Origin of the sequence: Streptomyces sp. NPDC006294 (assembly GCF_042870895.1) — a bacterium.
GTDB lineage: Bacteria > Actinomycetota > Actinomycetes > Streptomycetales > Streptomycetaceae > Streptomyces.
In genome coordinates, this window is record NZ_JBIAHV010000023.1 from 55694 (window position 1) to 100141 (window position 44448).

Sequence of the window (44448 nt, forward strand, 5' to 3'; positions counted from 1 at the left end):
CCGCAGGAGGTCCCGTCGCTGCTGGTCCTCGTGCTGTGCGCGGCGACCGCCTCCGTGCTCGGCGATCTCGTCGCCTACCGGCTCGCCTGGCGGGGCGGGGACCGGCTCGACCGGGCCATCGCCCGCTCACGCCGGCTGACCCGGGCGCAGGAACGTCTCGGCGCCGCCCTGAGCCGGGGCGGGGGCACGCTGGTCGTCATCGCGCGGTTCGCGCCCGCCGGCCGTTCCGTCGTCTCGCTGGGCGCGGGCGCCGCGCACCGCAAGGTGAAGGACTTCCTGCCGTGGTCGGCCCTGGCCGGCATCGCCTGGGCCGGATACGCCGTCGGGCTCGGCTGGTTCGGCGGCCAGTGGCTCGGCGCGAGCTGGATCGGCGCGGCCGTCTCCGTACTCGCGCTGTTCGGCGCCGGCTCGCTCGCTGCCTACGTCATGCGGCGTCCGGCTGCGGAGCCGGCTCCTGAGCCGACCGTCTAGGAGCCGCCGGCGCCTCGCCGGCGGCCTGCCCGGAGCGGCCGCCCGAACCACGCACCTCGAGCCCGTCGAGGAGTCTGCGGGTCGCCTCCGCGATCTCCTCGACGGCCTGCTCGAAGACCTCACGGTTGTGCGCCGCGGGGGCGCGGAAACCCGAGACCTTGCGCACGTACTGCAGGGCGGCGGCCCGGACGTCCTCCTCCGTGGCCTCTTCGGGAAGGACGGGTGGACGGAGAGTCTTGATGCTGCGGCACATGCCTCCAGTGTGCCGCGCGCCACTGACAGCCGGGCCGGCGTGCGCCGAAGGACACCGGAGGACGCCGGAGGACGCCGGGCGACACCGTCCGGCACCGGCGGTAACCCCGGGTGCCCGGAAGGGCGTGACCGGACGGCCAGTAGAGTGCGGCTCCGTCCCCTGCCGACCGTCGACGAGGTACCGCTCAGTGACCCCCGCACCACGCTCACCAGCAGTAACCGTCGTCGGGATCGGCGCGGACGGCTGGCCAGGACTGTCCCCCGGCGCCCAGGACGCCCTGCTGGACGCGGAGGCCGTCATCGGCGGGCCACGGCAGCTGGAGCTGCTGCCCGCCGACTGCGCCGCGGAGCGCGTGACCTGGCCGACCCCGCTGCGGCCCGCCGTCGCCGGGCTGCTCGCCTCTTATGAGGGCCGCAGGCTGGCGGTCCTGGCCAGCGGCGACCCGATGTTCTACGGGATCGGCCGCGCGCTGGCCGAAGAACTCGGCCCCGGCGCGCTGCGCGTCCTCCCGCACCCCTCCTCCGTCTCCTACGCCTGCGCCCGGCTCGGCTGGCCCGTCGAGGACACCCCGACCGTCACGCTCGTCGGCCGTCCCGCCGGGCAGTTGGCCGCCGCCCTGCACGACGGACGCCGGCTGCTGGTGCTCAGCGCCGGCGCGGACACGCCCGCCGAAGTGGCGGCCCTGCTGCGGGACCGCGGCTTCGGCCCCACCCGGATGCGGGTCCTCGAACAGCTCGGCGCACCCGCCGAACGCGTCGTGGACGGCCGCGCCGACGGCTGGACCGCGCCGCCCGGCGACCCGTTGAACGTCATCGCCCTCGAATGCCGCCGGGGCGAGGGCGCGTTGCGGCTGTCCGCCGTACCCGGTCTGCCCGACGAGGCGTACGAGCACGACGGGCAGCTCACCAAGCGCCACATCCGCGCGGCGACGCTCGCCGCCCTCGGGCCCGCGCCCGGCGAACTGCTGTGGGACGTCGGCGGCGGCTCCGGTTCGATCGCCGTCGAATGGATGCGTACGGACCCGTCCTGCCGGGCCGTCACCGTCGAACGCGACCCGGCGCGGGCCGCGCGCATCGCCCGTAACGCCGACACCCTCGGCGTCCCCGCACTGCGCGTCGTCACCGGCGCCGCGCCCGACGCGCTCGCCGGACTGCCCGCCCCGGACGCGGTGTTCATCGGCGGCGGGCTCACCGTCCCCGGGCTGCTGGACGCCTGCTGGGACGCGCTGCCGGCCGGCGGCCGCCTCGTCGCCAACACGGTCACCCTCGAGTCCGAGGCGCTGCTCGCCCGTCGTCACGCACGCCACGGCGGCGAACTCGTCCGCCTCGCCGTCTCGCACGCCGTACCCGTCGGCGGCTTCACCGGCTGGCGCCAGGCCATGCCCGTCACCCAATGGTCCGTCACCAAAGCAGGAGATCCGACATGACCGTGTACTTCATCGGTGCGGGCCCCGGCGCCGCCGACCTGATCACCGTCCGCGGCGCGCGCACGCTCGCGTCGTGCGGCGTCTGCCTCTACGCGGGCTCCCTCGTCCCCCGCGAACTCCTCGCCGAGTGCCCGCCGGACGCCCGTCTCGTCGACACGGCCCAGCTCGACCTGGACGCCATCACCGCCGAGGTCGTCCGCGCCCACGAGGAGGGCCACGACGTGGCCCGGCTGCACTCGGGCGACCCGTCCGTCTTCAGCGCCGTCGCCGAGCAGATGCGGCGCCTGGACGCGGCGGGCGTGCCGTACGAGATCGTGCCGGGCGTCCCGGCGTTCGCGGCGGCGGCCGCGGCGCTGAAGCGGGAACTCACGGTCCCGACCGTCGGCCAGACCGTCATCCTCACCCGCATCTCCCAGCAGGCGACGCCCATGCCCGACGGCGAGGACCTCGCCACCCTCGGCCGCAGCGGCGCGCTCCTCGTCCTCCACCTCGGCGCGCGCTACGTCGACCGGATCGTGTCCGAGCTCGTCCCCCACTACGGCGCCGACTGCCCGGCCGCGGTGGTGGCGATGGCCAGCCGCCCGGACGAACTCGTGCTGCGCGGCACGCTGGAGGACATCGCGACGCAGGTGAAGTCGGCGGGCGTGACACGCACGGCGGTCATCATGGTGGGCCGCGTCCTGGCGGCGACGGGCTTCCGCGACAGCCACCTGTACTCGGCGGAGCGCGACCGGCACGTCTGCTGACGCCGCGGGTTCGGACGTGGCCGGGTCGGGGTCGGCCGGGTCGGTGAGCGCGGCGTCCCCCGGGGCGGGCACGCTGCGCCGGTGGCACGTGCGCCGGAGGGGCAGGGCGTGGCGGTGCGGAGTAGCGTGGGAGGGAGGCGACATGGCACCGATCTCACAGGCCGGAGGCCACCCATGGACGTCCTCGTCCTCGTCGGACGCATCCTCTTCACGATCGTCTTCCTCGGCTCGGCCCTCAACCACCTGACGCAGACCAAGCAGATGGCCGCCTACGCCGGAAGCCGCGGCATCCCCACCGCGATGGCCACGCCGGCCACCCTGCTCACCGGGCTGCTGCTCCTGGCGGGCGGGCTGAGCGTGCTCCTCGGCGTCTGGGCCGATCTCGGGGCGCTGCTGCTGGCGGTGTTCCTGATCCCGACCGCGCTGGTGATGCACGCCTTCTGGAAGGAGGAGGGCGACGCCAGAACCCCGGAGATGCTCCACTTCATGAAGGATCTCGCGCTGGGCGGGGCGGCGTTGATGCTGCTCGCCTTCTTTTCGTACACCGGCGACGAACTGGGTCTGACGATCACTGGCCCCTTGTTCGACATCACCTGAGCGGGCCACCGGGGCAGGGGGCGGAGCCGGGACCCCGAGCCCGGACAGGGGGACGCGCAGGGGGTCGGGGGCCGGGACGTGAAGCGCCGCAACGCGCGCGCAGCGGGGTGAGGACAGCAGTCCCGGACACGACCACCGGAGCGGCACCCGGACACCGGACAACCAGGACCGGGCCACGCCCGGACGCGCGGCACCCGGACACCGGACGACAGACACTGGCCACGCCCGGAAACGGCACCGGGACCGGGCCGTGCCCGGAGGCGTGACCCGGTCCGCCGCCCGCCCCAGGGCTACGCGCGGCCCACGACCTCGCCCGCGCGGTCCACGCACACCACGTCCACCGCCACCGGCGCGCCCCGCAGGACCGCGAGGGCCTGGTCGCGGGCCGCTGCCGCGACCAGGTCGCCGAGGGGGACGCCGGCCGCGCTGCACATCTGGAGTGCGGCGAGCCCCGTGTTGGCCGCGGCGACCTCCGCCGCGAGCGTCTCGTCCGCGCCGCCGCGCCGCGCCAGGTCCGCAAGGAACGCCTTGTCGACCTGGGAGCGGCCCGAGTGGAGGTCCAGGTGGCCGGCGGCCAGCTTCGAGAGTTTGGCGAAGCCGCCGCAGACGGTGAGGCGTTCGACGGGGTGGCGTCGCACGTACTTGAGCACCGCGCCCGCGAAATCGCCCATGTCGAGCAGCGCGTCCTCCGGCAGCCCGTAGAGGGAGACGACGGTCCGCTCCGACGTGGAGCCCGTGCAGCCGGCGACGTGCGTGCGGCCCGCCGCGCGGGCGACGTCCACGCCGCGCCGGATCGAGTCGATCCACGCCGAGCACGAGTACGGGACGACGATCCCCGTCGTACCGAGGATGGACAGCCCGCCCAAGATCCCGAGCCGCGGGTTCCAGGTGGAGCGGGCGATGTCCTCGCCGTGGTCGACGGAGACGGTGATCTCGACGTCCCCGGCGCCGCCGTGCCGCGCGGCGACCGCGGCGACGTGGTCGCGCATCATCCGCCGCGGTACGGGGTTGATCGCGGGCTCGCCGACGTCGAGGGGCAGTCCGGGCCGGGTGACCGTGCCGACTCCCGGCCCGGCCCGGAAGACGACCCCGGAGCCGGCCGGCAGCAGCCGTACCGTCGCGCGGACCAGCGCGCCGTGCGTGACGTCCGGGTCGTCGCCGGCGTCCTTGACGATCCCGGCCATGGCCGAGTCGGCGGAGTCGGCCGGGAGCGACTCGGCGGCCAGGGCGAACGCCGGTGTCTGGCCCTTGGGGAGCGTGATGGTCACCGGGTCGGGGAACTCCCCGGTCAGCAGCGCCGTGTACGCCGCGGTCGTCGCGGCCGTCGCACAGGCACCGGTCGTCCAGCCGGGCCGCAGACCGGTGTGCTTGAGTTGGGCGTCACGCCCTCCGCTCGACTCAGTCATGGACGGATCCGATGCACGTACTGGTCCTCGGCGGTACCACCGAGGCCCGGCGGCTCGCCGGGACACTGCACGCCCTGCCGGGTGTGCGCGTCACGAGCAGCCTCGCCGGCCGGGTCGCCACTCCCAGGATGCCTCCCGGCGAGGTCCGGGTCGGCGGGTTCGGCGGGGCCGAGGGCCTGGCGCGATGGCTGTGCGAGCACGAGGTCGGCGCGGTCATCGACGCCACCCATCCTTTCGCCGGAACGATCAGTTTCAACGCGGCCCGGGCCGCCGCCGACGCCCATGTTCCCCTGCTGGCGCTGCGCCGCCCCGGCTGGGCCCCGGCAGAGGGCGACGACTGGCACCCGGTCGGCTCCCTGGAGGAGGCCGCGGAGGCGGCCCGCGCGCTCGGCAGCAGGGTGTTCCTGACCACCGGCCGCATGGGGCTCGCCTCCTTCGCGCACATCGACGACGTCTGGTTCCTGGTGCGGTCCGTCGACGCCCCCGAGGGTCCGCGTCCGCCCCGTACGGAGGTGCTGCTGGACCGGGGTCCGTTCACCCTCGACGGCGAGCGGGAACTGCTGCGCCGCCACCGCGTCGACGTGCTCGTCACCAAGGACAGCGGCGGCGCGGCGACCGCGCCCAAGCTGACGGCCGCGCGGGAGGCGGGCGTGCCCGTGGTGATCGTGCGCCGCCCGCCGGTCCCGGACGGGGTGCCGGTCGCCGCCGGCCCCGAGGAGGCCGCCGCCTGGCTGGCGGCCTACTCCGGGTAGCGCCGCGGGGTCCAGACGATCTCCTCGCCGTCGCCCCTGCGTACGACCTGGGTCTGCGACGAACCGATCAGCAGAATGGTGCGCATGTCGACCTGGGCCGGGTCGAGTTCGCCGAGCCGTACGATCCGTACGCTCTCCTCCGGCCCGCCGATGTCCCGGCCGAGCACCACGGGGGTGTCGGGCGCGCGGTGTCCGAGGAGCAGTTCGCGGGCCTTGCCGACCTGCCAGGTCCGGCTGCGGGAGCCCGGGTTGTAGAGGGCGAGCACCAGGTCGGCGGCGGCCGCGGCGGCCAGTCGCTCCGCGATGACCTCCCAGGGCTTGAGCCGGTCGGAGAGTGAGAGGACGGCGTAGTCGTGGCCGAGCGGCGCGCCGGCCTTCGCGGCGGCGGCGTTGGCGGCGGTGACGCCGGGAAGCACCCGTACGGGCACGTCCCTGTACGGGCCCTGGGACGCCACTTCCAGCACGGCGGTGGCCATGGCGAAGACGCCCGGATCACCGCCGGAGACGACCGCGACACGGCGCCCGCGCCGGGCGAGGTCGAGCGCGAACTCGGCGCGCTCGGACTCGACCTTGTTGTCGGAGCCGTGCCGGATCTGGCCCGGCCGCTGCGGCACCCGGTCCACATAGGTGGTGTAGCCGACGAGTTCGTCGGCGTCGGCGAGTTCGCGCCGGGTCTCGGGGGTGAGCCACAGGGGGCCCGCGGGCCCGGTGCCGACGACGACGACCTCGCCGCGGCCGGTGTCCGGGCGGGGGTTGGCGATCCGGCTGGGCACGACGGCGACGGAGAAGTACGGCACGGACTCCGGGTCGATGCCGGCCAGTCGACCGGTGCGTTCGCCGCTCATCGTGGCCCGCTCGACGTAGCGGGCCTCGTCCAGCCGGCCGGACGTCTCCATCGCCCTGCGGACGGCGGGGAAGGTACGGCCGAGCTTCATCACCACGGCCGAGTCGGTCGCGGCGAGACGTGCGGTCAGCTCCTCCTCCGGCAGCGTGCCGGGGATGATCGTCAGCACCTCCTCCGCCTCGCACAGCGGGGTGCCGAGCCGGGCGGCCGCCGCGCTGACGGAGGTGACGCCGGGGATGACCTCGGTCGGATAGCGGTGCGCGAGCCGCTTGTGCATGTGCTGGTACGAGCCGTAGAAGAACGGGTCGCCCTCGGCGAGCACGGCGACGCTGCGGCCGGCGTCGAGGTGCGCGGCGAGCCGGGCGGCGGCCTGCTCGTAGAAGTCGTCGAGCGCGCCGCGGTAGCCGCCGGGATGGTCGGTCGTCTCGACGGTGATCGGGTACATCAGGCGCTCCTCGATGTGCTCGGGGCGCAGATGCGGTGCGGCGATCGACCGGGCGATGGACCGGCCGTGGCGGGCGCAGTGGTACGCGATGACGTCGGCCTCCGCGATGACGCGGGCCGCGCGCAGGGTCATCAGCTCCGGGTCGCCGGGGCCGAGCCCGACGCCGTACAGCCGGCCGGTGCCCGCGGTGCCGGGGTTCGCGTCGCCGGTGCTCCGGGTGTCGTCGCTCCGGGTGTCCTCGCTGGCGTTGTCGCCGTTCCGGCGGTCGTCGTTCTGGTTGTCGGCCACTACTCCGCCTCGCTCGCGATCGCGTTGACTGCGGCGGCGGCCATCGCGCTGCCGCCCCGGCGTCCGCGCACCACCAGGTGTTCCAGGCCCAGCGGGTGCGCGGCCAGCGCGTCCTTCGACTCGGCCGCGCCGATGAAGCCGACGGGCACGCCGATGACCGCCGCCGGGCGCGGCGCGCCCTCCGCGATCATCTCCAGCAGCCGGAACAGCGCGGTGGGCGCGTTGCCGACGGCGACCACTGAGCCTTCGAGGCGGTCCCGCCACAGTTCGAGGGCGGCGGCGGACCGGGTGGTGCCCATCTTCGCGGCCAGGTCCGGCACGGACGGGTCGGACAGCGTGCAGATCACCTCGTTGTCGGCGGGCAGCCGCTTGCGGGTGACGCCGCTGGCGACCATCTGCGCGTCGCAGAGGATCGGCGCGCCGGAGCGCAGGGCGGCCCGGGCACGGCCGACGACGTCCGGGCTGTGGACGAGGTCGCGGACGAGGTCGACCATTCCGCAGGCGTGGATCATGCGGACCGCGACCTGTGAGACGTCGGCCGGGAGTCCGGCGAGGTCCGCCTCCGCGCGGATCGTGGCAAAGGACTGGCGGTAGATGGCCGCGCCGTCCTTCTCGTACTCGAACACGGTGCTCTCGCTCACTTCGTCGGGGCCTTCGTGGGGGTCTTCGTGGGGGTGGTGCGCGCCGCCGCGAGGGCGTCGGCGAGTTCGGGGAAAGGGACGGCACGGGGCGGGGCTTCGCCGGGTGCGGACACCTCGTACCGGCCGTCGCCGGTCGCGACGACGTCGACCCGGGCGCCGCGGGGGTGGCCGCAGCGGCGTTCGCAGCCGGACCAGTGGACGGGCAGGCCGCCCGCGCCGGCGGCCAGGTGGGCGGTGGCGTCGGCGCGTACGTCGGCGAGGGACTTGGCACAGCCGGGGCGCCCCGTGCAGGCGCCGACGCCGAGCCACGGCGAGTCGGGATCGGTGACGAGCCCGGCGCCGGCCAGCACGCCCAACGGCTCGGGCCCGGCACCCGGCACGACGACCCCCCGCCACGGCGTGACGCGCAACTCGCCGGTGCCGTGCCGCTCTGCGACTTCGGCGACCAGCCGCCACTGGACGGCGCTGAGCCGTCCGAGCGGCGCGACCACGTACAGCCCGCCGGGTCCGGCCCCGGGCACGGGGAGGCCGTGCGCCACGGCGGCCGGCCGGTGCCCGGGCGTCGCGTCACCCGGTGCGGGAGCCGCGCCGCCCACGGCCGACGGCCGGGCAGCGGAGGCGAAGCCGCCGGCCCGGGCGGGAACCGCGGCGACCGCCCCCCGGTCCCGGCGAACCGGACCGGTGGGATGCGTTTCCCGGCCCGCTCGGGTGCCCGGCGCGTCATCACCGGCGCTGCCCGCGCCGACGTGCGGAACGGGGCCGGCCGAGGCGGACCCGTCCGGCGGGGCCGTTCCAACCGACGCAGCGGCCCCGCCGGACGGGTCCGCGGCGAGGCCGACTGCCGCGGCCCGCGCGACGAGGTCCGGGGCAGACACCGCGTGTTCCGGCGGGAGTTCGCCGACCCGCCAGGCGCGCGTGGCGCTCACGTCGGCGGCGTCGAGGAAGGCGTACGCCGCGAGCAGCATCGCGTGCGGGCCGTCCTCGGCGCGGACGCGTACCGCCGCGTCCCCGACGCTCACGCGCACCGCCGCGCCGCCCGGTTGTGCGAGCAACATCACATCCGCGGCGAACTCGGCCATGTCCCCGCGGCCGTCGTCCAGCGCGAACAGGAAGCGTCCCGAAAGCTCCGGCGCGCGTTCGCTCGCGCACAGCAGCGCGTCCAGTTCCCGTACGAGCGGCTGCACGTCCAGGTGCCCCCGGCCGTCGAGCCCGGACAGCGGGGAGGCGACGACGTTGCGCACGCGTTCGTGGCGCGGCGCGGGCAGCAGGCCCGCCGCGTCCAGCAGCCGGGCCAACTCCCCCGCGCAGCCCGGTTCCAGGCCCCTCAGCTGGAGGTTGCCCCGGGAGGTGATGTCCAGCGCGCCGTCGCCGAGGCGCTCGGCCGCGTCGGCGAGCGTGTACGCCTGCGCGGCGCTCAGGACGCCGGCCGGGACGCGGACGCGCGCCAGCGCACCGTCGTCCGCGCTGTGCAGACGCAGTGCGCCGGGGCAGGCATCACCGCGGTCCCGGACGGGAGTTGCGGAAGTTACGGGAGTTTCGTCCGGGTCCGGGCGGTTCGAGGGGGCCGGAGGCATGGCGGCGAGCATACCGACCATCACACAGGCCCCCGTCGCCCCCGGCCCGCTCGGGCGCCCTACCCGTGCAGGTGACCGGCCTACTATGCTGCTCGGCGGGTCGAACGGCCCACCACCGCCGAAGACGGCGTCAGGGGAGGAAGCCCGGTGAGATTCCGGCGCGGTCCCGCCACTGTGAGCCCGACACCTGTCGGGTGAGCCAGGAACTCCCGCCGTCCTCACCAGCCCGGGGCGCGGAAACCCCGAGGAAGGCCAGACGCCGCATGTCGCACACGCCCGAAGGACACCCCGCACACCCGGGCATCCTGCTCCTGTCGACGTCCGACACCGACCTGCTGAGCGCGCGCGCCGCGGCCGGCCCGGTCCCGTACCGCTTCGCGAACCCGTCCCGGCTGGCGCTCGACGAACTGCCCGCCCTGCTGGAGGGCACGGCCCTGGTCGTCGTACGCCTCCTGGGCGGGCTGCGCGCCTGGCAGGAGGGCATCGACCTGCTGCTCGCACAGGACCGGCCCGTCGTCGTCCTCACCGGCGAACAGGCCCCCGACGCCCAGCTGATGGAGACCTCCACGGTCCCGATCGGCATCGCGGCGGAGGCCCACGCCTACCTCGCCCACGGCGGTCCGGCGAACCTGGAGCAGCTCGCCCGTTTCCTGTCGGACACGGTGCTGCTCACCGGCCACGGCTTCGACCCGCCGGCCGCCGCCCCCACCTGGGGCCGGCTCCCGCGCACCCCCCGCTCCGAGAACCCCGGCGGCCCGCTGATCGCGGTGCTCTACTACCGGGCCCACCACATGAGCGGCAACACCGCCTTCGTGGACGCCCTGTGCGGCGCGATCGAGGACGCCGGCGGCCGCGCCCTGCCGCTGTACGTGGCGTCCCTGCGCGCCCCCGAGCCCGAGCTGCTGGACCAACTGCGGGAGACCGACGCCCTGGTGACCACCGTGCTCGCCGCGGGCGGCACCCGCCCGGCGGACGCGAGCGCCGGCGGTGACGACGAGTCGTGGGACGCGGGCGCGCTCGCCTCCCTCGACGTGCCCGTGCTGCAGGCGCTGTGCCTGACCGGTTCGCGCTCGGCGTGGGAGGAGAGCGACGAGGGCCTCTCCCCGCTGGACGCGGCGAGCCAGGTCGCGGTCCCCGAGTTCGACGGCCGGCTCATCACCGTCCCGTTCTCCTTCAAGGAGATCGACGAGGACGGGCTCCCGGCGTACGTCGCCGACCCCGAGCGCGCCGCCCGCGTCGCCGGCACCGCCGTCCGCCACGCCCGGCTGCGCCACATCCCGAACGCCGAGAAGCGCCTCGCGCTGGTGCTCTCCGCGTACCCGACCAAGCACTCCCGGATCGGCAACGCCGTCGGCCTGGACACCCCCGCCTCCGCGGTGTCGCTGCTGCGGCGGCTGCGCGAGGAGGGCTACGACTTCGGCGACGAGGCGGTCCCGGGCCTGGAGTCGGGCGACGGCGACGAGCTGATCTACGCGCTGATCGAGGCCGGCGGCCACGACCAGGAGTGGCTGACGGAGGAGCAGCTCGCCCGCAACCCGGTCCGCATCCCGGCCGCCGACTACAAGAAGTGGTACGCGGCCCTGCCTGCGGAGCTGCGCGAGTCCGTCGAGGCGCACTGGGGCCCGCCGCCGGGCGAGATGTTCCTCGACCGGTCCCGCAATCCCGAGGGCGACATCGTGCTCGCCGCGCTGCGCCGCGGGAACCTGCTGGTCCTGATCCAGCCGCCGCGCGGCTTCGGCGAGAACCCGATCGCGATCTACCACGACCCCGATCTGCCGCCGTCCCACCACTATCTGGCCGCCTACCGCTGGATCGCGGCCGCCGCGGCCGACGGGGGCTTCGGCGCCGACGCGATGATCCACCTGGGCAAGCACGGCAACCTGGAGTGGCTGCCCGGCAAGAACGCGGGCCTGTCCGCGTCGTGCGGCCCGGACGCCGCGCTCGGCGACCTGCCGCTGATCTACCCGTTCCTGGTCAACGACCCGGGCGAGGGCACCCAGGCCAAGCGCCGCGCGCACGCGACGCTCGTCGACCACCTGGTGCCGCCGATGGCGCGCGCCGAGTCGTACGGCGACATCGCGCGCCTGGAGCAGCTGCTGGACGAGTACGCACAGATCTCGTCCATGGACCCGTCCAAGCTGCCCGCGATCCGGGCGCAGATCTGGACCCTGATCCAGGCCGCGCGGCTCGACCATGACCTGGGCCTGGACGACCGCCCGGACGACGACGGCTTCGACGACTTCCTGCTGCACGTCGACGGCTGGCTGTGCGAGGTCAAGGACGCGCAGATCCGTGACGGTCTGCATGTGCTGGGCGGCGCGCCGACCGGACCGGAGCGGGTCAACCTGGTGCTGTCCATCCTGCGCGCCCGCCAGATCTGGGGCGGCTCGCAGTCCCTGCTCGGCCTGCGGGAGGCGCTCGGTCTGGACGAGTCCGCCGCGACCCGTACGACCGCCGACGAGGCGGAGGCCACGGCCCGCGCACTCGTCGAGGCGATGGAGGCGGCCGGCTGGGACCCGGCCGCGGTGCCGGACTCGCACGGCCCCGACGTCGCGGCGATCCTGCGGTTCGCCGCGACGGAGGTCGTGCCGCGCCTGGCCCGCACCACCGACGAGATCGACCATGCCGTGCACGCCCTGAACGGCGGCTTCGTCCCCGCCGGGCCGTCCGGCTCACCGCTGCGCGGACTGGTCAACGTCCTGCCGACGGGCCGCAACTTCTACTCCGTCGACCCCAAGGCCGTCCCCTCGCGGCTCGCCTGGGAGACCGGCCAGGCCCTCGCGGAGTCGCTCCTCGAGCGCTACCGCGCCGACAACGGCGACTGGCCCACCTCCGTCGGCCTGTCCCTGTGGGGCACCAGCGCCATGCGCACGGCGGGCGACGACGTGGCGGAGGCGCTGGCCCTGCTCGGCATCCGCCCCGTGTGGGACGACGCCTCCCGCCGGGTCACCGGCCTGGAGCCCGTGCCGCTCGCGGAGCTGGGCCGCCCCCGGATCGACGTCACCCTGCGCATCTCGGGCTTCTTCCGTGACGCGTTCCCGCACACGATCGGGCTGCTGGACGACGCGGTCCGCCTCGCGGCCTCGCTCGACGAGCCGGCGGCGGACAACCTGATCCGTGCCCACGCGCAGGCCGACCTGGCGGAGCACGGCGACGAGCGCCGCGCCACGACCCGTATCTTCGGCTCCCGGCCGGGCACGTACGGCGCGGGCCTGCTCCAGCTGATCGACAGCCGCGACTGGCGCACGGACGCGGACCTGGCCGAGGTCTACACGGTGTGGGGCGGCTACGCGTACGGCCGCGGTCTCGAGGGCCGTCCGGCGCGGGCCGAGATGGAGACCGCGTACCGGCGGATCGCCGTCGCCGCGAAGAACACGGACACCCGCGAGCACGACATCGCCGACTCGGACGACTACTTCCAGTACCACGGCGGCATGGTCGCCACCGTCCGCGCGCTGCGCGGCACGGCCCCCGAGGCGTACATCGGCGACTCGACCCGCCCCGAGACGGTCCGCACCCGCACCCTCGTCGAGGAGACGTCCCGCGTCTTCCGCGCCCGCGTGGTCAACCCGCGCTGGATCGAGGCGATGCGCCGCCACGGCTACAAGGGCGCGTTCGAGCTGGCGGCCACCGTCGACTACCTCTTCGGATACGACGCGACGACGGGCGTCGTCGCGGACTGGATGTACGACAAGCTCACCGAGACGTACGTCCTGGACCCGGAGAACCGCGCCTTCCTCCAGCAGGCCAACCCGTGGGCGCTGCACGGCATCACGGAACGGCTCCTGGAGGCCGAGTCCCGCGGCATGTGGGCGAAGCCGGACCCGGCGGTGCTGGAGCAGCTGCGGCAGGTCTTCCTGGAGACCGAGGGCGACCTCGAGGACGACGAGGCGTAGCGGGGCGGGCGGTCCCGGGCCGCGTCAGCGGGCGGCGGCGGCGCGGGCCGGCCGCTGCGCGGCCCAGATCATGCCGGGCGCGACCAGCATGACGGCGAGGCCGCCGAACCGTACGTAGTCCTGCGCCACCGGGTCCGCGACCAGGACCGCCGCGACGACCTGCGTCGCGAGCCCGGCGGCGACGAGCAGCTGCGCGTAGCCGAAGATCCGCGGCCGCACGATGTGCTTGCGCTGCGCGGGCAGCAGCCAGCCGGTGCGTACCGCGAGGACGCCGAGCCCGGCCACGAACAGGGCGAGCACGCCGACCGTGACTCCCACGTACAGGTTCATCGCCCACCCTTGCTGTGCCGTGCCGTGCTGTGAAGTGCTGTGAAGTGCTGTGAAGTCAGCAGATCATGCCACAGCGGCCGCCTCTGGGCCCTACGGCCTGGTCACGGTCAGGCTCCAGTTCCCTTCCGAGCTCACGTTGACGTAGTACGGCCCCTCGCTGCGCATGCTCGCGACGGCCGAGCCCTCGAAGTCGCGGGTCTCGTTGAAGACCAGGTCCTGGGGCCTGCCCTCGGCGTCGATGACCGAGACGACGAAGTCGCTGTCGCCGGTGTGGGTCGCCGCGACGGTGACCGCCCGGTCCGCGTCGAAGGGCCCTTCGAGACGGTCCCCGCTGCCCGACCAGTTCTGCGGCAGCGCGGCGGCGGACGACGGGTCGCCGCGCTGCGCGATCTCGACGGTCCAGGGAGCGTCCGCGATCACCTGGAGCACATGGTCCCCGGCGCTCACCCCGACGCCCTTGCTGCCCTCGTACGACCCGGTCCGGTCGACGACGAGATCCTTCACCTGGCGCCGGTCGTCGAGGATCTCCACGATGAAGTCCCCCGTGCAGGACACGCACTCCGACCGCACCACGGCCAGCCCACCGGTCAGCGCGAACTTCTCGGTCACCTCCTGCCCCGTACCCCTGAGCGTGATCGGCGGCACGGACGGCGTCGGCTGCTGCACACCCGCGCCGGTCAGCGCCACGACCAGCAGCACCACGACGGCGACGACGCCCCGTACGTCCTTCCAGCGCTCGGCCATGCTCCCGGCTCCCTTCCCACATCCCACCTCCACCATCCGCCCCTCATGTCCCCCCGCAACTCGGCCCCGCCCCCGGTCACGGCCGTCCCCCACCCATCCGCCGCCGCACCGCCCAGCGCGTGACACCCCCGCCGACGAGCGAGACGACGACGGCACCCGAGTCGATGACATGGGGCAGCCCCGGAAAGAACGCGAAGAAGACCAGCGTGACCACCACTCCCCCGACGAACCCACCGATCCCGACCCGCCGCCGCCGGGTCTCCCACGCCTCGTCCTGCCCCTGCTGCTGATCGGTCATGATCTGCTCACTTCGTGATGTGGTGGCACTGCGTCACCCGTCGCACCCCGTTGACGAACAGGTGGGCGCACGCCTTCCCGTAGTGGGGCAGCGTCTGCGGAGAGTTGTTGCGCATCGGATCGATCTTGCACTCGGGATGGGTCCTGCCCCGGGACGTGCGATACGTCCTGTTGTCGGTGTCGGCGTACGCGAAATCGATCCGCCAGTTGCAGAAGCCGCTGGAGAGCCCGGCGACGAAGCCGCAGTCGACACCGGCGTTCTGGTAGGTGATCTTCCGGCCGCCGCCTCGGACGATGTGGGTGAACATGCATCCTGTCGGCACCTTCATCACCACTCCCCCGACGGTGTACTCGAACGTCGCCACCGGGCTCGTCCCCACGGCGCCGGCCGCATGCGCCTGCGAGGGGCTGCTCAACAGCATGGCCGCAGCCGCCGCTGAGGCTGTGAAAAGCCGGGACAGGGGGTGCGGGGCCATACTCAGGTCCTTCCGACGCGGTGAGACGCAGTGATCGGCGCCACCGGAAGAACCTCTTCGGCACATCCCCGGTTCTGGAACATCGGACAATTCACCACCGTGAGTGATCAACCGGTCGTCACACTGACCGTTGCCGCGGGCAAGTGACCGCAAGCCGCCCCGCCGCGGGCCCGCGGTCGTTTCCCCGGGCGTGGCCAGGGCACTCGTCGCATCGCAGACCCGGGCGGGACGACGGCGGCGGAGCGTTGCGACAAGGAGGCCCTATGAAGATCGGCATCATCGGCGCTGGCCACATCGGGTCCACCCTGGCCCGTCACCTCGTGCGTATCGGCCATGACGTGGTCATCAGCAACTCCAGGGCGCCCGAGACGCTCGCCGGGCTCGTGGACGAGATCGGCGGCGGGCTGCGGGCGGTCACCGCGCGGGAGGCGGCCGAGTTCGGCCAGGTCGTCGTGGTGAGCATCCCGTACGGGCGCTACAAGGAGCTGCCGGCGGACGCCCTCAAGGACAAGGTCGTGATCGACACCTGCAACTACTACCCCGAGCGTGACGGCCAGGACCCCGACCTGGACAACGACAGCACCACCTCCAGCGAGAAGATCCGGGCCCACACGGACTCCGATCTCGTGAAGGCGTTCAACGCGATCCACTGGAAGAACCTGCGCGACCGGGGCCGCGACAAGGGCGACCCGGACCGGCTGGCCATCCCCCTCTCCGGGACGGACACGGAGGCCAAGGCCGTGGTCGCCGGGCTCATCCGGGACATCGGGTTCGACCCGGTGGACGCGGGCGACATCGGTCACGGCGGCCGCAGCCACCAGCCGGGCTCACGCCTGTACGGGGCCGAGATGTCCGCGCACGAGATGAACGACCTGCTCCGGGCAGGCGCCGCGGCGTGAACGGGGTCGTCGGCACAGCGGCGCGCACCGACCGAACAAGAACCGATCAGGAGGCAGACATGGCCACGACCACGTCCGTGAAGGACATGCTGAACACCTACCCCGCCGACCTCGGCGACGTCGACCGGGAAGCCCTCAGCCGGTGCATCGAGGAGTGCGTCGCCTGCGCCCAGGCATGCACGGCCTGCGCGGACGCGTGTCTGTCCGAGGGCATGGTGGGCGACCTGACGAAGTGCATCCGCACCGACATGGACTGCGCCGACATCTGCACCGCCACCGCCGCCGTGCTCTCGCGCCACACCGGCTACGACGCGAACATCACCCGCGCGATCGTGCAGGCGTGCGCCACCGCCTGCAAGGCGTGCGCGGACGAGTGCGCGCGCCACGCGGACATGCACGAGCACTGCCGTATCTGCGCCGAGGCGTGCCGCAGCTGTGAGCAGGCGTGCAACGACCTCCTGGCGACTCTCGGATAGCGATCCCGGACAGCGCCCCTCGGGCAGCGGGTCTCGGCCAGCGACTCTCGGACAAGGCGGGCAAACCCCCGCCCGCCGCGAGCGAGCCGGGCACCGCTCCCGGGGCGGCGTCGAAACCGGTGCGAAAACCGGTCCGCGCGCCGCCCGGAACACCCCCGTGACGGCCCTGTGCGGCGCCTTGCGCCCCGGCGCACGCCCCCCACGGGTGACGCCCTTCCCCGCCGTCGCCGACGTCCCGCCCGCACCCGCCCACCCCCTCGCCGCACCCGCACTGACCTGGCCTTTCACCCCGTGGGGCCATACCGTTGCGGTTACGCGGAAGGGGCCGGATGGACCGGAACATACGCACGGTCGACGACGTACTGAAGCTCATGGACACGCTGTTCACGCCGTCGGCGGACCGCTGGACGACCCAGGGCTCCGCCTGGTGGGACGACTTCTACACCGACCGCACCAGACCGGTGCCGTTCTTCGTGGAGAAGGCCGACGAGAACCTGGCCGCGTACCTCCAGCATGGTCTGCTCACCCCCGGCCGGGCACTCGATCTGGGCTGCGGCCCGGGCCGCAACGCCCTGCAGCTGGCGGCCGCCGGGTTCGACGTGGACGCCGTCGACCTGTCGCCGACGGCCCTCGACTGGGCGCAGGAGCGCGCCCGTGACGCGGGCGCCGAGGTCCGTTTCCACTGCGGCGACGTCTTCGAGCTCACCGCTGCGGAGCTGACCGGCCCGTACGACCTGATCTACGACTCCGGCTGCTTCCACCACCTGCCGCCGCACCGCCGCGTCAGCTATCTCGCCCTGCTCGACCGGGCCCTGGCGCCCGGCGGTCACTTCGCGCTCACCTGCTTCGCGGCCGGCGCGATGGGCAGCGAACTCCCGGACGCGGACTTCTACCGGGGCCGCCCGGGCCTGCACGGCGGGCTCGCCTACACACCGGAGTCCCTGCGCCGGATCTTCTCCGATCTGACGGAGGTGGAGCTGCGCCGGATGCACGACGAGGCCCCGGACTCCGCGTACTTCGGCGAGCCCTTCCTGTGGACGGCCCTGTTCCGCCGCTAGCCCGGGCATCACGGCTCCGCCCCGCGCCCGGGGCGGGGCCGCGCCCGGAGGACTACCGCGCCACGAACTGCGTCAGGATGGCCTGCACCTCGTAGATGTCGACGCCCTTGGTGAACGTCTTCTCGATCGGCGCGGGAGTGCCCGAGATCCAGATCTTGAGCTCCGCGTCGAGGTCGAACGTACCGGCGGTCTCGACGGCGAAGTGCGTGATGCTGCGGTACGGGATCGAGTGGTACTCGACCTTCCGCCCGGTGATCCCCTGCTTGTCCACGAGGATCAGCCGGCGGTCGGTGAACAGGATGGTGTCGCGTATGAGCACGTACGCGGCCTGCATCTGCTCGCCGTGCCCGAGAAGTCGCGCGTACTCCTGCTGCGCCTGGCCCGGATCGACCGTGTGCGCGTTCCCGAAAAGTGCCATGGAGGCCCCCACCCGTTTGAAGTCACAAGATTTTCATACTGTATAGCCGAGCGGTACGGCTGAGCCCACCGCACGTCCGGCGGCACGGCAACAGGTTGCCGGCGCCCGTTCGGCCACCCGTCACGGTGTCCCGCCGCGGCCGCCGTTACCCGCCCGGCCGCGCCCCGGATGCCCTGACCCGGGCGAGGCGGCAAGGTGGCCTTCGCCAGGCCCTTCACCAGGACCCTTCCGACCGGACGAGGAGCGCCCATGTCCGTGACCCCCTACCGGCATGCCGCCGTCGCTGCGGGGACCGTGCTCCTCGCCCTCACCGCCGCGGGCTGTTCGGGCCTCGACCGGACCGCGGTGGGGACGCTCGTCTACGAGGGCGGCCACGACCAACACACGACGGTGACGAGTCCCCGGATCACGGGCTGCCACCGCTTCGAGCCCCCGGGCGCGGTCGCGGTCGAGAACAACACGGAGGCCGACGCCCTCCTCTACCCGACGGACGACTGCTCCGGCGAGTCGATCTACGTCCCCTCGAAGATGTCCGACGTCCCGGCCCCGGACGCGGGCCCCTGGCTCAGTTACAGCTTCGTCCACTGAGCGTGGTCACTGACTGACACTCGACGTCTCATCGTGCATGAGGAGGCGGCTTCCGGTGACGGCGTCGGAGACCTGACGCACCGTTCCGGTTCCGAGGGGGCTGTCCTTGGTCGCGGTCGAGGCCGGCTGCCGGACCCCGGCAGCATTCGGCACTCGGAGGGTGCGTACTTGCCCCGTGGTCCTTCCGTCGACCGGCAGAGCAGAATGCGCTGGTGACCTCCCTGCAGACCGCCACCGCCCCCGCCCGGACGAGCAATCGCACGGCGATGCGCGCCACCGCGGTGTTCAGCTGCCTGTTCCTGCTGGCGGCGGCATGGCTGCTACTGGTCACGATGCGCGGCGCGCTCGACGGTGAACGAGCCTTCAGGGCCGCGGTCGCCTGCGCCCCGGGCAGCGACGCGTCACCGGACGGCGGTGCGGACGACTGTCTGCGCACGGTGCCGACGCGGATCGACAAGACCCAAGCCGTGGAGGGGCGGAAGTCCTCCTCGTTCTGGATGTACTTGACCGAGGCGGACGGGACGTCAAGCCGCACCCGTCTCACCGGCACTCCGCGCGAGCACCCGGACGCCCGGGCGGGCGCGCGTATCGATGTCACGTACTGGCAGGGGCAGATCCGGTACGTCGATTTCGCCTCCGACGCCGCCGGCTCAGCCGACTCCGACTCAGAACCCGTGCGCCGGTACACGACGGCGGACCCGCGCGGCGACTACAAGCTCTTCATGGCCTGGGGTCTCGCCTTCGGCTTCCAGGGCCTGGCGTACCTGTGGGGCTGGTTCTGGCACTGGTGGGTCGACCGCTCCCGGGCCGCGGCCCGGATGCGGATCAGGGCGTACGCGTGGCAGTTCATCGTCCCGTTCATGGGCGCCTTCTGCCTCACCGCGGTCGGCGCGATCGCGCCATGGCCCACCGCCGGTCCCGGGGCGGCCTTCCGGCTGGTCGGAGTGTGCGGCGCGGTGGTCCTGGCCGTCTGCGCGCTGGTCGGGCTCGCCGTGTGGTGGCGCCAACGCGGCGAGGACACCATCGCGTTGACGCCGTCCGTACCCGACACGGAGCAGCACTTCCCGGGCGTCATCCTGGGCGAGGTCCCGTACGCGGGCCGCGGCGGACACCTCGTCGCCGGCCCCGCCGGTCTGGCGACGGCCCGTGACTGGCCCCGCGCCTCCACCCCCCGGACGGTGCCGCGCACCCTGACCCCGGTCCGTGTCCGCCCGCCCTACTGGACGGACCCGGTCGGCCGGCCCGACTACGACGGCCGAGTGGTGGTCCTGGAGTGCGAGGACGACGGCGTGCCGGTACTCATCGCCACCCACAGGAAGAAGATGCCCTGGGTCCTGGGCGCTCTGGGCACCGTGGCCGCCGCCCCTCGGGAGTGACTCCGCCCCGAGCGGGGCAGCGGCCCCGGCTCACCCGTCTCGTGGTTGCTCCGCGTCCGAGCCGTCGGTACGGCCCGCCTCACTGACGTGGAGGCCGTGAAGGGTCCACCCGAGCAGGACGAGCCCGGTCACGAACGCGACGGGCATCAGGGCTGTGATCAGGCTCCGGTCCGCCTTCAGGGCTTGCGGTCCCCAGGCGGTGACGAGTCCACCGCCGACCCAGAGCGTGACGATCCCGAAGCGCCTGGCGACGAAACGGGCACTCACGCCGGCGGGCACGGCGCCGGGCTTCTGCTGGATGAACCACTCCCCGGTCCGCCACGGATCGACGACGAGGAGAAGCCCGCCGACGAGGCAACAGACACCGCCGGCCAACACCGTGCCCCCCAGCGGCTCGTCGTGCTCCTCGTCGCGCACGCACCCTCACGATACGGCTGCCCTTGGCGGGCTGGTCTTGGTCAGGCGAACTGGCCGGGCCGGTAGTCGCCGGCGGGCTGCTGGACCATGACGTTCACACGGTTGAAGGCGTTGATGAGGGCGATGAGCGAGAGGAGGGCGGCGAGTTGCTCCTCGTCGTAGTACTTGGCGGCGTTCGCCCAGGCCTCGTCCGTGACGCCACCGGCCGCGTCGGCGATACGCGTGCCCTGCTCCGCCAGCTCCAGCGCGGCGCGCTCCGCGTCGGTGAAGACCGTGGCCTCGCGCCAGGCCGCGATCAGGTTGAGGCGTGTCGAGGTCTCCCCGGCCTCCGTGGCCTCCTTGGTGTGCATGTCGGTGCAGAACCCACAGCCGTTGATCTGGCTGGCGCGGATCTTCACCAGCTCCTGCGTCGCGGCCGGCAGCGCCGAGTCCGAGACTGCCTTGCCCGAAGAGACGAGGTGCCTCACGAACTTGGCGGCGACCGGGTTGCCGAAGAGGCTCAGACGAGCATCCATGGTGCGCTCCTAGGCGTCGTTGCGGTGCTTACACCTGTCTGACGGAGCAACTCGACCCCATGTGACACGCCTTGATGTGGCGCCCGTCACCTGCTTCGTGTTGTCGGCAGGACGCTGCGATGGGGGCTGCTCCCCGTCCTCGTCCGACGCGCCTCCGCCGGCTGTCCGCCGGGATCCGCTCCGGACTTGCGGGCACCCTTGCCGTCCGGCTCCGGATCCCTGCTGAAGGCGCTCATGGCACGAGCGTGCCTGGCAGACCTCACGGATGTGACGGCAGAGGGGCCTTCAGCTCTGGCCTGCACGGTCGGCGGCGACCATACCGAGCCCACCGGCCCCACCGGCCCCATCTGGTTCGACTGGTTCGACTGGTTCGGACTGGGCTTCGCGTCGTGGTTCCGGCAGAGGCACCGGCACCGGCGTCCGGTCCCACAGCCTGGTCGTCCGCGCGTAGCCGTAGATCACCGAGACCGTCGCCAGGACGAGCAGCGGCCCGTACACCCACGGATGTTCGGCCATCTGCACCGGCAGATAGCGATACGACACCAGGAACGCGACGAAGACCGCGGTGCCGTAGGCGACCAGCTGGATGCCCCGCCGGTCCCAGCCGCGGTCGAGCGCGCGCAGCGCCGTCTCGATGGTGAGCGTGAAGACCACACCGGCGATGATGTCCGCGCCGTAGTGGTAGCCGAAGCCCAGCGTCGCGCCGAGTGTGGCGATCAGCCAGAACGTGCCCAGGCAGCGCAGAGCCCACGGGCCCTTGAGGGAGTGGATGAAGATCGCGGTGGCCCACGCCGTGTGCAGACTGGGCATGCAGTTGCGCGGGGTGAACCCGTCGAAGGGCATCGGCTGCGGGGTGCCGACCGGCGGCGGCGTGTCGGGCCACAGGTCGGCGATCGCCCACTGCGCGCCCTCGGCGCCGTAGACGAAGACCGGTCCGACCACCGGGAAGATCATGTAGATGCCGGGCCCCAGCAGGCCGATGACCAGGAACGTGCGCACCAGATGGTGGCCGGGGAAGCGGCGCTCGACCGCCACGTTGCGCAGCTGGTACAGCGCGACGACGACCGCGGCCACCGCGAGCTGGACGTAGACCCAGTCGAGGACGTGGGCGCCGACCGGGCCGGTGGCCTCGACCATCCGCCCCACCACCCACGAGGGGTCGCCCAGCGCGCGATCGGCGGCCGCGACGTACTGGTCGAGCACCGTCGGGCGCGTCTCCGACGTGATCAGCAGCCAGGTGTAGCCGGTCTTGCGGCCGGCCACCAGCAGCACGGCCAGTCCGACGCCCTTCAGCAGCAGGGCACGGTCACGGCCGGTGCGGTGCGTGAAGGCGATGACGCCACAGGCCAGTGTCACCCACAACGCGCCGTTGCCGACCATCATCTGGGCGCCCACGGCCCAGCGCACCAGCCAGAAGACGACGTCGATGCCGATCGCGGCACCGACCGCGAAGAAACGCTGGCGCCAGGTGAGCACCACCATCATCAGGGCCATGCTGACGTACAGCACCGTCCCCGATTTGGGGGCGAAAATGACCTCGCGCGCCTGGTCGGTGATCGGCCCGCGCTCGCCGTACCGACGCGCGGTGATCTCCAGCGCGACGAGGAACGCGAGGCCCACCGCGCTCACCGCGACCCACAGCAGGACGCGCGGTTGACGCCAAACAGTCGGCGGCCGAGGGCTGCTGCCTTGCCGCGAAGACCCTCGCGTTAGTGTGGATGTCAATTTTTCAGCCGATTTGTGATGTTTCCATATGATCGTTATTAGCTCGAACATGCTAGCGGAACAAGCAGGTTCCGCTCATCACGTATAGCTGAAATACAGCGATGGGCTTCTCTCTGGCCACGGCACGGCCACGGTGGCCGTGTATTGCCGGGGTGCCGGCACAGGGATGGGGCGGCGCTTGGTGCGCATGCACTCGGAGTTCAACGCACCCGCTCACGAGTCGCCGGCAGCCACTCCGTAGCGGAGCACGACGTGTGCCGGCCGAAACTCGGCCCGCGAAGAAGGCGCGACACGGGGGAGCCCGCGCCGCGCTCTCGTCCTCTCAGGCATCTCCCCTTCGCTGCCCAGTAATCAACTTGTCACGGACTCTCGGTGAAGCGGACGGACCAGGCGTAGCCGCTCAAGCCGTCGTGCGGCACCCGCCGGACCTCTCTGACCTGGCATCTGTCGTGGGCGTACTTGAGGGCGAACCGGTCGAGGCGCTGCGCGTCGGTGAGATCCTCCATGGACAGAGGTGCTCCGACGACGAGGTCTTCGTGAAGGACTTCGTCCGGGGCGGCTCCGTTCGAGCAGGCCGAGCAATGATGCGTTTTCGGTAGGGCCATACGTTCAGTGTCCTCCTGACCCGCCGGCTATGACGTTCACAAACCCACTTGACGCCCTGCGGAGCGCAGCCGCCGGTCGCTGCGAGCTGCCGCCGGGCTGGTCGCTGTATCCCGCTGGCTGCACAGCACGCCCACCGCCCACGGCCGTCGTTGCTCGACAGACGCTTCGACAGATCAGCACCCACGACCGGCATCATGTCGAACGAAGGTGACGTCACGTCGCGTCACATCACGGGAGAAAACCTCTAGGCCTTGATTGGTGCGGCCGTCCTGGCGGCCTGCTCGACCTTCGCGCAGTGGGCTGCACGGGCTTCCTCGTCGATCTGCTTCTCGTGTTCGGCCCGCAGCCCGGTCCGGCCGTCGAGGCCCTCGCGCAGGATATCGGCGTGCCCGGCATGCCGGATGGACTCGCCGAGGACATGGACCATGATGGCGAACAGGTTCGTGTCGGCATGAGGCTCCGGCCACCACGGCACGTGGCCGGGGGCGTCCAGGGCAAGCGCGTTGATCGTCGCGTCCGAGTGTTCCCACGTGCGCCGGTAGAACGCGATGATTCGATCACGGTTCTCGTCCTCCGCCGCCCACAGATCGCTGCCGTCGGAGTCCTGCCACCGGGGCAGCGGTTCCGGGGACGGGCGGTCGAAGACCTCTCCGAAGTACCTGGCCTCGACGGTGGCCAGGTGTTTGACCAGGCCGAGAAGGTTGGTCCCGGTCGCTGTCAAAGGTCGGCGGGCGTCGTATTCGGTCAAGCCGTCGAGTTTCCAGAGCAACGCCTTGCGGTCCCGCCGCAGTCTCCCATGCAGGTTGTCCTTCGCGAATTCATCGATCATGCGGCATGAGCCTGCCATCGGCTGCTCGTACTCTCAAGATCCCGTAGGTGGTCCGCAACGACTGGCAGAGCCTAGGCCTGCCCATGGCCGCCTCCCTGACCTGCTACAGGAAGCTCGCGAAACTTGGCACGTGGGACAACCTCCAAAACGTTGCTTCTTATGGTCGTTCCGGCGGCTGGATGGCTTTGGGGAAACCCAATGCGTCCAACGGGTCGCTGAAAAGGTCCTCCGTGAAGGTGCCACGGGTACTCGGCCGGCCGCCCCTGACCCGACGGATTCGGCACCCATCCACCTGTGCCGTACAGGACCGTCACCCCGGCCTCGCGCAGCGTGGCAACGGAGCGGTCGACCTGCGGATGCGCGGCCAGCGCCTGGTTGACACACGGCATCGCCACCATGGGGACCGCCTTGCCGATCCCCTCGACCACGACCCCGACCGGCCAGGACGGGGTCGGCCCGAGAGCCCAGGCGTTCAGGCTGTTGGCCGTGAGAGGCGCGAAGGCGATCACGTCCGCCTGCGGCCACACATCCCCGCTGCGGGGCATCCGGTACCCGGACCTGACCGGATACCCCGTCAGCGTCTCAAGCCCGCTGAGACTCTCCTCCAACCAGTCGGCCGCCGTCGGCGTCAGCCCCAAGCACACGTCCCAGTCGCGCGCCTGCGCCTCCTCCACGGCTGCGGCCACATGGAAGATCGGCGGCGCCGCCGCGCAGAACAAGTACAGAGTCCTGGTCATGACCACATGGCACCACACGGCCGCGCCCCGACCAGAGCGGAATCAGGGGCGGCACGAGTCCAACGCCGGTCGGCGTGGGCAGCGTTCCAGATGACGTGTCAGGAACGGAGTCCCGTATGCCCACACCCGACGACGACCGCACCAGTGCACGCATCCGACAGCAGCGCCGCTTGGCGCACCTGACGCAGAGGCAGCTCGCTGACCGGCTGCCCTACTCGTACAGCCTCCCGAACCAGGTCGAATGCGGTGCCCGCACGCCAAGCCCCGAGTTCGTCGATGCTGTCGCCCGTGCCCTCCGGATCGACCTCGCCCTGCTCACCGGAGCGGACCCGTCGACCGGCATCCAACCGCACCGCATCGCTGCGCTCGTACGCCCCATCCGCGAGGCCCTCGCTCTGTCCGACCTCGACCCCGACCCGAACACCGCACCGGCCCCGCTGCCCGTCCTCGTCGCCGCGGCGGACACCGTCTGCCGGCAGGTGCGCGCCACGCGGCTCCGCGCCGCCGCCGAGGCCCTGCCCGGCATCATCACCGACCTGACGCACACCGTGCGGACAGACCCGAGCACGCAGGCATGGCAGGCGCTCGCCTCCGCCTACCGCACAGCACACGACATCGCCCTGAAGCTGGGATACCAGGACCTGGCCGCGGTCGCCCTCGACCGCATGGGGTGTGCCGCCGAACGGGCCTCCGACCCCTGCCTCGACGCCGTGCGCCAGTACAAGCGGGCGCTCTCGTACCAGGAGGCCGACGGGCTGGGCCGCCGACTCGTGGCTGCCGGGCACACGCTGCTCGCCGGTGAGTCGACCCGTGAGGCGCTCGCTGTTGCAGGACAACTGCACCTTGGCGCGGTAGCAGTCGCCGCGCGGGCAGAGGATTCCACTGCCGTCGAGCATCACCTGAGCGCTGCGCGGGAGTTGGCGCAGGCCGTCGGCGGGGAGGCGAGGGACGTGCACTGGCTGTCCTTCGGACACATGAACATCGCCCTGAACGCCTCGGTGCGCAGGTCCGTATGCGGCAGTGGGACGCGGGGCTGAAGCAGGCCCGCTGTCTGCGCCTGCCGCCGTCGACACTCACGTCCCGCCGTGCCCGATACCTCGTCTACCGAGCAGTGGTGGAGATGGAGACCCGGCACACCGAGTCCAGGGCAGTGTTCGCAGCAGCTCTATCCGCCCTGGGCGAGGTGGTGAACCTTGACGTCGAACAGTGCGAGTTCGGGGTCAGCGCCCACTTCACGGAAGAGCCGAGGTGCTGCCGGGCCGTCTGGGGCCGCGCGCATAGTTTCGAGGGCGGCGCGGTCCCGCCACAACGTCTGAATACGCCACCGCCCGTCCTGGCCGCTCAGCAGCTCGGTTCGTATCAGCCCGTCGGGCGGAGAGTGGGCGACAAGCTCACGGTAGGCCGCGACAAGATCCGCTTCACGCTCAGTCGGGACGACCGCGCTGACCTCGGTCAATATCTGTCCGGTCATGACCCTCACCTTCTACTTCCACGCTACGCGGCAGGCCCTGGGGCCGCCCTGCATACCATCCCGACGACCAACAAGATCAGGATCTACGGCTGGAGTACTAAGAGCCGTGGAGCCGACCGGACCCAGCGACAGCGGGCTACCGTGCACCGCATCAGGTGTGCTCGCTCTAGCCGCGCGGCCGGCGGAGCCGGGGCCCGGAGCGGGGCGGAGACAGGAGCGTCGGGGCCCGGCGCTGGAGGGGACCGGCTGCTCAAGAGGCGGCCCGGCCGTGAGTGATCGTCCCCGTTGATGTCAGAAGTAGATGTCAAAGGCCCCCAGCCATGATCGGCTGGGGGCCTGTGCACTGGTGGGCGCGGACGGTTTCGAACCGCCGACATCTGCTTTGTAAGTTCGACCAGCCGAGCACGACGCCAGGGGCATCAACCTGTTGGACTAGGGAGGGAACAGCGACACGGTCCGGGCAGACACGCCGATGTGCGTTGGCGTTGCCGTCAACGGCTGCCGTCACTCGGGCAGCCCGTGTGACACGACTCCGGAGGCCCCGTGTGCCTGAGGCGTCTGCACAGGTCAGCGGCCTACAAGCTGATGACCAAGCCTTGCCGGTCCACGAATAGGCCGCGTCCCCTGCCCCTGTTGACAAGGAGGCATGAGGGACAGCTGCCGGCGGCGCGGTAGGCGGCCGGCTATGGAAGTGCCTTCGAGTTGGTGCTGACGAACGTCTTGCCCTCGGGCCAGATGACAGCACACCCCTGTGACTCAGCCAGGGTCAGAAGGTCTTCGCGCGGCTTCGAGGGGAGCAGGATGGCGCGGATGGAGTGGTGGACGAACCGACCGTAGTCGGCGAGTTGGCCGATGGCCATGCGGATGTTCTCCCGGGTAACGCTGCCCTTGGCCTCACTCAGCAATGCAAGCGTTTCGCAGTGCAGGTCGGTGAACAGAGGGCGAGTCTCACCGGGCGGCAGAATTCTGTGCCGCTGAGTTTGATGACCTCTTCGAGCGAGGAAGTCAGCGAAATCCTTCACCAGCCGCGCCTCCTTACGGTCGGCCTCGTATGCCTCGCGGTTCGGGTTGACGAACGTGGTCTCCGACTCGTTGCGCTCTAGCGGCATCACCTCGACCGGGTTCCTCTGCTCATTGAGCAGCCGGCCGAGCTTGGTGCTGGGCTCTTGAGGTTCGGTGTCCACCGGCCTGAGGCGGAAGACGATGACCTTCCGAAGAGGGCCGTCATCAGTCTCCGGCGCGTCCGCTGTGTACCAAGGGTCCTGCGGGTCCACCACGAACTCGCCGCGGTAGGTGACGATCCCTCTGGCGCCCTGGAAGACGCGGAGGGCACGCCCCTCGGCCTGGTGATTCAGGATGCTGGCGTTACCCGACAACATGCGCTGGTCGCCGTACTGCCCTTCACCGCTGTAATGGAAGCAGCCATCCGGCATCCATCCGTCGTAGTAGCCGTGCTTTTCGCCGGCCACCGGATCAGTGAAGACGAAGACGTTGGGCGTCTTCGCTGACGGACCGATCCCGCCTTGCGTGCGCCCGCCGAACTTGGCATGAAGCTCCTTCCGCTCGATGCGGTCACCCGGCTCGAGCACCCAGATGGACTCCTGCCCCGTGTCGCTCACGCGACCCCCTTAACCCCTTCAGCGATCACCGAGTGTGACGGCCCCTGCCACCGAGTCTTCCACATCCTCCCCCGATCATGCAATCGGATGTCGAAAAACGGCATCCGATTCACATGCAGGATGCCGAGATCTCCAGAGTTAATGGCCGGCCTATTTTCCTGCGTACGGGCAAACCGCTTGACGGAGATAGGCCGGCCGAGTCAAGCTGGAAGCGCAAAAGAGGGCTGGCGCCGCAGCCACGGCACCAGCCCTAGGTCGGACCTTGCACAGTCCTAGAGGAGATTCTAATGACCCCCAAGCAGAACAGCGAGCTTGACCTCGCCCTGCTGAAGCAGCTCAAGGCCCCCATCAAGTTCCAGAAGATCGGAACGCTGACGATGGCGGGGACGATGCAGAAGATCTCGTTCAGCGCCACCTACAAGGAGATCGCCGAGCGGTTCAACTTCGACCGGCTCCTGAGCCGCCGCGACTTCGACGTGGAGAGCGAGCAGGCGGGCAACCGAGAGATCGCCGAGTCTCACTGGAAGAAGATCGCCGAGTCTCTGATGACGGACGACCGGCCCTTCGTCGGCACCCTCACCGTGGCGCTCGGGCCGGATCCGGAGCACGTCAACATCTCGCGTCTGTCCTCTCTCGGGGAGGGCGCGGAACTCGTCGAGCTCACGGTTCGGGAGAGTGCCCCCAACCCGCTCACTGAGGACGGTCAGCACCGCATCATGGCGCTGCTCGACGTCTGGAAGCGCGTGAAGGACAGCGACGATCCTGAGCACATTCGCGTGAGGAAGCTGTTCGAGACGTCCAGCGCGACTATCGAGATGCTGCTCGAGGATGACCCGCACAGGCTCGCTGAGATCTTCGTGCGGATGGCGTCCACGCGGCGAATCTCGGCTTCGCTCATCGCGGTGATGGACATGAGTACCCTGCAGAACCGGCTCGGTACCTACGTCATGAAGCACTCCGAGCTCTTCTCCAACCGCAGCGCTTACCTGGGTGCGAAGGCCGCCCGAGCACTCGCGGAGAAGAAGGGGCGAGAGTTCGAGGACCTGTACCCGGCCGCGGCAGTACGGAACGCTGCCGCCAGCATCGCTGGCGTGGGACTCAAGGACCGTACGCCGGAGCAGCGGGAGAAGCTGCTCGAGGACATCGTGGGCCGCCTCTGCCGCGAGGAGAAGAAGGACCAAGACGTCGTACTCGAGGAGATCGGGCGGGATGTCGTCGCACTGATCGACTACGCCTACAAGTGCCTGCCGGGCTGGAAGGAGATGAAGCGGGGGGTCCTGACTGCCAAGGAGTTCAAGGACATCTACCTGCACGGGTCGGCGGCAGGTCTCTACACGGTCGCCAACGTGATCGCCGCGGCCCGACAGCAGGGCGTTTCCCCTCATGTGGTAATCGACGAGCTCGCCAAGCTGCCGTGGCGCAAGGACGCTCTGCGCTCTGCCAAGAACCACGATGGCGAGGAGATCAAGGTGCACATGTTCTTCGAGGGCACTCTCGCCATCACGACGTGGGACAGTCGGCGCTCGGAGTGGCGCTCGGGTCCGGCCGGCGGAACGCGGAGCGTCTACAACGCCGCCATCGAGAAGGTGCTGTCCCATCTCGGTGGAATCGAAGGACTCGGCGCCCTCGGCGTCGGCAAGTGCGCTGTCGACCTGGGGCTGACTTCCGAGACGGGTCAGCGGGGGCGCCCCGCCCGCAAGAAGACCGCCTAGTCCATCGCATAAGCCCTAGCTGATCGGCCCCCGACACCAATGCCGGGGGCCGATGCGCATGACGGCAGGGTACGGCCGAACGCTGACAGCTCGATCGTGCGCCGGCCGTGCACCCGCTGCCACCTTGCGCAACGCAGGACCCCGGAGGCAGGGTTGCTGCTTGACTCTTCGGCACCAGCTGGTCCCGCAACGCTGGCTAACAACTGGGGATCCGTCTCCGTGAGGTATCCCTGATCAGCACAAACGTCCTACTCGCCCCAAGTGTCAGTACCTACGCCTAGTATCACCGCACTACGCCGCACCGATGGTCTACGAGGCTTCGGGGGCAAAGTCACCTGCGCGGCATGGAGCCAACTACCGCGGCTGGATTGAACGAGGAAGTGGGGGGTAAGTCATGCGGGTCTCGGAATTCTACTCTCTGGGGCGAACTCAAGGAACGCTTGATTTCGTCGATGTCGACACTGTAAACGACATTCAGGTGTACGTAGATCCCAGCTCCATCCGATACCTTGAGGACGATTGGGGCAAAGAATGCATGACAATGCTCACCACCTTCTTCGACAGCGTCCTTGACGCAGTAAGGAATGGCGATAAGACTCGCACGAGGGATTTGCTCAGTCAGCTCAGTGAGCCCAACGAGACCCATCTCGGAATTTCCCGCGGAAAGAGCGCAGGCAGGGGTTTTGGAAAGAAGATGGGCGCTGACTTCGCCAATAAACTAGCAGAAAGTGAAGCAGCTAAATCCGGACTGATTCAAGACCTTGAGGACACTGCATTCTTCATCGACGGCGTCGACAAGGACATTATCTCCGACGTCACTACCAACATCATTCGCGGCCCTCTGATCGCCTATACGCAGCAAATGGCTGACCTCTTTGGTATCCCTTTGGAGGCGGGAGTAACGAGTGGGCCGGTCTGGAACCCGAATACCCTTGAGTGGGAAAACGGCTTCACAGAGCTTCCCGCACCCGACGGCGACAAACTACTTCTCGTTCCGAAGGTAATCGTCCGCCGAGCGATGCACATGTCGCGTGGCGAGTACTACCGGCATCATCTAGTCCCCGTGCTACAGGAGGAGGAAGCGGAGAGTGCGAACAGGCGTTTCGCGGATACCGTCCGCGGAGCGCGCGGGCGATTCTGGGTCACGAAGAAGGAGATTGCCAAGAAATACGGGAGCACGAAGCCTGACATCACCCGCGAGACGCTGAAAAGGCCCTCTATTTACGAGCACTATCGCGAAGAAAAGCGGAAGATCGGTCCAAGGCCTCTGAGTCACGAGGATCTTGCCAGCACCGGGGAATCCACTTCTCCCGATTACGAGAAGCTGCTCCATGCCGTACTGGATACACCTACGGGGAAGGAGCATGCTACTCAGTATCATCATGCCGTTGAGGCGCTTCTCACCGCACTTTTTTATCCTTCCCTGGCGATGCCGGAAAAGGAGGACGAAATCCATGACGGCCGTAAGAGGATTGACATTTCATACACCAATATGGCGCGAGAGGGGTTCTTCGGCTACCTCGTAAAGCACAAGATTCCGAGTCGGTACGTATTCGTAGAGTGCAAGAATTACGGGAAGGACGTTCGTAATCCGGAACTGGACCAGCTCTCTTCCCGTTTTTCTCCCCTTCGCGGTAAATTCGGGATCCTGGCCTGCCGTTCCTTTAAAGATAAGACGCTCTTTTTGCGGCGTTGCCGCGACACAGCCTTGGATCAACGTGGATACGTGATCGCGCTAGATGATGAAGACCTGAAAAGGCTGGTAGCAGACGTGAAGGCGGCACTCGAGCCGGAGCCGGTAGACCTAGACGACCCGGCACCCCAGACCGTACGGGAGGCTGCGGACTACCCGCTGCTGCACGAGCGGTTCAAAGAGCTGCACGGCTAAACCCCCTTGCGGCGACGGGAGTTGCACTGAGGTCGGTGGAGCGGCTTTGGGCGGGAGCTGCCATGGGGCGAGAGAGCGGGGCCCGTACGCTGGTCAGCGAAATCGGGCAGTCTGTGGACCTGCCCGGTAAGGCCCGATGTGGGCCCCGATCTTCGAGGCTCGCCCCATGGTGGCTGCCTAAAGCCGTGGAACCGACCGCCCCAGCCCCGTGCCGGCCTGTTCTCACGTGGGCAAGACGCCTCGCTCTAGCCGCGCGACCGGCGTAGCCGGGGACGGAGCGGGGCGGAGACAGGAGCGTCGTCCCCGGCGGTGACGCCGGGGAGCGCGCGCGGCGAGCGGAGCGAGACGCCTTGATCACGTGAGGAAAGTACAAACTCGCTAAAACCCGCCCGACTCATCCTCGGGAGCCGAAACGAGCCCGTGGGACGCTTGTCCGTAAGCACGAGCACGAGAAGGGAGACCAGGTGTCGCAGGAGGCTAGCCCTCGGGGAACCTTCCTGAGGATCGCCGATGTCGTGAAGGCAGAGATCGACGCCAAGCCTGACATGGCCGAGCTTCCGTCGGCCGCGGAACTCATGCGGGACTACGGGGTCTCACGCGGGGTCGCGTTGCGCGTCTTCGGGGTCCTGGAGAAGGAGGGGCGAGCCGAGCGGGTGCCCGGAGGACGCTGGCGCGTCGTCCGGCCGGGGCAGGAGCGCGACCGCCGGCCGCTCATCGAGCAGATCACAGAAGTGATCCGCACCGACGAGCTCACAGTAGGGGCAAAGTTCCCTAGCACGAGTGCGCTGGCAGAGCGCTTCGGTGTCTCACGGCCGACGGTGGCTAAGGCACTCGACAGGCTGGAGGCCGCCGGCCTCCTGTCGGCGAGCCAGCAAGGAAAGCAGCGAACCGTACTGGCCCTACCGGGCCGAGAGGAGCGTTCGTAGCGTGAGCAGCACGGGACTGACTGACTTGGCCTACCCGCTCGCAGAGTCGTTGCTCGCCGAGCCGCTGCCGCGGCGGTGGGCGCACTCGCTCGGGGTCGCCGAGCGCGCTCGAATCATCGCCCCGATCCTGGGCGAAGATGCCGAGCTGCTGGAGGCCGCGGCAGTGCTTCACGACATTGGCTACTCCCCCGATCTCGCCAAGACCGGGTTCCATCCGCTCGATGGTGCCCGGTACCTGCGGGACGTCGCCAATGCCGACGTGCGCGTCATCCGTCTCGTGGCCCACCACTCCTGCGCCTGGATGGAGGCCGAGGCCCGCGGGCTGCGCGAGGAGTTGGAGTCCGAGTTCCCCCGCGAGCTCGCGGAGCTCTCCGATGCGCTCTGCTTCTGCGACATGAACACGACTCCGGACGGGACCCCGACGAATCCCGTCGACCGCGTGAACGAGATCACGGGGCGGTACGGGCCCGACAGCCTCATCGGCATGTTCATCCGGCGCGCCGAACCGGAGATCCTGGCTTGTACCGCCCGCGTGCTCGAACGAGTCGCCGCGGTGAAGCGTCAGCCGATGTAGGGAGCCGTCCGCGTCCGGTCCAAGGCGTGCTCGATGCGGAGCCGCATCGTGGGGTGGATGTCGAGTCCTGCCAGGTCCGCCGGGGCGACCCAGCGGACCTGCGTCGTCTCGCTACTCGTACGCACATCCCCGCCGATGGGCCGGGCGCGGAAACAGATGCTGAACTGCTGGCGCGCCTCGCCGTCGTCGTAGAGCATCACATGCCCCGGGTCGGTGTAGATCCCCGACATGTCAACGACTTCGGACTTGATGCCAGTCTCTTCCCACACCTCGCGCACTACGGTGTCGCTGATCGACTCTCCGACGTCGTGGCCGCCGCCAGGGAGCGCCCAACGGCCGTTGTCAGACCGCTGAATGACCAGCACCTCCCCTGCATCGTTCTGCACGAACGCCACGACGGACGGCACCACCGAGTTGGCCGGCGGGGCGTCGGGGTCGTGAAGGTAGTCAATGCGTCCCATGGTCAAGCTCCCGTGAGGTCGTGATCCGTCACCTGGCGCGCGCCTCCCCAGGTCTGTTCGATGCTATTCGCGTACGTGTCGAAGAGTCCGCCGCCCGGCAGGCGTCGTAGGTGTAGGACCGGCGCCATGTACGCGCCGATGCCGTAGACGTGAGTGTTCACCAGCATCTCGTCGTCGGCCCGAAACAGTGAGTTGTAGAGCGTCGCGTCGTGGAGCCGGAAACCGATGTCGGGATGGCTCTTGAACAACGGGCGGTAGTTCATCAGTGCGTTGCGAATCTTGCCGCCCATGATCTGGTGACCCTCGTCTATGCCGCGCTGCCGCACTGCGGCACAGTCGGGGTCCCCGAGCAGGATGCGCACCTGGGCGTTTTCCTGCACCTTGGCCTTGAGCAGGTCATGAAAGAGTGGGTCCTCCGACAACCAGAGGCCGGAGTAAACGAGCACGTCGACGTGCGACTGGGCCCGCCCGTAGATCTCACGCCACAAGCCGGCGGGCACCATGTGCCGATGCGGGTAGACCGTCACGATCTCCGCTTTGCTCAGGTCAGCCGCGCTGTCCACCGTGCGGGAGTCCTCCCACAGGGTCGTCACCTCGACTCGGAGCACGGATGCGGTCGCGTACTGGTGTCGCCGGTAAGGGACCTTCCCTTGCGTGATCCAGCGCTCAACCGTCTTTGGGTTGACCTCGATGGCTTCGGCCAGGTCCTGCACGGTCATGCCTTGCGCCAAGAGAGCAGACCGTAAGCGCTCATTGGACATCTCAACCCCCGGTGGGACGTCTAGGGACGTCCTGACCGTAGCGAGATGACCCCAAGGTGTCTACGCGCGGGGTGAACAAGGCCCCTCACCTGCACCGATTCTGATGGTGCGCCAAGAAGTCCCGGCGCGAGAACCGGGGAGTTCGCCGTCAAGCTTGACGGATCTCGATGCAGTACCTGTAATAGAGGTACTGCATTGAGTCCACGGCTCGAATGCGGTTCTCAGCGACACCTGAGGGGCCTTCTTTGGGCTGCTCATCAGCAGAGGGCGGGGACGCTGCAATCCCGCTAAAGGCCAGGCTGAACAGGGTTTCGACCCGTACTGGCGAGGTGGCCCGGTGACCGCGAGCAACGGCCGGAGGGTGGGGACGAGAGATCCCCCTTGCAGTGCTTCATCGATGTGACCAGCGAGCAGAGGAGTTCTGATGCGGCAGTTAAGTACCTGGGCGCCGCCGGTGCTGGACCGGCATTGACGGCTATGCCCTTCGCGTCTCCCTGATCCGCCACGACAGTGCACCGGGATTGCCGGTGAGTTGCGGAGTCAGGTCACCTGCGCGGCGGTTGCTGCGGCCGATTGCCTCCCCCGCCCGTCCGGCCTGGTGCCGTACGGGCGGGGTGGGGGAGTCGGATCTACCGACTTCAACGGCGTGCGGCCCCGGTGGTAGGACACCGGGGCCGCTGTGTTGAGCCGTTCCTATCCGAGAGGAACACGACTCATGAAGCACATCGGTGCTGTTCAGGCGGTTGTTACCGCCGCCGAGTTCGACCGCGAGCCGACGGCCGCGGAGCTGGACGCGATCGAAGGCGAGATGCCGCTCATCGCGGCGGAGCTGGAGCTGCTGGACGCGCAGATCGTCACCTTGGACCGGTCGCTGTCGCCGTTGGACGTGCGGCGGATCCGGAGGGCGCGCCGGCGGGTGCTGGTCGCTCGCCGTGAGCTGACCAACCGGGGCGTCGCCGGCTCGCCGGAGGTGGCGTGATGGCGACGACGTTCAAGGCGCAGGTGTCCCGCTCCACGGTGACCGGCCGGTGGCGCCTGTATGTGGTGCTGCTCGGGGTGCCGGCGTCGCAGTGGCCCGAGTACGACCTGAACGCCGGCCCTGAGGTGCCGAGTGTTCAGGCGCGTTCACGGGCGCTGAACACGCTCGGCTACGTGTTCACAGACGGTGCCAATTGGCAGTGGGCAGAGGCCTTGCCGGTGCCCGAGTTTCCGGATGCACCGGCCCGTCTGTTCGCCACCGCCGAGGTCCTGGAGGTGCCGGAGTGAACAGTGTTCAGATCCGTTCAGCCGAGCGCGCGTTGTCGGTCGGGACGTGGCTGATCGTGGCTGGGGCGATGCTCTACTCGATCCTCACTGTCACCCCGCTCGCCGCCGCACACACCCCTGATGAGTGGGACTGGACCGCGCCGATTCTGCCGCTGGTGGTGGACGCCGCGGTCGTCATCGTGGTCCGCCTCGATGCTGTCCTTGCCCGTCTGGGCGGGAACGGCGGCCGGTGGCCGGTCGTGCTGCGGTGGATGACCGGCTGCATGACCCTCGCCCTCAATGTGGCCGACTCCGCGCTGAGGAAAGACCTGGTCGGCGTGGCCGTGCACGCGGTCGCGCCGCTGCTGCTGATCGTCACGGCAGAGACCGGACTCGCCTACCGGCGCGCCATCACCGCCGCCCAGGACGCGCAGGAAGCCCGCCGCAAGGCGGAGCAGGTAGAGCGGGAGCAGGCAGCAGAGGCACGGCGGGCGGCGGCCGAGAAGCGGGCCCGCGAGGAACGCGAACACGCCGCGACGCTCGCCCGTGAACAGCGTGAACACGAAGCCCGCCTCGCCCGCGAACAGACCGAACGGGAGGAAGCCGCACGCCGTGCCGACCGGGCCGAGCGCGAGGAGCGGGAGCGTGCCGAGCGCGAAGCCCGTGAACGCCGTGAACGCGAGCGTGAACAGCTTGAACGGGACCGTGAACGCCTTGAACGCGACGCTGAACAGCGCCGCGAGGCAGAGCGTCTGGCACGCGAGCAGGCAGCCCGCCGGGAGCAGGCGGAGCGCGAGGCACGTGAACGCCGTGAACGCGCGGCGTTGCTGTCCGGCGGACCGGTGAACGAGAAGCTGCCCGAGGACCGCGCCCGCGCCATCGTGCACGCCGCCTTCAGTGAGGGGCTGCCGGTGCGGTCGGCCGCCGAACTGTGCGGCTGGTCGATCGGCTGGGTCTCCACGCGCTACCAGGAACACCGCGACGCGGTTGCCGGCCGGACGCTTGAAGGCGCGTCGTCGTGAGCACGCTTCCCACCTACCGGTGGCGGCTCGCACCCGACGGCTACGCCACCTACCGCCAGCTGCGCGCCCTCGGGCTACGGCCGGGCGGGCAGGGCGTCGCCGCCGAGGTCCAGCGCCCGCGCCGCCGTCGCGGGCCGCTGGTCGCCTACCTGTACCGCATCGATGAGGCCAAGCCCGTACGGCCGATGACCCCGGCCCGCTGGGCGGCTCTCGCCAAGGCGAACGCCGCCCAGCGCGTCTGCCCCACCTGCCGCCGCGACGCCGGATACCGCATCCCGCGCTCGCTCGGCATGTGCGTGCCCTGCCACGACTCACCCACTCTCGCCGCCTGACCTGACAGGAGAACAACCGATGAGCAGCCAGACCGAGCAGACCGCCGCCCCGGCCGCCACGGGCCAGGGCAGTCACCACTACGTGCTCACCCTCGACATTCCCGGCCGGATCTCCGGCTGCTGGTTCGGCACGGTCACCCCGTCGCCGACCGCCACCCGGCACGACGTGCTCGGGCACCTGCTGGGCCAGATCCGCACGGAGAAGCCCGAGTTCGCCCGCGCCAACATCGCCTTCTTCTCGCTGGAGTCGAACCGGCTCTGACCTGCACCACCACTCCATGAGTAAGGCCCGGACGCATCGCTTTGGCCGGCAGCGTCCGGGCCCCCTGACCTCCCGAAGGGAGTGCACACAGCATGACGGACACCACCATCGCTCCGGAAGCGGGCACCCAGGCCCCGCCGGACACCACACCGCCTCTGCTCGAGCAGACCGCGCCCGGCCCGGCCGCCGAGGTGGAGCACACGCCCGGTGGGTGGCCGGTCGTGCCGCTCGCGGTCACCGGCACGAACACCACCACGTCCCTGATGGCCGCCGCCGCACTGGCGGGCGGGCCGGTCGCGCTCGCCCTCGCCGCTACCGGCGCGGTCGTGCTCAGCACCGTCGCCGCCTCGCGAGGCCGCCGCGACCGCAAGGGCAAGGCGACCACTGGCCGCGCGGCCAGGAGCAGCACGTCGGCCGGGGCCGCATCGGGCCGCCGCCCCAGCACGGGGCGGGTGCCGGGCCAGTCCCGTAGCGGGAGCGCCGGCACCACTAAGACCGCTGGTCGCGGGCGAGGCAAGTCGCCCCGCAGCGCCATCAGTTCCGCCTCCTCTGCCGGTCGGACGGGCGGGATCTCTCGTGGCAGCCGTAAGGGCTCCGCTGGGGCGCCGTCCGCAGCGTCCGGCCAGGGCCGGGGCAAGGTCGGGCAGGTCAAGGCCCTGCGGGACGCGGCCCGCCAGAGCTCGCCGTCGCGGGCCGCCCGCCGCAACGAGACGACCGGTGCCCGCCGCTCGGTCGCGGACGCCCGCCGTCAGGCGAAGGCGGACCGGCGCTGTGCTGGCCTGGCCGGTAAAGGGCCGGTCGGCCGGGCCGTGGGCAAGGCAGCCGGACGTATCGGCAAGGCCCGAGGAGCCGCGATAGAGAGGGCTCGCAAGGCACGCGATGCGCGGACGGCCGGGCAGGTCGCCGGACAGCGTGACCAGGTGCGCAAGGCACCACTCCGCAAGGAAGCACGCAAAGCCCTGCGGCGTTCGGCTGCTCGGTTCCAGCGCCGCCGCCTGCTCGCCGCGCTGCTCGCCGGTGCCCTCGGCATCGTCGGGCTCATCACGTCCCCCATCGGCCGCAAGCTCGGGCTGCCGTGGCTCATCCACCCCGGCCGCCGCCTCTACGCCCGCCTCATGCGCACCGCCGACGAGCAGCGCATGGCCCGGGACGAGGAGATCCGGGCCGCTCTGCAGGAGGCCGAGGGAGCCGTCGACGCCGAGGCGGCCGAGGACGGTACCGAGCAGATCGGGGACCAGGTCGAGCGCCCGGCCGGGCCGACGCCGGCAGCACCCACGAGCAGCGGTACGAGCAGTGAGGGAGAGATCGTGTCTGGTTTCCGGTTCGAGGAGTACGCGGCGGAGATGGAAGCCGCGGCCAACAGCTACGACCCCGAGGACGCCATGGAGATCCTGGCCATGGTCGAGGGTCTGCCCGCCGCGCTGACCAGCGTGGCGAACGTGATGAAGATCCTTGCGGAGCGGGCCGACTCGGAGTTCCCGCTGGAGAAGGAGGTCGCGGACGGCTTCAACGACATCTTCGGTGCGCTCATGTCGGCGGTTGCGGTCGCGGAGGACATGGGGCCGCTGTTCCGCCAGGCACACGAGCAGGACATCGCCCGCCACGAGGACCCGCGCAACGGAACCGAGGCCGAGAAGGGATGGAACGTCTGATCATGACCACCAACACACAGGCCAGCACCGGGCCGGTGTGGGACTGGGCGGCCGGTCACGGACCCGTGACCGGCGCTCTGTCCGCCACCACCGGATGCCTCGCCGTCGCCACCACCGGAGCCGCCGCCGGCATGCCGCCCGGCTGGGCCCTCGCCATCGGCGCGGCCGGGGCGATCGGCCACACCGCCACGTCCCTCCGCGACCGGCTCTCGGCCCGCACGATCGGCATGCGCGCCGCCTCGTGGCTGCTGGGTGCCGGGTGGACGACGTGGGCCATGACGACGGGCCCGCTCACCTGGGCCGCCCTCGGATCGCTCGCCACCCTCGGAGTCGGGATGGGCGCCGCCGCCCGCGCCACGCTGCTCCACGAGGAAGCCCGCGAGCTGGAGGCCATCGCAGCCGCTGAGCGGCAGGTCTCCCAAGAGCTGTCCGCCGAACGCCGGGCGATCGCCGCCGAATGGGTGGACCGGATCCAGCGCGTGTGCGGCATCACCGTGCGCGTGCTCGCGGTCGAGCAGTGGCCCACCGGAACCGGGATCACCATCGACGCCGAACTGCCGCCCGGTGGCACCACCTACGACAAGATCGCGAAGGAGTCCGCCCGGTTGTCCGCCGATGCGCGGCTGCCGCACGGCTGCACCGCCTCCGCCTCGCAGGGCATCGACCAAGGCCGCGTCCTGATCGACGTGACCACGGTCAACGTGCTCGCGGCAGAGGTCACCTACCCCACCGACTACGGGCCGCTTTCCCTGCACACCGGCATCCCGTGGGGGCTGCGGACGAACGCGGATGAGATCCGCGCCTACCTGCGCGAGCAGTGCGCGCTCGTGGTCGGGCCGACCGGATCGGGCAAGACGAACATGGTCCACACGATCCTCGCCGGATTCGCCCGCGCCACCGACATCCTCACCTGGGTGATCGACCTGAACGCCGGATCCGCCGGCCTCCCGTGGGTACGCCCCGCGCTCGCCGGAGATGGCGAGGGGATGCGGCCGGGTGTCGACTGGCTCGCCGCCTCGCACGAGGAAGCCGCGGTGATGCTCGATGCGGCGGTGCGGATCGCCAAGCACCGGAAGATGGCCTACCAGGACCTCATGTCCAAGGCGAACACCGATCTCCTGCCGATCAGCGACCGGATCCCGCAGATCGAGATCGTGATCGATGAAGGTGCGGAGATCCTGGCCAGCAGCGACAAGGAATCCCGCAAGCTCGCCGCCAAGATCCTGGAAGTGATCCGGATCGCCCGCGCCATGGGCATCCGCACCGTCCTGACCGCCCTCGGAGCCACCGGGGCCGTGCTCGGGAACCTGATGATCCGCCGGGAAGCCAAGGTCCGCGTCGCCCTGACCGGTGGCGAGACCGAGGGCATGGACCTGGGCAAGCAGTTCCCCGGATCCCGTGGACTGCGCGTGGACCAGGCTCCCTACAAGGGCGCCGGGTTCATGGGCACCCCCGAATCCGCCGCCGCGCTGTTCAAGTCATGGCGGATCCTGCCCAACCAGATCCGCGACATCGTCGCCGCCACCAGCGACCGGCACCCCACCCTCGACGCCATCTCGAGCAAGGCCGCCGGGCCCGACTACGCCCGCAGGTGGGACAGCGCCCGCACCGCATGGATGCGCGACGACCACCCCGCCACCGAGAAGACGCGGGAGGCAGGTACGGGGGCGGGGCTGAACCTGTCCGCGCTCCGCGAGCAGCCACCCGCCCCTGAGTCGAACGAGGACGCGCTCGCCCGGCAGTTCCGCGAGCAGATCGACGCCCAGTTCGCCACCGCCCCCGAACCCGGCACCACCGAACCGGACGCAGGCACGAGGACCGAGCAGCCGCCCCGGCCGGCCGGGCTGAACCTGTCCGCCCTGCGCAACGAGGACAACGCCGCGAGGAACGCAGCGCTCACGCTGCTGCTCGCCGCCGGAGCCGAGGGCACCGGAGCGTCCGCGATCGCCCGCGCGCTCGCGGACGAGCACGGCACCACCCGGCAGACCGTCGTCGGATGGCTCAAGGCATGGACCGACGAGGGCACCGCCGTCCGCGTAGGAGAGGGCACCAAAGCCCGCTACGTTCACCACCGTCACGCCCCCGGAACAACCTCCGAGGCGTGAGCACTTGTCGCCTGTCGCCCACCCCCCACGGGAAGGGCCCTGGACGGGCCTGTGAGGGCCGGAAACGGCTTGTGACCTGCAAGGCGACAAGCGACAAGCGGCAAGCGACAAGCCGCACGACAAGGCAGACGACAAGCGACAAGACAAGCAAGGCATCGGGCAGCACCCCGCATCACGGGTGCTGCCCGCCGTCGTTGAAGGGACCCCGTTGTGCACTCCCAGACCCCGTACGAGATCACCACCGTTCCCCAGATGCCGACCATGGCGCGGGCCGAGATGCTGCCGCACGAGATCCCGCCCGGTGTCCAACTGGTCACCCTGCCCGGCGGCATTCGCACCCTCGCCTACACCCAGCCGCCCGCCGCACCGGAACCGCAGCCGATACCGGTAGCGCAGCCGATCCCGACGTGGGCCAAGACCACCGCACTCCTCACCCCCACCATCGGGGGCGGCGTCGCCGCCGCCGGCATCGGACTCTCCTACGCCGCACCGGGACTGATCGCCATGAGCCAAGCCCTGTGGGCCACCGTCGCCCTCATCGCCGCCGGAGCCATCGCCCTGCCCCTGCTGCTGGGCATCGGCCGCAGCCGCACCGGCCGGGCCGCCCCCACCCAGATCACCCAGAACATCACCGCCACCGGCCTGTTCGGCCGCGCCAGCGGCACCATCAACAACCGCTGAGAGGACCGCCCGTGGAGACGCGAATGCCCGCCCGCCTCACCGACACCGCCGCCCGGCTCGCCGGAATGCACACCCTGCGGTGCCCCGCCCCCGGCTGCAGCGTCCGGATCCGCTTCCGCGCCATCACCCAGCAAGAGATCACCTGGCTCACCGCCCTGGCCAACGACCACACCCGCCACGGCGCCAAACGCTGACCGAAGGGAGGCCATGGCATGGCCGTGACCGTCTCGCTCGTCCTGCTCTTCGGACTCGTGCTCTTCTTCCTGCTCCGCTCGCGCAGCCTCACCGCCGGAGCCGCGTTCACCGCCGCCGGATTCGGCTTCTTCCTCGCCTCCACCGGCGCCGCCGAACCCATCACCAACCTCGCCAACGCCCTCATCAACGCCCTCATCAACGCCCTCCACGCCCTGTAGGAGGAGCCTGTGCGGTTCTACCTGACCACCCACAAACGACACTGGGTCCGCGTCACGAGCGTGCCGCTCTTCCTGAAGTCGGAGCACTTCACCCAGGCGCGGACCCTGCCGGTGGCGCTCGGTCCATACGCGGTGGACTCGGGTGGGTTCACGGAACTCCAGAAGCACGGCCAGTGGACCCGCAGTCCCCGCCAGTACGTCACTGATCTGCGCCGGATCTGGGAAGGCGTCGGCCCATTCGACTGGGCGGCCCCGCAGGACTGGATGTGCGAGCCGATCGTCATCGCCGGCGGGCAGGCCGGACCGAACCGGTTCGCCGGCACCGGCTTATCCGTCGCCGAACACCAGCGCCGCACGGTGGCCAACTTCCTCGAGCTCCGGTCGATGGCTCCGGACCTCCCGATCATTCCCGTGCTGCAGGGCTGGGAGCTCTCCGACTACGAGCGCTGCCTCACCCTCTACCAGCGCGCAGGAATCGACCTCACCCAGGAACCGACAGTCGGGCTCGGCTCCGTGTGCCGCCGCCAATCCACCCGCCAGGGTGCCGCCATCGTCACCACCCTCGCCAGCTACGGGCTCCGACTACACGGCTTCGGCTTCAAGACCCTCGGACTGGAGCAGGTCGGCCACCTCCTGGCCTCAGCCGACTCCCTCGCCTGGAGCACCCACGCCCGCTACCGGCCACCGATGCCCGGCCACACCACCCACAAGAACTGCGCCAACTGCCTCGACTACGCCCTCAGGTGGCGCGCCCGAGTCCTCGATGCGCTGCCCACCTGGCAGCAACCCGAGCTAGCCACCGCCTGACACGCCGAGAGCGGCCCCCGTCTCGCCAAAGTCCGGGGCCGCCCTCATCCAGCATCCAGAGAACTGGAGACATCCAGCATGACCCATGACCGCAAGTCCGCGCTGCTCGCCGCAGCGCTTGATGCCGCCGAACGCGGCTGGCCCGTCCTGCCGCTGAAGCCCAGCGGCAAGCGCCCGGCCCTGCACGGAGAGGACACCTGCAACCGCACTGGTCCCTGCGCCGGCGGGCACCTGAAGTGGGAGCAGCGCGCCACCACCGACCCGGACCGCATCCGCGCGGCATGGTCCGCGGGCGCGTTCAACGTCGGCATCGCCACCGGCCCGGCCGGGCTGCTCGTGGTCGACCTCGACAAGCCCAAGGCCAACAGCAATGCGGACACGCCTTGCGGCGTGACGACCTTCAAGGCGCTCTGCGAGCGCGCCGGACACCCCGTCCCCACCACCCGCACAGTCCGGACCGCGAGCGGTGGGCGGCACCTGTACTTCACCGCACCGGCCAGTGTCCGGCTGGGCAACACGGCGGGCACCCTCGCCCCGCTGATCGACACCCGCGCGCACGGCGGATACGTCGTCGCCCCCGGCAGCACCACCCCCGGCGGCTCGTACGAGGTGATCCACGACGGTCCCGTCCTTCCGCTGCCCGGCTGGCTGCTGGACGCGTTCAAGCCCGTCCCGAAGACCGAGGGCCCGGCACGGATCGCCCGGCCGGTCGCCAGCGGTTCGCGGGTCGCGGATGTGGCGTTCGAGCGGGAGAAGGCCGCGATCCTCGCCTCCCGCGAGCCGCGCCGGGAGGACACGCTCTTTAGGGCCGCACGATCCATGGGGCGCTTCATCGCGTGGGGCGACATCCCGCGTCACGTGGTCGAGGAGGCTTTTCAGAGCGCGGGGGAGTCGGTGGGACTCAAGCCCTACGAGTGCCGCTCGACTCTGCGCTCCGCCCTGAACTGGTCGATCCGCACCTGCCGGCCCCGGGAGACGGCATGAGCAACCCGCCGCCCCGCCCCGCTCTGAAAAGCCTCCCCGCCACCCCTCAGTCGTTCGCCGCCGAACCGGCCCCCGCGCCGACCGGCGGTGGAGCGCCGAAGGGCGTCGCCGAAGGCGTCCTTTCTGCTGTTCGCCCTGACCAGCAGCCGGGAGACGGCCGGTACCCGGTCGCATGGCTGCACATCACCACACCCGGTCGAGGGGCGATCCCCACCGCCACCTCGAAGTGCGCGTGCGACCGGGACCGCAGCGCGGTCGGCCACCGCAAAGTGCACGACCTGATCGCCGACCACACCGCCCACCGAGACCTCTGCCCGCTCCGGAGCTCCCAGGAAGGGAGGACCGCCGCATGACCAGCACCACCCCGCCCGCGCCGTCCATCGACGGAGCCGCGCTGCTCGACGAGGTCGAAGCGTTCCACCGGCGCTTCAACGTCTTCCCCACCCAGGCCGCCTACGTCGCGGTCGCCCTGTGGGACGCGCACGCCCACCTGATCGACGCCTTCGACGGCACCGCTCGGATCGCGTTCCTCTCCCCCGAACCGGGCTCCGGCAAGTCCCGCGCGCTGGAGATCATCGAAACGCTCACCCCCCGCGCAGCGACCACGGTTAACCTCGCCGTTTCGCTTGGTGTGGGACCGGTTTCTGTGCGGCAACACGAAAGTGCCTTCTGAGCTGGGACGATGAACCTTGTCGAGGGGTTC

Annotated in this window: 49 protein-coding genes, 1 pseudogene and 1 riboswitch (1 of these 51 running past the window's edge); of the genes and pseudogenes, 30 read left to right on the plus strand and 20 right to left on the minus strand. The window is 70.6% G+C overall.

The window, feature by feature from the left end; all coding sequences use genetic code 11:
- Window positions 1–471 carry the 3' portion of a VTT domain-containing protein gene (locus ACFYOP_RS31070; protein ID WP_356891307.1) on the plus strand. It extends 192 nt beyond the left edge of the window, so only the last 471 of its 663 coding nucleotides appear in the window; its start codon lies beyond the left edge, outside the window; it ends in the stop codon at window positions 469–471.
- Here ACFYOP_RS31070 and ACFYOP_RS31075 read toward each other — a convergent pair.
- Window positions 425–724, minus strand: coding sequence for a DUF2277 domain-containing protein (locus tag ACFYOP_RS31075; protein WP_356891305.1), 300 nt, complete (start codon window positions 722–724; stop codon window positions 425–427). The genes ACFYOP_RS31070 and ACFYOP_RS31075 overlap by 47 nt on opposite strands.
- A gap of 187 nt (window positions 725–911) precedes the next feature.
- Between ACFYOP_RS31075 and cbiE the strand changes: the two genes are divergently transcribed.
- From cbiE to ACFYOP_RS31090, 3 genes are all read left to right on the plus strand, one after another.
- On the plus strand, window positions 912–2150 hold the full coding sequence (cbiE, locus tag ACFYOP_RS31080) for a precorrin-6y C5,15-methyltransferase (decarboxylating) subunit CbiE (protein ID WP_356891303.1): 1239 nt from the start codon (window positions 912–914) through the stop codon (window positions 2148–2150).
- A complete protein-coding gene (cobM, locus tag ACFYOP_RS31085) occupies window positions 2147–2896 on the plus strand; it encodes a precorrin-4 C(11)-methyltransferase (protein WP_356891301.1) in 750 nt (249 codons plus the stop codon). The genes cbiE and cobM overlap by 4 nt, the downstream gene beginning before the upstream one ends.
- 174 nt (window positions 2897–3070) lie before the next feature.
- Window positions 3071–3493 (plus strand): DoxX family membrane protein, encoded by a 423-nt coding sequence (locus ACFYOP_RS31090; RefSeq protein WP_356891299.1) that lies wholly within the window; start codon window positions 3071–3073, stop codon window positions 3491–3493.
- A gap of 290 nt (window positions 3494–3783) precedes the next feature.
- On the opposite strand, the gene ACFYOP_RS31095 is transcribed toward ACFYOP_RS31090, so the two are convergent.
- Complete coding sequence (locus ACFYOP_RS31095; protein ID WP_356891297.1) at window positions 3784–4899, minus strand: cobalt-precorrin-5B (C(1))-methyltransferase; 1116 nt, start codon at window positions 4897–4899, stop codon at window positions 3784–3786.
- Between the two features lie 11 nt (window positions 4900–4910).
- On the opposite strand from ACFYOP_RS31095, the gene ACFYOP_RS31100 reads away from it, so the two are divergent.
- Window positions 4911–5651, plus strand: coding sequence for a cobalt-precorrin-6A reductase (locus tag ACFYOP_RS31100; RefSeq protein ID WP_356891295.1), 741 nt, complete (start codon window positions 4911–4913; stop codon window positions 5649–5651).
- Here ACFYOP_RS31100 and ACFYOP_RS31105 read toward each other — a convergent pair.
- From ACFYOP_RS31105 to ACFYOP_RS31115, 3 genes are all read right to left on the minus strand, one after another.
- Window positions 5639–7111: a precorrin-2 C(20)-methyltransferase gene (locus ACFYOP_RS31105; RefSeq protein ID WP_356891714.1), complete on the minus strand. Its 1473-nt coding sequence runs from the start codon at window positions 7109–7111 to the stop codon at window positions 5639–5641. The two genes, ACFYOP_RS31100 and ACFYOP_RS31105, sit on opposite strands and share 13 nt — an antisense overlap.
- A 116-nt stretch (window positions 7112–7227) precedes the next feature.
- Entirely contained in the window at window positions 7228–7854 is a 627-nt protein-coding gene (locus tag ACFYOP_RS31110; RefSeq protein ID WP_356891712.1) for a precorrin-8X methylmutase, read from the minus strand.
- Between the two features lie 11 nt (window positions 7855–7865).
- Window positions 7866–9443 (minus strand): cobalamin biosynthesis protein CobG, encoded by a 1578-nt coding sequence (locus ACFYOP_RS31115; protein WP_356891293.1) that lies wholly within the window; start codon window positions 9441–9443, stop codon window positions 7866–7868.
- Between the two features lie 136 nt (window positions 9444–9579).
- A riboswitch (cobalamin riboswitch) is annotated at window positions 9580–9652 on the plus strand.
- Between the two features lie 54 nt (window positions 9653–9706).
- Here ACFYOP_RS31115 and cobN point away from each other — a divergent pair.
- Window positions 9707–13339: a cobaltochelatase subunit CobN gene (gene cobN / locus ACFYOP_RS31120; RefSeq protein WP_356891291.1), complete on the plus strand. Its 3633-nt coding sequence runs from the start codon at window positions 9707–9709 to the stop codon at window positions 13337–13339.
- A 24-nt stretch (window positions 13340–13363) separates the two neighbouring features.
- Here cobN and ACFYOP_RS31125 read toward each other — a convergent pair whose 3' ends face one another.
- From ACFYOP_RS31125 to ACFYOP_RS31140, 4 genes are all read right to left on the minus strand, one after another.
- Window positions 13364–13669 carry a hypothetical protein gene (locus ACFYOP_RS31125; RefSeq protein WP_356891289.1) on the minus strand — a complete coding sequence of 102 codons (306 nt, stop codon included), beginning with the start codon at window positions 13667–13669 and terminating at the stop codon, window positions 13364–13366.
- A gap of 90 nt (window positions 13670–13759) precedes the next feature.
- The gene (locus ACFYOP_RS31130) at window positions 13760–14413 is read right to left on the minus strand and encodes a hypothetical protein (RefSeq protein WP_356891287.1); all 654 of its coding nucleotides are present in this window, start codon (window positions 14411–14413) and stop codon (window positions 13760–13762) included.
- Window positions 14414–14489: 76 nt separating this feature from the next.
- Complete coding sequence (locus ACFYOP_RS31135; protein WP_356891285.1) at window positions 14490–14711, minus strand: hypothetical protein; 222 nt, start codon at window positions 14709–14711, stop codon at window positions 14490–14492.
- A gap of 7 nt (window positions 14712–14718) precedes the next feature.
- Entirely contained in the window at window positions 14719–15132 is a 414-nt protein-coding gene (locus tag ACFYOP_RS31140) for a hypothetical protein (protein ID WP_356891283.1), read from the minus strand.
- A gap of 317 nt (window positions 15133–15449) precedes the next feature.
- Here ACFYOP_RS31140 and ACFYOP_RS31145 point away from each other — a divergent pair, with 317 nt between their 5' ends.
- The 3 genes from ACFYOP_RS31145 to ACFYOP_RS31155 all read left to right on the plus strand — a co-directional run bounded on the left by ACFYOP_RS31145 (window position 15450) and on the right by ACFYOP_RS31155 (window position 17619).
- Window positions 15450–16085 (plus strand): NAD(P)-binding domain-containing protein, encoded by a 636-nt coding sequence (locus ACFYOP_RS31145; RefSeq protein ID WP_356891281.1) that lies wholly within the window; start codon window positions 15450–15452, stop codon window positions 16083–16085.
- 59 nt (window positions 16086–16144) lie between these two features.
- Window positions 16145–16561, plus strand: a complete 417-nt coding sequence (locus ACFYOP_RS31150) for a four-helix bundle copper-binding protein (protein WP_356891279.1) — start codon at window positions 16145–16147, stop codon at window positions 16559–16561.
- Window positions 16562–16890: 329 nt separating this feature from the next.
- Window positions 16891–17619 (plus strand): class I SAM-dependent methyltransferase, encoded by a 729-nt coding sequence (locus ACFYOP_RS31155; protein WP_356891277.1) that lies wholly within the window; start codon window positions 16891–16893, stop codon window positions 17617–17619.
- A gap of 52 nt (window positions 17620–17671) precedes the next feature.
- Here ACFYOP_RS31155 and ACFYOP_RS31160 read toward each other — a convergent pair whose 3' ends face one another.
- Window positions 17672–18037, minus strand: a complete 366-nt coding sequence (locus tag ACFYOP_RS31160) for a PH domain-containing protein (RefSeq protein WP_356891276.1) — start codon at window positions 18035–18037, stop codon at window positions 17672–17674.
- Between the two features lie 249 nt (window positions 18038–18286).
- On the opposite strand from ACFYOP_RS31160, the gene ACFYOP_RS31165 reads away from it, so the two are divergent.
- Entirely contained in the window at window positions 18287–18625 is a 339-nt protein-coding gene (locus tag ACFYOP_RS31165; protein ID WP_356891274.1) for a hypothetical protein, read from the plus strand.
- Window positions 18626–18837: 212 nt separating this feature from the next.
- Window positions 18838–20001, plus strand: coding sequence for a hypothetical protein (locus ACFYOP_RS31170; protein ID WP_356891272.1), 1164 nt, complete (start codon window positions 18838–18840; stop codon window positions 19999–20001).
- Window positions 20002–20031: 30 nt separating this feature from the next.
- Here the strand turns inward: ACFYOP_RS31170 and ACFYOP_RS31175 are convergent, their stop codons facing one another.
- The 6 genes from ACFYOP_RS31175 to ACFYOP_RS31200 all read right to left on the minus strand — a co-directional run bounded on the left by ACFYOP_RS31175 (window position 20032) and on the right by ACFYOP_RS31200 (window position 24830).
- On the minus strand, window positions 20032–20418 hold the full coding sequence (locus ACFYOP_RS31175) for a hypothetical protein (RefSeq protein ID WP_356891270.1): 387 nt from the start codon (window positions 20416–20418) through the stop codon (window positions 20032–20034).
- A gap of 41 nt (window positions 20419–20459) precedes the next feature.
- Window positions 20460–20933, minus strand: a complete 474-nt coding sequence (locus ACFYOP_RS31180; protein WP_356891268.1) for a carboxymuconolactone decarboxylase family protein — start codon at window positions 20931–20933, stop codon at window positions 20460–20462.
- 285 nt (window positions 20934–21218) lie between these two features.
- Complete coding sequence (locus tag ACFYOP_RS31185; RefSeq protein ID WP_356891266.1) at window positions 21219–22562, minus strand: phosphatase PAP2 family protein; 1344 nt, start codon at window positions 22560–22562, stop codon at window positions 21219–21221.
- Between the two features lie 455 nt (window positions 22563–23017).
- A complete protein-coding gene (locus ACFYOP_RS31190; RefSeq protein WP_356891264.1) occupies window positions 23018–23164 on the minus strand; it encodes a hypothetical protein in 147 nt (48 codons plus the stop codon).
- A gap of 344 nt (window positions 23165–23508) precedes the next feature.
- A complete protein-coding gene (locus tag ACFYOP_RS31195; RefSeq protein WP_356891262.1) occupies window positions 23509–24093 on the minus strand; it encodes a DinB family protein in 585 nt (194 codons plus the stop codon).
- 71 nt (window positions 24094–24164) lie between these two features.
- The gene (locus ACFYOP_RS31200) at window positions 24165–24830 is read right to left on the minus strand and encodes a flavoprotein (RefSeq protein WP_356891260.1); all 666 of its coding nucleotides are present in this window, start codon (window positions 24828–24830) and stop codon (window positions 24165–24167) included.
- Window positions 24831–24946: 116 nt separating this feature from the next.
- Here ACFYOP_RS31200 and ACFYOP_RS31205 point away from each other — a divergent pair, with 116 nt between their 5' ends.
- Window positions 24947–25867, plus strand: a complete 921-nt coding sequence (locus tag ACFYOP_RS31205; protein ID WP_356891258.1) for a helix-turn-helix transcriptional regulator — start codon at window positions 24947–24949, stop codon at window positions 25865–25867.
- 128 nt (window positions 25868–25995) lie between these two features.
- Here ACFYOP_RS31205 and ACFYOP_RS31210 read toward each other — a convergent pair whose 3' ends face one another.
- Both ACFYOP_RS31210 and ACFYOP_RS31215 read right to left on the minus strand, forming a co-directional pair.
- Complete coding sequence (locus tag ACFYOP_RS31210; protein ID WP_356891256.1) at window positions 25996–26301, minus strand: antibiotic biosynthesis monooxygenase; 306 nt, start codon at window positions 26299–26301, stop codon at window positions 25996–25998.
- 683 nt (window positions 26302–26984) lie between these two features.
- Window positions 26985–27920 carry a restriction endonuclease gene (locus ACFYOP_RS31215; RefSeq protein WP_356891254.1) on the minus strand — a complete coding sequence of 312 codons (936 nt, stop codon included), beginning with the start codon at window positions 27918–27920 and terminating at the stop codon, window positions 26985–26987.
- A 287-nt stretch (window positions 27921–28207) separates the two neighbouring features.
- Here ACFYOP_RS31215 and ACFYOP_RS31220 point away from each other — a divergent pair, with 287 nt between their 5' ends.
- The 4 genes from ACFYOP_RS31220 to ACFYOP_RS31235 all read left to right on the plus strand — a co-directional run bounded on the left by ACFYOP_RS31220 (window position 28208) and on the right by ACFYOP_RS31235 (window position 33020).
- Window positions 28208–29632: a DNA sulfur modification protein DndB gene (locus ACFYOP_RS31220; protein WP_356891252.1), complete on the plus strand. Its 1425-nt coding sequence runs from the start codon at window positions 28208–28210 to the stop codon at window positions 29630–29632.
- Window positions 29633–30026: 394 nt separating this feature from the next.
- Window positions 30027–31520 (plus strand): hypothetical protein, encoded by a 1494-nt coding sequence (locus ACFYOP_RS31225; RefSeq protein ID WP_356891250.1) that lies wholly within the window; start codon window positions 30027–30029, stop codon window positions 31518–31520.
- A 464-nt stretch (window positions 31521–31984) separates the two neighbouring features.
- Complete coding sequence (locus tag ACFYOP_RS31230; protein WP_356891248.1) at window positions 31985–32446, plus strand: GntR family transcriptional regulator; 462 nt, start codon at window positions 31985–31987, stop codon at window positions 32444–32446.
- 1 nt (window position 32447) lies between these two features.
- Window positions 32448–33020, plus strand: a complete 573-nt coding sequence (locus ACFYOP_RS31235; protein WP_356891246.1) for an HD domain-containing protein — start codon at window positions 32448–32450, stop codon at window positions 33018–33020.
- On the opposite strand, the gene ACFYOP_RS31240 is transcribed toward ACFYOP_RS31235, so the two are convergent.
- Complete coding sequence (locus ACFYOP_RS31240; protein ID WP_356891244.1) at window positions 33008–33481, minus strand: NUDIX domain-containing protein; 474 nt, start codon at window positions 33479–33481, stop codon at window positions 33008–33010. The genes ACFYOP_RS31235 and ACFYOP_RS31240 overlap by 13 nt on opposite strands.
- Window positions 33482–33483: 2 nt before the next feature.
- On the minus strand, window positions 33484–34200 hold the full coding sequence (locus ACFYOP_RS31245) for an XRE family transcriptional regulator (protein WP_356891242.1): 717 nt from the start codon (window positions 34198–34200) through the stop codon (window positions 33484–33486).
- Window positions 34201–34957: 757 nt separating this feature from the next.
- On the opposite strand from ACFYOP_RS31245, the gene ACFYOP_RS31250 reads away from it, so the two are divergent.
- The 14 genes and pseudogenes from ACFYOP_RS31250 to ACFYOP_RS31315 form a co-directional block, all read left to right on the plus strand.
- Window positions 34958–35221, plus strand: a complete 264-nt coding sequence (locus ACFYOP_RS31250) for a DUF6284 family protein (protein ID WP_356891240.1) — start codon at window positions 34958–34960, stop codon at window positions 35219–35221.
- Entirely contained in the window at window positions 35221–35508 is a 288-nt protein-coding gene (locus tag ACFYOP_RS31255) for a DUF6303 family protein (protein WP_356891238.1), read from the plus strand. Before ACFYOP_RS31250 ends, ACFYOP_RS31255 begins: the two co-directional genes overlap by 1 nt.
- Window positions 35505–36509 carry a DUF2637 domain-containing protein gene (locus ACFYOP_RS31260; RefSeq protein WP_356891236.1) on the plus strand — a complete coding sequence of 335 codons (1005 nt, stop codon included), beginning with the start codon at window positions 35505–35507 and terminating at the stop codon, window positions 36507–36509. Before ACFYOP_RS31255 ends, ACFYOP_RS31260 begins: the two co-directional genes overlap by 4 nt.
- Window positions 36506–36841, plus strand: coding sequence for an RRQRL motif-containing zinc-binding protein (locus ACFYOP_RS31265; RefSeq protein ID WP_356891234.1), 336 nt, complete (start codon window positions 36506–36508; stop codon window positions 36839–36841). Before ACFYOP_RS31260 ends, ACFYOP_RS31265 begins: the two co-directional genes overlap by 4 nt.
- 19 nt (window positions 36842–36860) lie before the next feature.
- Window positions 36861–37103 (plus strand): hypothetical protein, encoded by a 243-nt coding sequence (locus ACFYOP_RS31270; RefSeq protein WP_356891232.1) that lies wholly within the window; start codon window positions 36861–36863, stop codon window positions 37101–37103.
- A gap of 92 nt (window positions 37104–37195) precedes the next feature.
- Window positions 37196–38755 carry a hypothetical protein gene (locus ACFYOP_RS31275; protein WP_356891230.1) on the plus strand — a complete coding sequence of 520 codons (1560 nt, stop codon included), beginning with the start codon at window positions 37196–37198 and terminating at the stop codon, window positions 38753–38755.
- A gap of 2 nt (window positions 38756–38757) precedes the next feature.
- Window positions 38758–40860: a hypothetical protein gene (locus ACFYOP_RS31280; RefSeq protein ID WP_356891228.1), complete on the plus strand. Its 2103-nt coding sequence runs from the start codon at window positions 38758–38760 to the stop codon at window positions 40858–40860.
- A 210-nt stretch (window positions 40861–41070) separates the two neighbouring features.
- Window positions 41071–41541, plus strand: a complete 471-nt coding sequence (locus ACFYOP_RS31285) for a hypothetical protein (protein WP_356891226.1) — start codon at window positions 41071–41073, stop codon at window positions 41539–41541.
- An 11-nt stretch (window positions 41542–41552) separates the two neighbouring features.
- Window positions 41553–41735 (plus strand): hypothetical protein, encoded by a 183-nt coding sequence (locus ACFYOP_RS31290; protein ID WP_356891224.1) that lies wholly within the window; start codon window positions 41553–41555, stop codon window positions 41733–41735.
- A gap of 18 nt (window positions 41736–41753) precedes the next feature.
- Window positions 41754–41954, plus strand: a complete 201-nt coding sequence (locus ACFYOP_RS31295; RefSeq protein ID WP_356891222.1) for a hypothetical protein — start codon at window positions 41754–41756, stop codon at window positions 41952–41954.
- Window positions 41955–41963: 9 nt separating this feature from the next.
- Window positions 41964–42761 carry a hypothetical protein gene (locus ACFYOP_RS31300; RefSeq protein WP_356891220.1) on the plus strand — a complete coding sequence of 266 codons (798 nt, stop codon included), beginning with the start codon at window positions 41964–41966 and terminating at the stop codon, window positions 42759–42761.
- Between the two features lie 78 nt (window positions 42762–42839).
- A complete protein-coding gene (locus ACFYOP_RS31305) occupies window positions 42840–43745 on the plus strand; it encodes a bifunctional DNA primase/polymerase (protein WP_356891218.1) in 906 nt (301 codons plus the stop codon).
- On the plus strand, window positions 43742–44098 hold the full coding sequence (locus ACFYOP_RS31310) for a hypothetical protein (RefSeq protein ID WP_356891216.1): 357 nt from the start codon (window positions 43742–43744) through the stop codon (window positions 44096–44098). Before ACFYOP_RS31305 ends, ACFYOP_RS31310 begins: the two co-directional genes overlap by 4 nt.
- A pseudogene (locus tag ACFYOP_RS31315) lies at window positions 44095–44370 on the plus strand (DNA primase); the annotation flags it as partial. The gene ACFYOP_RS31310 and the pseudogene ACFYOP_RS31315, both read left to right, overlap by 4 nt.
- Window positions 44371–44448: the final 78 nt, after the last annotated feature.

Excerpts from the sequence above, each read along its gene's own strand:
- ACFYOP_RS31220 (WP_356891252.1), top strand. The coding sequence starts at position 28,208 with ATGACCCCCAAGCAGAACAGCGAGCTTGACCTCGCCCTGCTGAAGCAG.
- cobM (WP_356891301.1), top strand. The coding sequence starts at position 2,147 with ATGACCGTGTACTTCATCGGTGCGGGCCCCGGCGCCGCCGACCTGATC.
- ACFYOP_RS31255 (WP_356891238.1), top strand. The coding sequence starts at position 35,221 with ATGGCGACGACGTTCAAGGCGCAGGTGTCCCGCTCCACGGTGACCGGC.
- ACFYOP_RS31180 (WP_356891268.1), bottom strand. The coding sequence starts at position 20,933 with ATGGATGCTCGTCTGAGCCTCTTCGGCAACCCGGTCGCCGCCAAGTTC.
- ACFYOP_RS31310 (WP_356891216.1), top strand. The coding sequence starts at position 43,742 with ATGAGCAACCCGCCGCCCCGCCCCGCTCTGAAAAGCCTCCCCGCCACC.
- ACFYOP_RS31250 (WP_356891240.1), top strand. The coding sequence starts at position 34,958 with ATGAAGCACATCGGTGCTGTTCAGGCGGTTGTTACCGCCGCCGAGTTC.
- ACFYOP_RS31275 (WP_356891230.1), top strand. The coding sequence starts at position 37,196 with ATGACGGACACCACCATCGCTCCGGAAGCGGGCACCCAGGCCCCGCCG.
- ACFYOP_RS31200 (WP_356891260.1), bottom strand. The coding sequence starts at position 24,830 with ATGACCAGGACTCTGTACTTGTTCTGCGCGGCGGCGCCGCCGATCTTC.
- ACFYOP_RS31160 (WP_356891276.1), bottom strand. The coding sequence starts at position 18,037 with ATGGCACTTTTCGGGAACGCGCACACGGTCGATCCGGGCCAGGCGCAG.
- ACFYOP_RS31225 (WP_356891250.1), top strand. The coding sequence starts at position 30,027 with ATGCGGGTCTCGGAATTCTACTCTCTGGGGCGAACTCAAGGAACGCTT.
- ACFYOP_RS31190 (WP_356891264.1), bottom strand. The coding sequence starts at position 23,164 with ATGGAGGATCTCACCGACGCGCAGCGCCTCGACCGGTTCGCCCTCAAG.
- ACFYOP_RS31075 (WP_356891305.1), bottom strand. The coding sequence starts at position 724 with ATGTGCCGCAGCATCAAGACTCTCCGTCCACCCGTCCTTCCCGAAGAG.
- ACFYOP_RS31205 (WP_356891258.1), top strand. The coding sequence starts at position 24,947 with ATGCCCACACCCGACGACGACCGCACCAGTGCACGCATCCGACAGCAG.
- ACFYOP_RS31090 (WP_356891299.1), top strand. The coding sequence starts at position 3,071 with ATGGACGTCCTCGTCCTCGTCGGACGCATCCTCTTCACGATCGTCTTC.
- ACFYOP_RS31155 (WP_356891277.1), top strand. The coding sequence starts at position 16,891 with ATGGACCGGAACATACGCACGGTCGACGACGTACTGAAGCTCATGGAC.
- ACFYOP_RS31245 (WP_356891242.1), bottom strand. The coding sequence starts at position 34,200 with ATGACCGTGCAGGACCTGGCCGAAGCCATCGAGGTCAACCCAAAGACG.
- cobN (WP_356891291.1), top strand. The coding sequence starts at position 9,707 with ATGTCGCACACGCCCGAAGGACACCCCGCACACCCGGGCATCCTGCTC.
- ACFYOP_RS31125 (WP_356891289.1), bottom strand. The coding sequence starts at position 13,669 with ATGAACCTGTACGTGGGAGTCACGGTCGGCGTGCTCGCCCTGTTCGTG.
- ACFYOP_RS31240 (WP_356891244.1), bottom strand. The coding sequence starts at position 33,481 with ATGGGACGCATTGACTACCTTCACGACCCCGACGCCCCGCCGGCCAAC.
- ACFYOP_RS31305 (WP_356891218.1), top strand. The coding sequence starts at position 42,840 with ATGACCCATGACCGCAAGTCCGCGCTGCTCGCCGCAGCGCTTGATGCC.
- ACFYOP_RS31115 (WP_356891293.1), bottom strand. The coding sequence starts at position 9,443 with ATGCCTCCGGCCCCCTCGAACCGCCCGGACCCGGACGAAACTCCCGTA.
- ACFYOP_RS31135 (WP_356891285.1), bottom strand. The coding sequence starts at position 14,711 with ATGACCGATCAGCAGCAGGGGCAGGACGAGGCGTGGGAGACCCGGCGG.
- ACFYOP_RS31280 (WP_356891228.1), top strand. The coding sequence starts at position 38,758 with ATGACCACCAACACACAGGCCAGCACCGGGCCGGTGTGGGACTGGGCG.
- ACFYOP_RS31195 (WP_356891262.1), bottom strand. The coding sequence starts at position 24,093 with ATGATCGATGAATTCGCGAAGGACAACCTGCATGGGAGACTGCGGCGG.
- ACFYOP_RS31130 (WP_356891287.1), bottom strand. The coding sequence starts at position 14,413 with ATGGCCGAGCGCTGGAAGGACGTACGGGGCGTCGTCGCCGTCGTGGTG.
- ACFYOP_RS31145 (WP_356891281.1), top strand. The coding sequence starts at position 15,450 with ATGAAGATCGGCATCATCGGCGCTGGCCACATCGGGTCCACCCTGGCC.
- ACFYOP_RS31295 (WP_356891222.1), top strand. The coding sequence starts at position 41,754 with ATGGCCGTGACCGTCTCGCTCGTCCTGCTCTTCGGACTCGTGCTCTTC.
- ACFYOP_RS31210 (WP_356891256.1), bottom strand. The coding sequence starts at position 26,301 with ATGACCGGACAGATATTGACCGAGGTCAGCGCGGTCGTCCCGACTGAG.
- ACFYOP_RS31165 (WP_356891274.1), top strand. The coding sequence starts at position 18,287 with ATGTCCGTGACCCCCTACCGGCATGCCGCCGTCGCTGCGGGGACCGTG.
- ACFYOP_RS31095 (WP_356891297.1), bottom strand. The coding sequence starts at position 4,899 with ATGACTGAGTCGAGCGGAGGGCGTGACGCCCAACTCAAGCACACCGGT.
- ACFYOP_RS31140 (WP_356891283.1), bottom strand. The coding sequence starts at position 15,132 with ATGCTGTTGAGCAGCCCCTCGCAGGCGCATGCGGCCGGCGCCGTGGGG.
- ACFYOP_RS31270 (WP_356891232.1), top strand. The coding sequence starts at position 36,861 with ATGAGCAGCCAGACCGAGCAGACCGCCGCCCCGGCCGCCACGGGCCAG.
- ACFYOP_RS31150 (WP_356891279.1), top strand. The coding sequence starts at position 16,145 with ATGGCCACGACCACGTCCGTGAAGGACATGCTGAACACCTACCCCGCC.
- ACFYOP_RS31100 (WP_356891295.1), top strand. The coding sequence starts at position 4,911 with ATGCACGTACTGGTCCTCGGCGGTACCACCGAGGCCCGGCGGCTCGCC.